54 protein-coding genes, 2 tRNA genes and 1 pseudogene (1 of these 57 cut by a window edge) are annotated in these 55,120 nt (G+C 65.6%); 25 read left to right on the forward strand and 32 right to left on the reverse strand.

The window, feature by feature from the left end; all coding sequences use genetic code 11:
• Positions 1–171 precede the first annotated feature (171 nt).
• Complete coding sequence (locus ACK8OU_RS14875; RefSeq protein WP_410304209.1) at positions 172–435, reverse strand: hypothetical protein; 264 nt, start codon at positions 433–435, stop codon at positions 172–174.
• Between the two features lie 126 nt (positions 436–561).
• Here ACK8OU_RS14875 and ACK8OU_RS14880 point away from each other — a divergent pair, with 126 nt between their 5' ends.
• Entirely contained in the window at positions 562–1,299 is a 738-nt protein-coding gene (locus ACK8OU_RS14880; protein WP_410304210.1) for a M48 family metallopeptidase, read from the forward strand.
• 191 nt (positions 1,300–1,490) lie between these two features.
• Positions 1,491–1,751 (forward strand): DUF6455 family protein, encoded by a 261-nt coding sequence (locus ACK8OU_RS14885; protein ID WP_410304211.1) that lies wholly within the window; start codon positions 1,491–1,493, stop codon positions 1,749–1,751.
• A 467-nt stretch (positions 1,752–2,218) separates the two neighbouring features.
• On the opposite strand, the pseudogene ACK8OU_RS14890 reads toward ACK8OU_RS14885, so the two are convergent.
• Positions 2,219–2,638 (reverse strand): annotated as a pseudogene (locus ACK8OU_RS14890) (transposase); the annotation flags it as partial.
• 299 nt (positions 2,639–2,937) lie between these two features.
• On the opposite strand from ACK8OU_RS14890, the gene ACK8OU_RS14895 reads away from it, so the two are divergent.
• Complete coding sequence (locus ACK8OU_RS14895; protein ID WP_410304212.1) at positions 2,938–3,162, forward strand: hypothetical protein; 225 nt, start codon at positions 2,938–2,940, stop codon at positions 3,160–3,162.
• A gap of 247 nt (positions 3,163–3,409) precedes the next feature.
• Here ACK8OU_RS14895 and ACK8OU_RS14900 read toward each other — a convergent pair whose 3' ends face one another.
• From ACK8OU_RS14900 to ACK8OU_RS14925, 6 genes are all read right to left on the reverse strand, one after another.
• Positions 3,410–3,916, reverse strand: coding sequence for a hypothetical protein (locus ACK8OU_RS14900; protein WP_410304213.1), 507 nt, complete (start codon positions 3,914–3,916; stop codon positions 3,410–3,412).
• 138 nt (positions 3,917–4,054) lie between these two features.
• Positions 4,055–4,129, reverse strand: a tRNA-Glu gene (locus ACK8OU_RS14905).
• Between the two features lie 168 nt (positions 4,130–4,297).
• The gene (gene recJ / locus ACK8OU_RS14910) at positions 4,298–6,043 is read right to left on the reverse strand and encodes a single-stranded-DNA-specific exonuclease RecJ (RefSeq protein WP_410304214.1); all 1,746 of its coding nucleotides are present in this window, start codon (positions 6,041–6,043) and stop codon (positions 4,298–4,300) included.
• A gap of 156 nt (positions 6,044–6,199) precedes the next feature.
• The gene (glpX, locus tag ACK8OU_RS14915) at positions 6,200–7,165 is read right to left on the reverse strand and encodes a class II fructose-bisphosphatase (RefSeq protein WP_410304215.1); all 966 of its coding nucleotides are present in this window, start codon (positions 7,163–7,165) and stop codon (positions 6,200–6,202) included.
• A gap of 188 nt (positions 7,166–7,353) precedes the next feature.
• Positions 7,354–8,652, reverse strand: a complete 1,299-nt coding sequence (locus ACK8OU_RS14920; protein ID WP_410304216.1) for a homoserine dehydrogenase — start codon at positions 8,650–8,652, stop codon at positions 7,354–7,356.
• Positions 8,653–8,733: 81 nt separating this feature from the next.
• Positions 8,734–8,991, reverse strand: a complete 258-nt coding sequence (locus tag ACK8OU_RS14925; RefSeq protein ID WP_410304217.1) for a hypothetical protein — start codon at positions 8,989–8,991, stop codon at positions 8,734–8,736.
• Between the two features lie 69 nt (positions 8,992–9,060).
• Here ACK8OU_RS14925 and ACK8OU_RS14930 point away from each other — a divergent pair, with 69 nt between their 5' ends.
• The gene (locus ACK8OU_RS14930) at positions 9,061–9,648 is read left to right on the forward strand and encodes a TetR family transcriptional regulator (RefSeq protein WP_410304218.1); all 588 of its coding nucleotides are present in this window, start codon (positions 9,061–9,063) and stop codon (positions 9,646–9,648) included.
• 22 nt (positions 9,649–9,670) lie between these two features.
• Here the strand turns inward: ACK8OU_RS14930 and ACK8OU_RS14935 are convergent, their stop codons facing one another.
• Genes ACK8OU_RS14935 through ACK8OU_RS14945 form a run of 3 tightly spaced genes read right to left on the reverse strand, consistent with a single transcriptional unit; the run spans position 9,671 to position 12,522 of the window.
• Positions 9,671–10,273, reverse strand: coding sequence for a TadE/TadG family type IV pilus assembly protein (locus ACK8OU_RS14935; RefSeq protein WP_410304219.1), 603 nt, complete (start codon positions 10,271–10,273; stop codon positions 9,671–9,673).
• Between the two features lie 7 nt (positions 10,274–10,280).
• Positions 10,281–10,832 carry a TadE/TadG family type IV pilus assembly protein gene (locus ACK8OU_RS14940; protein WP_410304220.1) on the reverse strand — a complete coding sequence of 184 codons (552 nt, stop codon included), beginning with the start codon at positions 10,830–10,832 and terminating at the stop codon, positions 10,281–10,283.
• Between the two features lie 4 nt (positions 10,833–10,836).
• A complete protein-coding gene (locus tag ACK8OU_RS14945; RefSeq protein WP_410304221.1) occupies positions 10,837–12,522 on the reverse strand; it encodes a pilus assembly protein TadG-related protein in 1,686 nt (561 codons plus the stop codon).
• A 411-nt stretch (positions 12,523–12,933) separates the two neighbouring features.
• On the opposite strand from ACK8OU_RS14945, the gene ACK8OU_RS14950 reads away from it, so the two are divergent.
• The 6 genes from ACK8OU_RS14950 (at position 12,934) to ribD (ending at position 20,793) form a co-directional block, all read left to right on the forward strand.
• Complete coding sequence (locus ACK8OU_RS14950; RefSeq protein WP_410304222.1) at positions 12,934–14,364, forward strand: Glu/Leu/Phe/Val family dehydrogenase; 1,431 nt, start codon at positions 12,934–12,936, stop codon at positions 14,362–14,364.
• Positions 14,365–14,509: 145 nt separating this feature from the next.
• The gene (dnaG, locus tag ACK8OU_RS14955) at positions 14,510–16,468 is read left to right on the forward strand and encodes a DNA primase (protein ID WP_410304223.1); all 1,959 of its coding nucleotides are present in this window, start codon (positions 14,510–14,512) and stop codon (positions 16,466–16,468) included.
• 137 nt (positions 16,469–16,605) lie between these two features.
• The gene (gene rpoD / locus ACK8OU_RS14960; protein ID WP_410304224.1) at positions 16,606–18,594 is read left to right on the forward strand and encodes an RNA polymerase sigma factor RpoD; all 1,989 of its coding nucleotides are present in this window, start codon (positions 16,606–16,608) and stop codon (positions 18,592–18,594) included.
• Between the two features lie 31 nt (positions 18,595–18,625).
• Positions 18,626–19,090, forward strand: coding sequence for a hypothetical protein (locus ACK8OU_RS14965; protein ID WP_410304226.1), 465 nt, complete (start codon positions 18,626–18,628; stop codon positions 19,088–19,090).
• Between the two features lie 147 nt (positions 19,091–19,237).
• Positions 19,238–19,705 (forward strand): transcriptional regulator NrdR, encoded by a 468-nt coding sequence (gene nrdR / locus ACK8OU_RS14970; RefSeq protein WP_250046024.1) that lies wholly within the window; start codon positions 19,238–19,240, stop codon positions 19,703–19,705.
• A complete protein-coding gene (ribD, locus tag ACK8OU_RS14975) occupies positions 19,702–20,793 on the forward strand; it encodes a bifunctional diaminohydroxyphosphoribosylaminopyrimidine deaminase/5-amino-6-(5-phosphoribosylamino)uracil reductase RibD (protein WP_410304227.1) in 1,092 nt (363 codons plus the stop codon). The genes nrdR and ribD overlap by 4 nt, the downstream gene beginning before the upstream one ends.
• On the opposite strand, the gene ACK8OU_RS14980 is transcribed toward ribD, so the two are convergent.
• From ACK8OU_RS14980 to ACK8OU_RS14990, 3 genes are all read right to left on the reverse strand, one after another.
• The gene (locus tag ACK8OU_RS14980; RefSeq protein ID WP_410304228.1) at positions 20,790–22,853 is read right to left on the reverse strand and encodes a capsular polysaccharide biosynthesis protein; all 2,064 of its coding nucleotides are present in this window, start codon (positions 22,851–22,853) and stop codon (positions 20,790–20,792) included. The two genes, ribD and ACK8OU_RS14980, sit on opposite strands and share 4 nt — an antisense overlap.
• Positions 22,853–23,944: a polysaccharide biosynthesis/export family protein gene (locus ACK8OU_RS14985; protein WP_410304229.1), complete on the reverse strand. Its 1,092-nt coding sequence runs from the start codon at positions 23,942–23,944 to the stop codon at positions 22,853–22,855. The genes ACK8OU_RS14980 and ACK8OU_RS14985 overlap by 1 nt, the downstream gene beginning before the upstream one ends.
• Positions 23,945–24,074: 130 nt before the next feature.
• A complete protein-coding gene (locus tag ACK8OU_RS14990) occupies positions 24,075–25,364 on the reverse strand; it encodes a capsule biosynthesis protein (RefSeq protein ID WP_410304230.1) in 1,290 nt (429 codons plus the stop codon).
• Between the two features lie 155 nt (positions 25,365–25,519).
• Between ACK8OU_RS14990 and ACK8OU_RS14995 the strand changes: the two genes are divergently transcribed.
• The 6 genes from ACK8OU_RS14995 to ACK8OU_RS15020 all read left to right on the forward strand — a co-directional run bounded on the left by ACK8OU_RS14995 (position 25,520) and on the right by ACK8OU_RS15020 (position 29,602).
• Entirely contained in the window at positions 25,520–26,155 is a 636-nt protein-coding gene (locus ACK8OU_RS14995; RefSeq protein ID WP_410304231.1) for a riboflavin synthase, read from the forward strand.
• 65 nt (positions 26,156–26,220) lie between these two features.
• On the forward strand, positions 26,221–27,327 hold the full coding sequence (gene ribB, locus ACK8OU_RS15000) for a 3,4-dihydroxy-2-butanone-4-phosphate synthase (RefSeq protein WP_410304233.1): 1,107 nt from the start codon (positions 26,221–26,223) through the stop codon (positions 27,325–27,327).
• A 2-nt stretch (positions 27,328–27,329) separates the two neighbouring features.
• A complete protein-coding gene (locus ACK8OU_RS15005; RefSeq protein ID WP_410304234.1) occupies positions 27,330–27,881 on the forward strand; it encodes a 6,7-dimethyl-8-ribityllumazine synthase in 552 nt (183 codons plus the stop codon).
• Positions 27,878–28,414, forward strand: coding sequence for a transcription antitermination factor NusB (gene nusB / locus ACK8OU_RS15010; protein WP_410304236.1), 537 nt, complete (start codon positions 27,878–27,880; stop codon positions 28,412–28,414). Before ACK8OU_RS15005 ends, nusB begins: the two co-directional genes overlap by 4 nt.
• A gap of 121 nt (positions 28,415–28,535) precedes the next feature.
• Complete coding sequence (locus ACK8OU_RS15015; protein WP_410304237.1) at positions 28,536–28,865, forward strand: hypothetical protein; 330 nt, start codon at positions 28,536–28,538, stop codon at positions 28,863–28,865.
• Positions 28,866–29,155: 290 nt separating this feature from the next.
• A complete protein-coding gene (locus ACK8OU_RS15020) occupies positions 29,156–29,602 on the forward strand; it encodes an MmcB family DNA repair protein (protein ID WP_410304238.1) in 447 nt (148 codons plus the stop codon).
• Here ACK8OU_RS15020 and ACK8OU_RS15025 read toward each other — a convergent pair whose 3' ends face one another.
• Positions 29,603–29,806, reverse strand: a complete 204-nt coding sequence (locus tag ACK8OU_RS15025; RefSeq protein WP_410304239.1) for a DUF6324 family protein — start codon at positions 29,804–29,806, stop codon at positions 29,603–29,605. It lies immediately after the preceding gene.
• Positions 29,807–29,951: 145 nt separating this feature from the next.
• Here ACK8OU_RS15025 and ACK8OU_RS15030 point away from each other — a divergent pair.
• A tRNA-His gene (locus tag ACK8OU_RS15030) sits at positions 29,952–30,028 on the forward strand.
• Between the two features lie 104 nt (positions 30,029–30,132).
• Here ACK8OU_RS15030 and ACK8OU_RS15035 read toward each other — a convergent pair.
• The 6 genes from ACK8OU_RS15035 to ACK8OU_RS15060 all read right to left on the reverse strand — a co-directional run bounded on the left by ACK8OU_RS15035 (position 30,133) and on the right by ACK8OU_RS15060 (position 35,657).
• Positions 30,133–31,026 carry a copper uptake system-associated protein gene (locus ACK8OU_RS15035; RefSeq protein WP_410304240.1) on the reverse strand — a complete coding sequence of 298 codons (894 nt, stop codon included), beginning with the start codon at positions 31,024–31,026 and terminating at the stop codon, positions 30,133–30,135.
• A gap of 41 nt (positions 31,027–31,067) precedes the next feature.
• Positions 31,068–32,186 (reverse strand): MbnH family di-heme enzyme, encoded by a 1,119-nt coding sequence (locus ACK8OU_RS15040; RefSeq protein WP_410304241.1) that lies wholly within the window; start codon positions 32,184–32,186, stop codon positions 31,068–31,070.
• Between the two features lie 4 nt (positions 32,187–32,190).
• Positions 32,191–33,030: an MbnP family copper-binding protein gene (locus ACK8OU_RS15045; protein ID WP_410304242.1), complete on the reverse strand. Its 840-nt coding sequence runs from the start codon at positions 33,028–33,030 to the stop codon at positions 32,191–32,193.
• A gap of 74 nt (positions 33,031–33,104) precedes the next feature.
• Positions 33,105–33,488: a hypothetical protein gene (locus ACK8OU_RS15050; protein WP_410304243.1), complete on the reverse strand. Its 384-nt coding sequence runs from the start codon at positions 33,486–33,488 to the stop codon at positions 33,105–33,107.
• 33 nt (positions 33,489–33,521) lie between these two features.
• On the reverse strand, positions 33,522–35,198 hold the full coding sequence (locus ACK8OU_RS15055) for a BCCT family transporter (protein ID WP_410304244.1): 1,677 nt from the start codon (positions 35,196–35,198) through the stop codon (positions 33,522–33,524).
• 45 nt (positions 35,199–35,243) lie between these two features.
• Positions 35,244–35,657, reverse strand: coding sequence for a universal stress protein (locus ACK8OU_RS15060; protein ID WP_410304245.1), 414 nt, complete (start codon positions 35,655–35,657; stop codon positions 35,244–35,246).
• 400 nt (positions 35,658–36,057) lie between these two features.
• Between ACK8OU_RS15060 and ACK8OU_RS15065 the strand changes: the two genes are divergently transcribed.
• Positions 36,058–36,489, forward strand: a complete 432-nt coding sequence (locus ACK8OU_RS15065) for a TadE/TadG family type IV pilus assembly protein (RefSeq protein WP_410304246.1) — start codon at positions 36,058–36,060, stop codon at positions 36,487–36,489.
• 9 nt (positions 36,490–36,498) lie between these two features.
• Entirely contained in the window at positions 36,499–37,806 is a 1,308-nt protein-coding gene (locus ACK8OU_RS15070) for a Tad domain-containing protein (RefSeq protein WP_410304247.1), read from the forward strand.
• An 85-nt stretch (positions 37,807–37,891) separates the two neighbouring features.
• Here the strand turns inward: ACK8OU_RS15070 and ACK8OU_RS15075 are convergent, their stop codons facing one another.
• The 3 genes from ACK8OU_RS15075 to ACK8OU_RS15085 form a co-directional block, all read right to left on the reverse strand.
• A complete protein-coding gene (locus ACK8OU_RS15075; RefSeq protein ID WP_410304271.1) occupies positions 37,892–39,796 on the reverse strand; it encodes a heavy metal translocating P-type ATPase in 1,905 nt (634 codons plus the stop codon).
• 228 nt (positions 39,797–40,024) lie between these two features.
• Complete coding sequence (locus tag ACK8OU_RS15080; protein ID WP_410304248.1) at positions 40,025–41,293, reverse strand: ferredoxin reductase family protein; 1,269 nt, start codon at positions 41,291–41,293, stop codon at positions 40,025–40,027.
• Positions 41,294–41,305: 12 nt separating this feature from the next.
• Positions 41,306–41,698, reverse strand: a complete 393-nt coding sequence (locus tag ACK8OU_RS15085; RefSeq protein WP_410304249.1) for a PepSY domain-containing protein — start codon at positions 41,696–41,698, stop codon at positions 41,306–41,308.
• 132 nt (positions 41,699–41,830) lie between these two features.
• Here ACK8OU_RS15085 and ACK8OU_RS15090 point away from each other — a divergent pair, with 132 nt between their 5' ends.
• Both ACK8OU_RS15090 and ACK8OU_RS15095 read left to right on the forward strand, forming a co-directional pair.
• The gene (locus ACK8OU_RS15090) at positions 41,831–42,490 is read left to right on the forward strand and encodes a response regulator transcription factor (protein WP_410304250.1); all 660 of its coding nucleotides are present in this window, start codon (positions 41,831–41,833) and stop codon (positions 42,488–42,490) included.
• The gene (locus tag ACK8OU_RS15095) at positions 42,487–43,818 is read left to right on the forward strand and encodes an ATP-binding protein (protein WP_410304251.1); all 1,332 of its coding nucleotides are present in this window, start codon (positions 42,487–42,489) and stop codon (positions 43,816–43,818) included. The genes ACK8OU_RS15090 and ACK8OU_RS15095 overlap by 4 nt, the downstream gene beginning before the upstream one ends.
• A 51-nt stretch (positions 43,819–43,869) precedes the next feature.
• On the opposite strand, the gene ACK8OU_RS15100 is transcribed toward ACK8OU_RS15095, so the two are convergent.
• Positions 43,870–44,262, reverse strand: a complete 393-nt coding sequence (locus tag ACK8OU_RS15100) for a diacylglycerol kinase (protein WP_410304252.1) — start codon at positions 44,260–44,262, stop codon at positions 43,870–43,872.
• The gene (locus tag ACK8OU_RS15105) at positions 44,262–45,902 is read right to left on the reverse strand and encodes a phosphoethanolamine transferase (protein WP_410304253.1); all 1,641 of its coding nucleotides are present in this window, start codon (positions 45,900–45,902) and stop codon (positions 44,262–44,264) included. Before ACK8OU_RS15105 ends, ACK8OU_RS15100 begins: the two co-directional genes overlap by 1 nt.
• 136 nt (positions 45,903–46,038) lie before the next feature.
• Between ACK8OU_RS15105 and ACK8OU_RS15110 the strand changes: the two genes are divergently transcribed.
• Together ACK8OU_RS15110 and ACK8OU_RS15115 are read left to right on the forward strand one after the other, a co-directional pair.
• Positions 46,039–46,692, forward strand: a complete 654-nt coding sequence (locus tag ACK8OU_RS15110) for a response regulator (protein ID WP_410304254.1) — start codon at positions 46,039–46,041, stop codon at positions 46,690–46,692.
• Positions 46,689–47,939 carry a sensor histidine kinase gene (locus ACK8OU_RS15115; protein WP_410304255.1) on the forward strand — a complete coding sequence of 417 codons (1,251 nt, stop codon included), beginning with the start codon at positions 46,689–46,691 and terminating at the stop codon, positions 47,937–47,939. Before ACK8OU_RS15110 ends, ACK8OU_RS15115 begins: the two co-directional genes overlap by 4 nt.
• On the opposite strand, the gene ACK8OU_RS15120 is transcribed toward ACK8OU_RS15115, so the two are convergent.
• The 5 genes from ACK8OU_RS15120 to ACK8OU_RS15140 form a co-directional block, all read right to left on the reverse strand.
• Positions 47,936–48,532 (reverse strand): acyl carrier protein, encoded by a 597-nt coding sequence (locus ACK8OU_RS15120; RefSeq protein WP_410304256.1) that lies wholly within the window; start codon positions 48,530–48,532, stop codon positions 47,936–47,938. The genes ACK8OU_RS15115 and ACK8OU_RS15120 overlap by 4 nt on opposite strands.
• 10 nt (positions 48,533–48,542) lie before the next feature.
• Positions 48,543–49,631 (reverse strand): molybdenum ABC transporter ATP-binding protein, encoded by a 1,089-nt coding sequence (modC, locus tag ACK8OU_RS15125; protein ID WP_410304272.1) that lies wholly within the window; start codon positions 49,629–49,631, stop codon positions 48,543–48,545.
• Positions 49,628–50,326, reverse strand: coding sequence for a molybdate ABC transporter permease subunit (modB, locus tag ACK8OU_RS15130; RefSeq protein ID WP_410304257.1), 699 nt, complete (start codon positions 50,324–50,326; stop codon positions 49,628–49,630). The genes modC and modB overlap by 4 nt, the downstream gene beginning before the upstream one ends.
• A gap of 11 nt (positions 50,327–50,337) precedes the next feature.
• Complete coding sequence (gene modA / locus ACK8OU_RS15135) at positions 50,338–51,096, reverse strand: molybdate ABC transporter substrate-binding protein (RefSeq protein WP_410304258.1); 759 nt, start codon at positions 51,094–51,096, stop codon at positions 50,338–50,340.
• Between the two features lie 63 nt (positions 51,097–51,159).
• Positions 51,160–51,525, reverse strand: a complete 366-nt coding sequence (locus ACK8OU_RS15140) for a winged helix-turn-helix domain-containing protein (protein ID WP_410304259.1) — start codon at positions 51,523–51,525, stop codon at positions 51,160–51,162.
• A 182-nt stretch (positions 51,526–51,707) separates the two neighbouring features.
• On the opposite strand from ACK8OU_RS15140, the gene ACK8OU_RS15145 reads away from it, so the two are divergent.
• Positions 51,708–52,649 carry a helix-turn-helix domain-containing protein gene (locus ACK8OU_RS15145; RefSeq protein WP_410304260.1) on the forward strand — a complete coding sequence of 314 codons (942 nt, stop codon included), beginning with the start codon at positions 51,708–51,710 and terminating at the stop codon, positions 52,647–52,649.
• Between the two features lie 139 nt (positions 52,650–52,788).
• Positions 52,789–54,309, forward strand: a complete 1,521-nt coding sequence (exaC, locus tag ACK8OU_RS15150; protein ID WP_410304261.1) for an acetaldehyde dehydrogenase ExaC — start codon at positions 52,789–52,791, stop codon at positions 54,307–54,309.
• Positions 54,310–54,393: 84 nt separating this feature from the next.
• Here the strand turns inward: exaC and ACK8OU_RS15155 are convergent, their stop codons facing one another.
• Positions 54,394–55,120: the final stretch of a tripartite tricarboxylate transporter permease gene (locus ACK8OU_RS15155; protein WP_410304262.1), read on the reverse strand. Its footprint extends 803 nt past the window's final position; only the last 727 of its 1,530 coding nucleotides appear in the window; the start codon falls outside the window, past its right edge; its stop codon occupies positions 54,394–54,396.

Raw genomic sequence — 55,120 nt, forward strand, 5'->3', positions numbered from 1 at the left:
CCCCCCCCCGACCCCCCCCCCCCCCCCCCCCCCCCCCCCCCCCCCCCCCCCCCCCCGGCGCCCCCCCCCCCCCCCCCCCCCCCCCCCCCCCCCCCCTGTCCGCTTGGGCAGGCGCCGGGGGCTCTGCCCCCGGACCCCCGCAGGATATTTTCGCAAAGCCGAAGGAGCGTGTCAGGTCTTGTCGTGTTTGTCTGTGGGGCGGTGCAGGCGGTAAACCCCTTCGGGCAGGTTCAGCGCCGCTGCGAGTTCGCGCAACTGTGCATGCGAAAAGGTGATGCGCTGCACGGTGTCGGTATGCTCGTCCAGTTGTTCAAGGGTCACGCATTCCTCAAAGTTGTGGATCGTGATGTCTTCCTGCAGGAAACCGCTCGAATCATCCCCCTCATCGACGAGGGTGATCACGGTGGCGTCGAATTCGTGCTCGATGGTGAACATATATCAAGGATAGCGCGCCAAGGGTTGCGCAAAAAGAGGAAACATTGGCGTGAGCGGGGCAGCGCACTCTTTTCCGGGGCAGGGCGGCCCGGTAATCTGCCGGACACGACCCGTCCGGAGGTATTCATGCGCCTTGCCATGCTGCGTCTTGCCCTTGCCCTGCCGCTTCTGGCCATCCTTGCCGCCTGTGCGGGGGGGCCGGGGCAGGTGGCACCGGTGCAGGCGGCCAGTGCGCACCTGCCGCAGCTTTTGCCGCCTGATCTGGCCGCGCAGAATTTCATTGCCGTCGCGCGCCGGATGGAGCCGTTGATCGAGGCCGGGTGCCGTGCGCGGGCAGCCGCTGCGCAAAACTGTGATTACCGTGTCGTGGTGGACGACCGGCCCGGCCAGGCGCCCAATGCGTTTCAGACCTTTGAATCCTCGGGGCGGCCGGTCATCGGGTTCAACCTTGCGCTGATTTCCGAAGCGCGCAACCAGGATGAGCTGGCCTTTGTCATGGCGCATGAGGCGGCCCATCACATTGCCGGGCACATTCCGCGCAAGCAGCAGGATGCGATGGCGGGGGCGCTGATCTTCGGTACGCTGGCGGCGGCGTCAGGCGCGGACCCCACCGCGATCCGTTCGGCGCAGGATTTCGGCGCCACGGTGGGAAGCCGGGCGAAATCGAAGGATTATGAACTGGAGGCTGACCGTCTGGGCACGGTCCTGACCTGGAATGCGGGTTACGACCCGCTGCTTGGCGCGGCATTCTTCACGCGGATCCCGGATCCGGGCCGGATGATCCTGGGCACCCACCCGGCCAACGCGCTGCGCATGGATGTCGTGCGTCAGACCGTGGCAGAGTTACGCGCCCGTGGGCGCTGATCCAGTGGCGGGGCGGCATTCGTCCGCTTGATCTGGATCATGGCTGTGGGGGTCAGGTTTTGTGATCCTGTTGCGATGATCGTGGATGTCGGACTGGCATCGCGACAGTCGGGCAACCGTGCCGGATTATGCGCAAAGGCGCGGCTGTCGGTGCGGCGGCCAGGCGAAACCTGTGGCGGAGGGCCAAGGCGATGGGAATTCAAGGAAACCCGGATATGCACTTCTGGATCACGCGCGGCATCGCGCGTCGGCTTGGGGTAAATCTTTCGGAAAACATGCAAGAGGGGGTGCTGACACGGGCAGATCTGGCAGGGATGGTCGATCGCTGCCGGCAATGCGACGGGGTGGCTGGCTGTCTGGTATATTTGTCGGAAAACCCCGACCGTGCGCCCGGGCCGCCCGACTGGTGCCGGAATGCCGCGCTGTTGGCCGAGCTGAGTGCGCTGAACTGACAAACTGCGGACGGTCGACGTGCGGGTTTTCATGCCGGGGCGCCCGATGCGGTTGTCGGATCGCGGGCTCTTCCCGCTGCGGCGGGGGCGGTTGTGCACGCGGGTGCAAGACATCGGGCTGTGCCGAGCTCTGTGCCTAAATTCATGAGTTTTAATGAAAACGTGATATCTCCGTGAGGGGCGGGTCATCCTGTCTCGACAAATTTCCCTGCAGGCAGAGAAAATACAGGAAGCTTCTTCTGTTTTCCGGCGGCAGACGCAGACGCAGACGCAGACGCTGGCGTTGGCGGAAATGCCCGCCCCTGTTCAACGCATCGTCTGCAATTTCCCTGGCGACCAGAACGCGGAGCATTTCGCGCTTGACTGCGCAATTTTTCAGCCGAGCGGGGAGCGATGATAAGCGCATAATTACCGCGGGTTTGAGCGCATGATCCTGTCCCGTGGTGTGGTGTATCTGGCGCTGATCGTCACCGTGATGCTCGGTGTGGGCCTGCTTGAACAGGATGCATGGCGGGCAAGCTGATGACGGCATCTTCGCCCATCACCGCGATGGTTTCCAGCGTCATGTAGCGGGCGCGTTGGACGGTCCAGTCGTCGTTCTGCTCAAGGGCGCGAACGCCATCGATCCGAGAGATCGCCCGAGGGCCGGCGACCTCTGCGCGGCGCTTGATTTCGCCGATGAGACGCTCGAGCGGGTTGCTCGAGTGGAGCTTCGCCCGATGCTCTTGGGGGAAGGACATGTAGGCCAGCACATCGTGTTCGGCCTCGTTCATGATGGTCGCCAACTTCGGCACCTTGGGCCGGATCTGATCGGCCACGGCACGCCACTGGGTGCTGGCGGCCTTGGCGGTGTCTTGCGCGGAGGTGGTGGCGATGAAGGCGGAGATGCGTATCTTCTGCGCTATTGGACGCGCGAGGATGGCGGGCATAAATGGGATGTAACCACCGCGCGGCTGTGTTTGGGATCGGCGGAGCCAGTCTATCGCCGTTTGGCCGATCGCGGGCGTGAGTTTGGCCACTGATTTGCGGTGTGGCGTAAATTATGGAATTTTACGTTGAAGCGTAATTCGTTTTGATTTGCCCTATGTCGTAAAAGGGTCCACACCATGGACCTCTCAGCCAGAACAGCCGAACAGATCGGCCAAGCGATCCGCCGTGCGCGCAAAGCCCGCGGCTGAAGACGATCGTGTCCGAAACCTACGAACGTGAAGTTCCCCGTATGGCCGAAGTTCATGCGCTGATCTGCGTTGCGAACATCATGCCTAGCGCGTTTCATCGCGGCTTCGACGGCATGTTGCAGCCCGACGAAACCGTTGAACAGCTGCTTCAGCGCAAACGGTCGCAAGTCTGGCGGAATGCGTTTGGCGGCATGACGATGGCCGACCTTCTGGCAGAGGCAGGGATGGCATAGGCGCAGGGCGGTAGGGACGGCGTTTTCCGCTATCCATACGGCCCGTAACCGGAAGCCGCCTATGACTCGGCGCAGTCGGACAAGGCACGGGAAACCTTCGTTGATGCCGAAGCGCCCGCCGAAGCGGCTGAATGAGGATCGGACAGGGGCTTAATTCCTTTCGACCTGTCCGCTAGCCGGACTAGACACCCGGCGACAGACCCCGGTTGCAGCGTATAGGGCCGCATTGCGCCGGGGTCTTTTTCGTTCAGAAGGTGCCGCGCCAGAAGTCTGATTTTGGCTTGGCTGCCGTCGAAGCGTTCACATATTCCGTAAGTTCATCCAGTTCGAATTGGGCTTCTTCGGCGGTGAACCGTCCGTCCCGCCATTCAGTCCAAAGCCGAACAAGCAAGCTGAGCATGATCGCAGGCGGATAGATCGAATCGTTGGCGAAAGTTCCCATGAGGGGTTCGCCCTGCCAAGTTGGATCGGAATTTTCATGCCAAATGACAGCACATTTCCTTGCCATGTGGCTTACGTCCATGCGGTCCATCGAAAGCACGAAAGTATATCTGTCGGTATGACCCCAACGGGGCGAGTAGAAATCGGCGTAAAGTTCAATCGGGTCCATCAACGGTACTTTCTTGGTGGCGCGCAGTTGCGATATGGGCAGGGCGGCGACGCAAAGCAAGTTCCGATGTGTTACCGGAGAACCTGCCCAAGTGTTCGCCGAAATCGGCGAAAACGTTGCCCTTGCCCGGACCTTGGAGTTCACGAATGCGTGATATTTCCCCGGCCTGCAACGCGTTGGCGGCGGTCGATTTCAACGGCGGGATGCTGTGGGTGAATTGTGGGTAGAGATTTGCCGTCTTGCCGATTTCCTAAAGGAATCAATCCATTAAGAAATGGTAAGTGGCAGCCCGTAGGGGAGTCGAACCCCTCTTTTCAGGTTGAAAACCTGACGTCCTAACCGATAGACGAACGGGCCACCGAGACCGCTTTTCGCAACTTTCGCATCGTTTCAGCGATCATCACCTGCGGTGTGGGGCGGTGTTTAGGCCAGCTGCACGCGACGCGCAAGGGTCTTTTTGCGATTTTTCCAAACTTTCTTCGCATTGGTGCGCAAGCCGGAAAGCGGCCTGAAAAGGGTGGGGTTTCAGGCTCTTGCGGCATCCTCAAGGCGCAGCTGTACCTTGCTGCGTCCGCCCCAGCTGTTGATCTCCAGCCGGCCAGCCAGATGGAACCGCGCGGCCCCTGGATCGGCCAGCATCGGACCCAGGGGCCCATCGAAGGCGCCGAAGGCGATTGCGTCGATCCGGGGGGCCATGCCGTCGCCAAAACTGAACCGCAGATGCGATTCGCCAATCCGCCGCGGGCCCAGGACTTGCATCGCGGCAAAGGCGAAACGCGGGGCGGGGGCCCCCTGCCCGAAGGGGCCTGCTTTTTCAATCTCTTCAATCAGGTGCGGCGTTGCGGCGGCGGGCATCAAAAGTCCATCCAGCCGCAGGTCGCGCGGTCCCTGTGCGCCCGCGCCCTGTTTGGCCAAAAGCGCCGCCAGCCGTTCCATCGCGGGTTCCAGCAGGTCGCGCGCAACCGTCAGACCGGCGGCCATCCGGTGTCCGCCCCCCTTGATCAGCAGCCCCTCGGCGGCAATGCGCTGCACGGCCGCGCCCAGATCGACGCCCGCGACCGACCGGGCCGATCCCTTGCCCTCGGCCCCGTCAAGGCCGATCACCACGGCGGGGCGGTTGGTGGCCTCTTTCAGCCGGGCCGCAACGATTCCCACGACGCCCGGATGCCAGCCTTCGCCTGCCGCCCAGACCAGTGGCGCCTCCAGCCCGCGTGCCTCGGCCTGGGCCAAGGCCTCTTCGCGGACACGATTCTCGATCTCACGGCGCTCGGTGTTCAGCGCATCCAGCCGCGCCGCCAGCGCCTGTGCTTCATGCGGATCGTCGGTGGCCAGAAGCCGCGCGCCCAGGTCGGCCGCGCCGATGCGGCCCCCGGCGTTCACCCGCGGCCCCAGCAGAAAGCCCAGATGGTAGGTGTTGGGCATCTGGTCCATCCGTGCCACATCGGCCAGCGCCACAAGACCCGGGCGCCCCCGCCGCGCCATCACCTTCAGCCCCTGACGCACCAGCGCCCGGTTGACGCCCACCAGCGGCGCCACATCCGCAACTGTTGCCAGCGCGACCAGATCCAGCATCGCCATCAGGTCGGGTCCCTGCGCCCCCTCTGCGCGCAGCTGGCGGTTCGCCTCGACCAGCATCAGGAAAACCACCGAAGCCGCGCACAGATGGCCCAGATCCCCCTCTTCATCCTGCCGGTTCGGGTTCACCACGGCAACGGCCGGGGGCAAGGTCTCGGCCCCCAGGTGATGGTCCAGCACAACCACATCCGCCCCCTTGGCCGCCGCGATCGGGTCGTGGCTCAGCGTGCCGCAGTCGACGCACAGGATCAGCCGGTGATCGCGGGCCAGTGCCGCCATGGCCGGGACATTCGGGCCATAGCCTTCATCGATACGGTCCGGGATATACAGGGTGGCCTGCCGCCCCATCGCCCGCAACCAGGTCAGCAGAAGCGCCGCCGAGGCGCCGCCATCCACGTCATAATCGGCAAAGACCGCGATCGGTTCGCGCCGCTTTACGGCCACCAGAAACCGGGCGGCGGCGGTCTCCATGTCCTTCAGGCGGCGCGGATCGGGCAACAGGTCGCGCAGGGTGGGTTCCAGGAAACCGCTGGCCTCGTCGGGTGCCACGCCGCGGGCGACCAGCACCCGGGCGAGCGGTAGCGGAAGGCGTGTGGCCTGTGCCATCGCCTCTGCCAGACGATCAGCTTCGGCCGAAGGGCCAATCCAGCGCCGGCCGGTGGCAGAACTGTCGACATTCAGAAAGGCTGTGTTCATGCGGCCCTTGGTGCCAAAAAACGAAGGCTTCCGCCAGTGGCAGGTCGCAAGGACCTGATCGGCGGCCTTCTTCTTGGCAAAATACTCTCGGGGGGGCCTTCACCACCCCGGCGGGGTGGTGAAGGCTGCGGGGGGCAGACAGCCCCCCGTGCGCGCTTACCGGATCGGGTTGCGATAGATCATGCGGCGCACCGAGCCGGTTTTCGACCGCATCAGGATGGTTTCGGTCTCGATGAAGTTCGGCTCGCGCTTCACGCCGCGCAGGATCGAGCCGTTGGTCACGCCGGTGGCGGCAAAGATCACATCGGCGGTCACCATCTCGTCGCGCGAATAGATGCGGTTCAGGTCGGTGATCCCGGCCTTGGCGGCGCGGCCGCGTTCGTCATCGTTGCGGAACAGAAGCCGGCCCCACATCTGCCCGCCCATGCATTTCAGCGCCGAGGCGGCCAGAACGCCCTCGGGCGCGCCGCCAGATCCCATGTACATGTCGATGCCGGTGATTTCCGCTTCGGCGCAATGGATCACGCCGGCCACGTCACCATCGGTGATCAGCCGGATCGCGGCGCCGGTTGAACGCACTTCGGCGATCATCGCCTCATGGCGGGGACGTTCCAGGATGCAGACGGTGATGTCCTCGGGCTTGACGCCGCCCGCTTTGGCCAGCGCGTGGACGCGTTCGGCCGGGCCCATGTCCAGGCTGACGACATCCTTGGGGTAGCCTGGGCCGATGGCCAGCTTCTCCATATAGACATCGGGGGCATGCAAAAGCGTACCGCGCGGCGCCATGGCGATGACGGTCAGCGCGTTGGGCATGTCCTTGGCGGTCAGGGTGGTGCCTTCCAGTGGATCAAGCGCGATATCGACCTTGGGGCCGTCGCCCGAGCCGACCTCTTCGCCGATGTAGAGCATCGGGGCTTCGTCGCGTTCTCCCTCGCCGATGACCACGACGCCCTTGATGTCGAGCTTGTTCAGCTGATCGCGCATCGCATTGACGGCGGCCTGATCGGCGGCCTTTTCGTCGCCCCGTCCGATCAGCCGGGCCGAGGCATGGGCGGCGGCTTCGGACACACGGGCAAGCCCCAGCGAAAGCATACGGTCGTTGAAATCGGTCGGAGAAGTCATGTCTGTTCCTGTCAGCAGGGGCGAGATGCCCGGTTCCGCGGGGGCCGGTGTCATCTAGCCGCGATGGGGGGGCGATCACAAGGGCGGTCGCGCTAACGGCGCCGGGCCGGGGGCGCTGCCCCCCGCGGCAGGGCGCCCGGGGGCGCCCTGCCTTCCCCCCGGGATATTTTGGCAAAGCCGAAGGGGGGTCAGACTTCCTCGATCCGGATCGCCACCGGTTCACCCAGGACGACGCCGGTCGAGCCCATCTGGCCGATGGCATGATCGATCGCGCCACGCGTGGTCTTGTGCGTGACGATCAGCACCGGGGCCGAGGCGCTTTCATGCCCATACTGGCGCATGCGCGAGATGGACACGCCCGCCTCGCCCAGCACGGTTGCGACCTTTGCCAGCGCGCCGGGTTTGTCCATCAATTCCGTCCGCAGATAGTAGGAGGCGGGCGAATTCGCCTTTGCCGCGATCGGGGCGGCCAGTGTATGCGCAGGCTGGCCGAATGTGGGCAGGCGCAGGCCGCGTGCGATATCAAGCACATCGCCCATCACCGCGCTGGCGGTGGGGCCTTCGCCCGCGCCGGGGCCGCGCAGGACGATCTGGCCCACGCTGTCGCCTTCCAGGACCACCATGTTCGTGCCGCCCTGCAATTGCCCCAGGGGTGAGGTGGCGGGCACAAGGCAGGGGGTCATGCGCTGTTCCAGCCCGCGGCCGGTCATCTGGGCGACGCCCAGCAGCTTGATCTTGTACCCCATGTCGCCCGCGCGGCGGATGTCGTCGATCGAGATCCGGCCGATCCCTTCAAGCTCGACATCGCCGAAGCTGACGCGGGTGCCAAACGCGATGGCGGCCAGCAGGCTGAGCTTGTGGCCCGCGTCGATGCCGCCGACATCCAGGTTGGGGTCGGCCTCAAGATAGCCAAGCTGGCGGGCTTCTTCGAAGACGGTGTCATAGGGCAGGCCGGCGGTTTCCATCCGGGTCAGGATGTAGTTGCAGGTGCCGTTCATCACGCCCATCACGCGGCGCATCGCATTGCCGGCCAGACCCTCGGTCAGGGCCTTGATTACGGGGATGCCACCGGCGACGGCGGCTTCAAAGCGGATCACGCGACCGGCGGCCTCGGCGGTTTCGGCCAGGGCCTGGCCGTGATGGGCCAGAAGCGCCTTGTTGGCCGTGACGACGTCCTTGCCTGCGGCAAGCGCGGACTCGGTCGCGGCCTTGGCGGGGCCGTCATGGCCACCCATCAGTTCGATGAACAGATCGACATCTTCGCGCCGGGCCAGCGCAACAGGGTCGGTTTCCCAGGCATAGGCAGACAGATCGGCATCGCGGACCTTCTGGCGATCGCGTGCGGAAACGGCGGTAATCACGATGGGACGGCCGCAGCGAGCCTGTAAAAGCCCGGCATGGCGCTGGACGATCTTGATCACGCCGATGCCCACGGTGCCAAGGCCCGCGATGCCAAGACGAAGGGCTGGGCCGGACGGGCTGGGCATGGGAAACTCCTGAAGATGAACAATTGCCCCGATCTGTTAGCGCGTCGGCGGGGCGCTTGCAACGCGGGACGGGGCCTGGTCTTAGGGAAGCGGTTGACGCAGGACCGCGGCGCGGGCGCGCAGCGCGTTGGCGCGGGTGGTCAGGTCCGCGGCGGGGTCGGGGTCGGGGTCGGGGGCGGGTGCCGCATCAACCAGGATCTGATCGATCGGCAAAAGCACCGGGTAGGGCGCCCGTGCGCCATGCCGCGTCCCGTCGCCGGCGCAGGACAAAAGCAGCATCGGGATCAGAAGGACGAGCAGGGGGCGCATCGCGGACTCGGGCTGGGACAGTCGTGCCACAATAGGCCGGGGGCGGGGCGGTGGCCATAGGGGTTTGATATTGAACATGTGTTCAGTTACGGTTCCGGTATGGCACGCAAGGCAGGATCGCATTCCGAAATCACTGGGCCGCGCATTCGCGCCGAGGCGCAGCGCCTGTTTGCGCGGCACGGTTTTGCGGCCGTGTCGATGCGCCAGATAGCGGCGGCGGTGGGGGTGCAGGCGGGGGCGCTGTATCTGTATACCCCCGACAAGGAGGCGCTGCTGTTCGACCTGCTTGAAACGCATATGAAGGACCTGCTGGCGGCCTGGGCGGCGGTGCCGCGCTGTGCCGATGCGCTGGTCGCGCTGGAACGGTTCGTGCGCTTTCACATCCGCTTCAACCTTGACCGGGCCGAGGCGGTCTTTTTGTCCTACATGGAACTGCGCAACCTTGGACCAGAGAATTTCACCCGGATCGAGGCATTGCGACGCAGCTATGAAAATGAGCTGGAGGCGATCCTGAAGGCGGGGCAGGCGGATGGCAGTCTGTCGGTGCCAGATACCAAGCTGGCGACGCTGGCAATCATCGCCATGCTGACGGGCGTGAACACCTGGTTCCGCGCCGGCGGTCGGCTAAGCCGTGAGCGGGTCGAAGAGATTTACTGGGGCATGGTGCGCAAGGCGGTCGGGGCCTGACCCGTGCGGGCGGGGACGGGGATCAGTTCGCGTCATCCCAGATGATGCGGGTGCCACGCGGGCGGGTGACCACGAAATTCGATATCGGGATGCTGGTGGGCAAGCCGATCTGCGAAAAGATAGATCCTGCCTTCGCAGTCTTGGACCCGATCATCGCCAGGGGCGCAAAGTTGAATCGGGTTTCGACTACCAGGGCGGAATCGCCAACGGGCATCCGGGGGATGCGATGCGCCGCCAGGTTGATCGTCTCGTGGGTCTGGACGGGCTGACCATCGGTGGCATGCGACCAGGTTACGCGGTATTCCTTGGCGTCCCTGTCCCAGTATATCGAGGAAACGCGGATCCAGGTATCGCCGCGCGGCACGGTCAGGAATTCAAAGACCTCTTCGAGACCCTCGATATAGGCGGGCCCGACGGGCATATCCTCGCGCGAGATGAGATCGGCGATCGTGTAGGCCGCCTTGGTGTTGATGCCCTTGATGCGAAAGGCATCGTAGAATTGAAACGACACGCCCAGCCAGCCCAGCAGAAGAGCCGCGCCCATCACCGCTTCGATCGGCATTGACCCGCCGGTTTCCCGGTCGATCCGGCAAAGGGGGCGAGCAAGGGTTTTCAGGATATTCATGGCACCCTCAGTTGCTGCCCAGGCGCGGTTCGTTCACGAAGGCGGTGGTTGTCACGATCGGAAACTGGCCGGAACTGTCGGTCAGCAGCGTTGCCCCGATGCCCATTCCGGGCAGCAGGGGGCGCGCCTTGATGCAGGCGCGCATCAGCATCAGCTGATTGCTTTGGCCGCGCTGGATCACGACCTCCAGGGGGTCGGCGTCGGTGCGGTCGGTGCAGGTCGGCGCCTTGTCGAAACCGGCTGAGGTCCAGGTGGTGCGGTCGACCTCGAACACCTCGACGGCAAGGTCGCGCATGCATTCGGAAAACAGGATGGTCTTGTCGCAGATCGACCGTTTCACGGCCTCATGATCAGGCATCGGCTTGATCCCCAGCCGCAGATCGCGCGAGGCCATGTCCACGCCGCGTTCGAACATGGTCTTGCGCAGGACAAGCATGCCGAATTCGACCCCGCTGAACATGATGATCAGGAAAATCGGCAGCATCAGCACCGCAGGTATCGTGGCGGCGCCCGTCTCTGAGCGGGCGCGGCGCAGGAACCTGGTCAAAGGCGTTGACATGGCGTCAGTTCGTCAGCCGCAGCGCGTTGATCGCCGAGGCGACCGAGGCGAAGGCGGTGGACAGATCGGCAGAGGTGACGGGGTAATAATAGGACTCATTTGTGGCGCAATCGGACAGCACCGCTTTACCCTCATCAGGCGCATCCACGGCGATGGTGAAGATCTTGATCTTGTGTGTCTCGTCGTTCGCCTCGGCGCATAGCGCGCGCAGATCGGTGTCCTTGTCGCCGAATTCCGACTGATGCGCCATCCGGTCGTACAAATCGCTGCGGTTGTTGTTCGGCACGCCAAGATAGGTCCAGACAACATGTTGCATGGTCATCGGCGCCTCGCCGATCTTGCGGCCAGAGCGGTCATAGATCGGATATTTCTTTGTCCAAAGCGTGTTGTAGGTGATCGGGTATTTCGTGCCGCTGACCTGAGAGTCATTTTTCCAGGATCCGTCGTGAAAGCTGTAATAGGGCCGGGAGCGCGACGGATCGTGGTAATAAAGGTAACGCTTGCTTTTGCCGGGGCCGATCTCTTGTGGGCCGACGGTCGAGATCAGGCCGGACGGACCGGACCGGAATTCCGGCCTGGTGGAATAGGATCGGGTGTTCTGGCCATCGGTCATCAGCACCAGCACCTTCATCACATCCACGTCTTCGGGCAGGGGGTTCGCTTTCTGATAATCGAAGGGGCGCCCGGACAGATCGGCGCTGGCCCAGCCCTTTTCGATCATCTTGTTCAGCGCCGGGCGGGCCGAGGGGTCCAGAAGCGCCAGCCCCCATTTTGCACCGAAATCGATGGCTGTATCGCCCCCGGCCACCAGCGCCTCGATCTTGTCCCGCAGGTCCTTCTGAACATTGCTGAAGGCACGGATCTCGGCGAAGCCGGCCTCCTGGCAATTGTGGATGTCAACAAGTTCGGGCAGGGTCCAGTCGTTGCCCTTGTAGTCGAAACTGTCGCCATGCATCGTTCGCTGCAATCCGGTCGCGGGGGCGATCGCAAGGTCATCGAAGCTGAGCGTCTGCAGATCGGCACAGGTGTTGCTGGTATGGTCGGTCTTAAGATTGTAAAGGCTGGCAAGGCGGCTGCCCAGCACGACCTGCTGATTGTAAGGTACCAGTGAAATCGAAAGCTTGCCCGGTGTCGCGCCCGGTGGCTGCACGCTGGTGAACATCGTCTCGACGAAGGTCTTTGCCGCTTCCTTCAGCAGCGCGATACGGGTCGTGGTGCTGCCATCTGCTTTCTTGACGGCATCATTCATCGAACCGGAGATATCGACCACAAGCGAGATTTCCACATTTCCGACGCTTTCGGTGGCGCGGCTTGCGGCGGGAACCGTCAGTTCGGTGATGCCCACAAGCGGCCCGAACAGGGTGGGCATGGTGTCGCTGACCTTCGCCTCGACCGAACGCCATTCCTTGTAGGCGCCCTCTTTCACGATCGGCTTGACCTTGATGTGGCCCAGCCCGCTTTTTGCGAAATAATCCTGCACGACCTCGGTTGGGTCCAGCGACTGGTTCAGATCGGCCGCGGCCAGGACGGCGCGGTCCAGCGTGGCCTGAATCGTGGCGCGGCGTTCTTCCTGGCGGACGAAATCGATCGCGACGCCGGTGGTGATCAGCATGATCAGAAAAATCTGCAGGCTGAAGATCAGGATCGCGCCGTCTTCGTCATCACGCAGTCGCGCCAGTCGTACGCGCAATGACCTTGCAAGGGATCGAGGGGCGATCGGGGCGAGCTTTGACATCTTGAAACCTTTTACTGGTCGCGGCGCAGCCAAGCCCGCCGCACCGCAGGTTTTGCCACAATTTTCCATAACATGCGGTGTGTCTGGCAAAAATGAGGCAGAGTTGCGAAGTTCGTGGAACTGTTTTCCAATCGGGACGCATCCGTGCCGTTTTGCCGCGATTGTTTCCAGGCCGGGGCAGCAGGATCACAGGAAGCTTGCCCCTGTAGCCCAGGGTCGCGGCAAACCGCTGGCCCGTCGCGGCGAATTGTGCGGCCGGGGCGCCGTGATTCGCCGTTTTGACGGTGGCCACAGGCTGCCTTGGGGCCTAGCCTTTTCCCGGGGCGGTAGGCGCTTGGGGCCGGAACCCGCCAAAGGGAGGCAAGAATGACACAACTTCGGGAACCGGGGTTTCGCGATTCGGTCGATATCATGTTCAACCGCGCCGTCGCGGTCATGGATCTGTCGCCGGGGCTGGTCGAGAAGATCCGGGTCTGCAATTCGACCTACACCGTGCGCTTCGGGGTGCGGCTGCGCGGGCAGATCCACACCTTCACCGGCTATCGATCGGTGCATTCGGAACATATGGAGCCGGTCAAGGGCGGCATCCGTTATGCCCCCGGTGTCAACCAGGATGAGGTCGAGGCGCTGGCCGCGCTGATGACCTATAAATGCGCGCTGGTGGAAACGCCTTTTGGCGGATCGAAGGGTGGCCTGTGCATCGATCCGCGCGACTGGGAACCGCATGAGCTGGAACAGATCACACGCCGCTTTGCCTATGAACTGATCAAGCGCGATCTGATCAACCCTGCGCAGAACGTGCCCGCCCCCGACATGGGCACGGGCGAGCGCGAAATGGCCTGGATCGTGGACCAATATGCCCGGATGAACACCACCGATATCAACGCCCGTGCCTGCGTGACCGGCAAGCCGCTGAATTCCGGCGGGATCCAGGGTCGGGTCGAGGCGACGGGGCGGGGCGTGCAATATGCCTTGCGCGAATTCTTTCGCCACCCCGAGGATGTGGCCTCGACCGGCTTGTCGGGCGATCTGGACGGCAAGCGCATCGTGGTGCAGGGCCTGGGCAATGTGGGCAGCCATGCCGCGCGGTTCCTGGCGCAGGAAGATGGTGCGCGCATCGTGGGGGTGATCGAGCGCGATGGCGGGCTGTGGGACGATGCGGGCCTGGATATCGAGGTGGTCCTTGCGCATCTGCGCGCCACCGGCGGTGTGCGCAACTGCCCCGCGGGCCGGTTCGAGCCCGTGGGTGCCGAACTGCTGGAGGCCGATTGCGACATCCTGATCCCGGCCGCGATGGAGGGGGTGATCAATCTGGACAATGCCGCGCGCATCCGCGCGCCGTTGATCATCGAGGCCGCGAACGGCCCGGTGACGGCGGGGGCGGATGACATCCTGCGCCGCAAGGGAATCGTGATCATCCCCGACCTTTACGCCAATGCGGGCGGGGTGACGGTATCCTATTTCGAATGGGTCAAGAACCTGTCGCACATCCGGTTTGGCCGGATGCAACGCCGCGCCGAAGAGGCGCGCAACCGCCTGCTGGTCGAGGAACTGGAACGGCTGAGCGCGGACAAGGGCCTGGGCTGGACCCTGTCGCCCGATTTCAAGCGCCGCTTCCTGACCGGCGCGGGGGAACTGGAACTGGTGCGATCGGGGCTCGATGATACGATGCGGATCGCCTATCAGTCGATGCGCGAGGTCTGGCACGCGCGTCCCGAGGTATCCGACCTGCGCATGGCGGCGTTTATCGTGGCGATCGACCGGGTGGCGAAAAGCTATCAGTCCAAGGGGTTGTAGGGATGGCGGGCAGGGGGGCCGTCTGCCCCCCTCGGCGCGTGCCGCGCCTCACCCCCCGAGGATATTTTGACAAAGCCGAAGGGGAATGCGGGTCCGGGGCTGCCGGGCTCTCGACTCTTGCGTGCGGCGGACCAATATAGGGGGCATGTCGCTGCCGCCCGGATTTCTTGACGAATTGCGCAATCGCGTCTCCATCTCGCAGGTGGTGGGGCGCAAGGTCGTGTGGGACATGCGCAAGTCCAATCAGGCCAAGGGCGACATGTGGGCGCCCTGTCCGTTCCACCATGAGAAATCGGCCTCATTCCATGTCGATGACCGCAAGGGCTATTATTACTGTTTCGGTTGCCATGCGAAGGGTGACGCGCTGAGCTTTGTACGCGAGACCGAGAATGTCGGCTTCATCGAGGCGGTCGAAATTCTGGCGCGCGAGGCAGGGATGCAGATGCCCGCGCGCGACCCGAAGGCGGCCGAAAAGGCCGACCGGCGCAGCGAACTGGCGCAGGTGATGGAAGAGGCGATGAAATACTATCGCCTGCAGCTGTCGACCGGCGCGGGGGCGGGCGCGCGCGATTATCTGGCGCGGCGCAGGCTGGGGGCCGGGGCGCTGGCGCGGTTCGAGATCGGATTTGCGCCCCCCGGCTGGCAGGGTCTGTGGGATCATCTGCGTGCCAAGGGGATTGCCGAGGACCTGATCCTGGGGGCGGGACTGGCCCGGCCCAGCAGCACGGGCAAGGCGCCCTATGACATTTTCCGCAACCGGATCATGTTTCCGATTCGCGATGCGCGCGGACGCTGCATTGCCTTTGGCGGGCGGGCGATGGACCCGAACGATCCGGCGAAATACCTGAATTCTCCGGAAACCGAACTGTTCGACAAGGGCCGCAGCCTGTACAATCACGGTCCCGCCCGCGAAGCCTGTGGCAAGGGGGCGCGGCTGATCGTGGCCGAGGGATATATGGATGTCATCGCGCTGGTCGAGGCGGGCTTTGGCGGTGCGGTGGCGCCACTGGGCACGGCGGTGACCGAGGATCAGTTGCGGCTGATGTGGCGGATGCATGATGAGCCGGTGGTGGCGCTGGATGGGGATGCGGCGGGGTTGCGCGCCGCGCTGCGGGTGATTGACCTGGCCTTGCCATTGCTGGAGGCGGGCAAGGGCCTGCGCTTTGCGGTTCTGCCGGGCGGCCAGGACCCGGACGACCTGATCCGGGCGCAGGGGCCCGAGGCGATGGCCCGGGTGATCGAGGGTGCGCGACCGATGGTCGATCTGCTGTGGCAGCGCGAGACGGAGGGCAGGAACTTTGACAGCCCCGAGCGCAAGGCCGCGTTGGACAAAAGCCTGCGCGCCGCGATCCGGCGCATTGCCGACCCCTCGATCCGGGCGCATTACGGCGAAGAGATCAAGCGTCTGCGCTGGGAATTGTTCGGTGCCGCGCGCCCCCGCAGCGCGCCTGGGGGCGGGGCGGGGGGGAAGCCTGGCCCCGGGGCGCCCTGGCGGCGTGGGGCGGTGCCGGCGCAGCCGCTTGCATCGACCCGCTCGACGTTGCTGGCGGCATCGCCGGATGAGGCGGTGGCCGATTATCTGCGCGCGGCGATGGTGCTGGCGATCTGTGTCGCGCAGCCCGGGCTGATCGCGCAGTTCGAAAGCCAGCTGGAAACGGTGCATCTGGCCGATCCGGGGCATGAACGGCTGCGCCATCTGTTGCTGATGCATGCCCATGAAGACCCGGCGACGATTCGTGAACGGATTCTTGCCGGCGCGGGCGCGGAACTTGAAAAGCTGATGAACCTGCCCCATGTGCGCATTGCCCCGCCGGTGCAGGCGGGTGCGGATGCGGATCTGGCGCGGATGTGCCTGGCCGAGGAACTGGCAAAGCTGGATGCCCACCGGGCCGTGCGGGCCGAGATTGAGGATGCGATGGAGGATCTGACCGGCCTGGCCGATGAGGGGGTGACCTGGCGGCTTAGCCAGGCGGCAACCGCGCGCCACCGGGCCGAACGGTCGCAGATGGATGAAAACAGTGACATGGGCGAGGACCGCGCCGCCCTGTCCGCCCAGCTTCAGGCGCTGATCGATGCCGAGGTCTGGCGCAAGAAGCGACACTGACAGCCGCCGGGACGAAGGGGGGGATTCGCCCCCTGTGATTCGGCCCTTTGATTCGATAAAACCGGGGAAACCGATTCGCCCCGTGCCCCGCCGCCGGCTGACCGCCAGCCCGCCCACCACCGACCCGAGGAGCGCCCATGGCCGCCAAAGACATCGACGACACCAAGCCCGAAGATCAGGATGCCGAGGATACCTCGTTCGACATGAGCCAGGCTGCCGTCAAGCGCATGATCGCCGAGGCGCGGGAGCGTGGATACATCACCTACGATCAGCTGAACGCCGTGATGCCGCCCGATCAGGTTTCGGGCGATCAGATCGAGGACGTGATGTCGATGCTGTCGGAAATGGGCATCAACGTCATCGAGGGCGAAGAGGGCGAGGAAGCCGAGGGCGGCGCGGTGGTGGAAACGTCCTCCTCGCGCGAGGTGGCGGTGGCCACGACGCAAAGCGAGACGCTGGACCGCACGGACGACCCGGTGCGCATGTATCTGCGCGAGATGGGTTCGGTCGAACTGCTTAGCCGCGAGGGCGAGATCGCCATCGCCAAGCGCATCGAGGCCGGGCGCAATACGATGATCGCGGGCCTTTGCGAAAGCCCGCTGACCTTCCAGGCGATCACCATCTGGCGCGACGAACTTCTTAATGAGGATATTCTGCTGCGCGACGTCATCGACCTGGAGGCGACCTTTGGCCGCTCGATGGATGATGAGGGCGACCTGGATGAGCCGGTGGTCGATGGCCTGTCGGTCGAGGCCGCGCCGCGCCGCGCCGGTGGCACTGATGAGCCCGAGCTGGATGCAGATGGCAACCCGATCGCCCGCGTCGATGACGACGAGGATGACGACGAAGGCTCAAACATGAGCCTGGCCGCGATGGAGGCCGCGCTCAAGCCGAAGGTGCTTGAAACGCTGGAGATCATCGCGCGCGATTATGCGCGTCTGGCCGAGATGCAGGACCTGCGGATGTCGGCCACGCTGAATGAGGACGGCACCTTTTCCGTCGCGGAAGAGGCGGCCTATCAGAAGCTGCGGTCCGAAATCGTGCTGCTGGTGAACGAACTGCACCTGCACAACAACCGGATCGAGGCGCTGATCGACCAGCTTTACGGGATCAACCGCAAGATCATGTCGATCGATTCGGGCATGGTGAAACTTGCCGATCAGGCCCGTATCAACCGGCGCGAATTCATCGACGAATACCGCGGTTATGAACTCGACCCGACCTGGCTGGACCGGATGGCGGAAAAATCGGGCCGGGGCTGGCAGACGCTTCTGGAAAAATCGCGCGACCGGCTGGAAGACCTGCGTTCGGAAATGGCGCAGGTCGGCCAATATGTCGGCGTCGATATCCAGGAATTCCGCCGTATCGTGAATCAGGTGCAGAAGGGCGAGAAAGAGGCACGCCAGGCCAAGAAGGAAATGGTCGAGGCGAACCTGCGTCTGGTGATTTCCATCGCCAAGAAATACACCAACCGCGGGCTGCAGTTCCTGGACCTGATCCAGGAAGGCAATATCGGGTTGATGAAGGCGGTGGACAAGTTCGAATATCGTCGCGGCTACAAGTTCAGCACCTATGCGACCTGGTGGATCCGCCAGGCGATCACCCGGTCCATCGCCGATCAGGCCCGCACCATCCGTATTCCGGTGCACATGATCGAGACGATCAACAAGCTGGTGCGCACCGGCCGCCAGATGCTGCACGAGATCGGCCGCGAGCCCACGCCCGAGGAACTGGCCGAAAAGCTGCAGATGCCGCTGGAAAAGGTTCGCAAGGTGATGAAGATCGCGAAGGAGCCGATCAGTCTTGAAACCCCGATCGGGGATGAGGAAGACAGTCAGCTGGGCGATTTCATCGAGGACAAGAACGCGATCCTGCCGCTGGATTCGGCCATTCAGGAAAACCTGAAGGAAACCACGACCCGCGTTCTGGCCAGCCTGACCCCCCGCGAAGAACGTGTGCTGCGGATGCGTTTTGGCATCGGCATGAACACCGACCACACGCTGGAAGAAGTGGGCCAGCAGTTCAGCGTCACCCGCGAGCGTATCCGCCAGATCGAGGCGAAGGCGCTGCGCAAGCTCAAACATCCCAGCCGGAGCCGCAAGCTGCGCAGCTTCCTCGATCAATAAGCGGCGGCTGTGGCAGGCAAAGGATCAGGTTATGAAGGTTTTTGCCCTTTCCCTTTCGGTGGTGCTGCTTGTCGCGGGCTGCGTGGCCGGGCCGCGCCCGCTGCCCGACGCGCTTCCCGATGCCTTCAGCAGCCTTGGCAACCCCGTGCTGGCCGATCCCGCGGTTCCCGGCCAGTTTGAGGTGGTGGGAATCCCCGGCCTTGATCCGATGCAATATTGGTGCGCAGCGGGGGAATATGCGGCGAACCGACTGGGCCAGTACAATGCGCGGCTGTATGTCGTTCGCCCCGAAGGACCCAGCGAAACGCGCCCGCGCGCGCGGTCTGTCGTGTTCACGTTGCGGCCCGATGTCCGGGTGCTGGCCGCGGCCAATGCGCCGCGCGACGGTAACCTGTCGCTGATGATCCGGGCGGTGGGTGACAATTATCTGGCCACAGCCGCGGAATCCACCTGTGAGCATGTGATCCCGCCCTTCCCGGACCTGAGCAATCTCTGAGTCCGCCGTGCCACACCCGTCCCCCCGTATCTGGTGGTCTGAAAAACCGTCTACCCAACGAATCGGCTTGCCCCTATAGTCTTGTGGCAAACGGGGGGGCACATCCCCGATGATGAGGCGGAAGTAACAGGAAAAGGGGAAGGGCCCATGCGCTGCCCGTTCTGCGGCAATATCGACACGCAAGTGAAAGACAGTCGCCCGGCCGAAGACCATGTGGCCATCCGGCGGCGGCGGTTCTGCCCGGCCTGTGGCGGCCGGTTCACCACCTATGAACGGGTGCAGCTGCGCGATCTGGTGGTGATCAAATCCTCGGGCAAGCGCGAGGATTTCGACCGCGACAAGCTGGAACGGTCCATCCGCATCTCGATGCAGAAGCGGCCGATTGAACCCGAACGGATCGATCAGATGATCTCGGGTATTGTGCGGCGACTGGAAAGCCTGGGCGAAACCGACATCCCGTCCAAGACGATTGGCGAGATCGTGATGGAAACCCTGGCCCGGATCGACACCGTGGCCTATGTGCGCTTTGCCAGCGTTTACAAAAACTTCCAGGCGGCGGATGATTTCGACAAGTTTGTCTCGGAACTGCGGCCGCACGCGGGCGATGCCGAGTGAGCGAGGCTGATCGCCGGTTCATGGCGCTGGCGTTGTCGCTGGCGGGGCGGGGGCTTGGCAATGTCTGGCCCAACCCGGCCGTGGGCTGTGTGATCGTTCGCCACGGGCGCATCCTGGGGCGGGGCTGGACCCAGCCGGGGGGGCGGCCCCATGCCGAACGCCGTGCACTGGATCAGGCGGGCCCTGCGGCGCGCGGGGCCACGGCCTATGTCACGCTGGAACCCTGTGCCCATCACGGCCAGACGCCGCCCTGTGCCGCGGCGCTGATTGCGGCGGGCGTGGCGCGCGTGGTCACCGCGCAGACCGACCCCGACCCGCGCGTTGCCGGGCGAGGCCACGCCATGCTGCGCGCGGCTGGCGTCGAGGTTACCGAAGGCGTGCTGGAACCTGAGGCCTGCGCCCTTCAGACCGGGTTTCTGATGCGCGTGACGCAGGGCCGTCCGATGCTTACACTGAAGCTCGCCAGCAGTTTTGATGGCCGCATTGCCACCGCCCGCGGGGAAAGCCAGTGGATCACGGGGCCTGAGGCGCGCGCCCGGGTCCATGCCCTGCGCGCCCGCCATGACGCGGTCATGGTTGGCGGCGGCACGGCGCGGTCCGATGACCCCTTGCTGACCGTGCGTGGTTTTACGCCGTTGCGTGCGCCGGTGCGGGTTGTGGCCAGCACGCGGCTGGATCTGCCGCGGGGCAGGCTGGCGGCCTCGGTGGCGCAGGCACCGTTGTGGCTGATGCATGGTTCTGACGCGCCGGCGGATGCGCGTGCCTTCTGGCAGGGTGCCGGGGCGTGTCTGCTGGAAGTGCCAAACGCCGGTGGTGGGCTGGACCCACAGGTCCTGATGCAACGGCTTGGCGCCGAAGGGCTGACGCGTGTGTTTTGCGAAGGCGGCGGTGTGTTCGCCGCAGCCTTGATGCGTGCGGGGCTGGTGGACGAACTGATCGGCTTCACCGCCGGGGTTACCTTGGGCGGTGATGCCCGCGCGGCGCTTGGGCCGATGCATCTGCACCATCTGGCCGATGCGCCACGTTTCGCGCTGACCGGAACCGAACCCATTGGCGGGGATGTGTTACACCGCTGGCGGCGGGCCTAGCGCCAAAGCCAGGCTTGGCCTGCAAAAAAACCCTGCAGCTTTGCGATTGTCCTGTTTGTGGCGGATCGGGCAGGCAATTCGCCTTTGAAAAGGCGATCAACCACCACTTCGGGCGGGCAGGCCTTGCGACTGATCGGGTCGATGTAGCGCGGGTAGGCGATCAGCGCCGCATGCACCAGCTGCAGCAGATCGGGCCGCGCCTGTCTGCGTGCGGGCACCTGCCCAAGATCGCGCGTCAGGCCCCAGCCCGCATAAAACGGCACCCCGGTGCAGGTTACCCGCTTGCTGCGCAAAAGTGCCTCAAAGCCCAGAAGCGAGGTCATGGTCCAGACTTCGTCACAGGCCTCGATCAGCGCGATGGGGTCTGCCCCCGTCACGATGCGGTCGGCAAAGCGAAGGGCGCAGCCTGTGGCGACAGCACCGCGGCGCAGGCCCGCCTCGACATCCGGGTGAGGTTTGAAAAGGACAATTGCATCCGGGTTTTCGGCGCGCACAGCCGTTAGCAATGCCAGATTTGTGCAAATCTTGCCTGCACCCAGCCGGACCGAGGCATCGTCTTCGACCTGCCCGGGCACAAGAATGCGATGCCCAGCCGGAAGATCCGGCAGCCCCCCCCCCAGATTGTATTTCGACAGGCCAGCGGTGCGGATGCGCGCCAGCAGCTTTTCTGCCCGCACCCGTCCGCCCGGCGGTGGCGCCTGGGCGATCAGCACCTCAAGATCCGAGGGGCGGTTTGGGTCATAATGCGGCCCCTGCCGATCCACGACCAGCGACAGGGGGGGCACCAGATCCGCGCCAAGCCCGCGAGAGCGCAGGAAACCATCCTCGACGCGCATAAGCGGCAGGTTCCGCGCGGCGGCAGCCTGTTCAACCCCGGGGGTGATCCGGCTTGCCCACCACAACAGCGGCTGCCCGTGTTTCTGCGCCCGCGGTACCGCAGCTGCATCATCGGCGAAGCTGACGGTCCCGTGCGCGCCAAAGAACCGCTGGATTGTGGGGCGTTTCCAACGGCGCATGCCGCCTGCGACATAGCCGGACCGATCGGTGCGCCAGGCCCGGACATCGGCTTCCAGCTGATCCACAGCGTCTTCAAAGCTGCAGATGCGGTTGCGGCAGGGGTCGAACCAGGTTGGTGCCAGGATATAGGCCGCCGCGAATAGCTGCGCCCGCGTCAGCCGGCGTTGCCGGCGTGCGACCGGGGTTTCGTCCTGTGTCAGGCCCCAGCCGGCATAGAAGGGTTGGCCAAAGACGCGCGGGCGGTGCCCGGCGAAGACCGCCTCCATACCCAGTTGCGAACTGACGGTATAGACCGCGATGGCCCCTTCCAGCAGCTTCCAGGGTGACACCGGCGCCGTCAGAAGCGTGGTCCGCGCATCGCAATCGGCGGCGTTGAAATGGCCCGCACGCAATCCGGCCCGGGTTTCCGGGTGGGTCGTGATCACGATCCGTGCGCCGGGATGATCGATCCGGGCATGGGCCAGCATTTCGCGGAAGGTGGCGGCACTGGCATTGCCATGGCGGATCGCGGCATCGCCGGCGGTCTGATCTATCACCAGCACATAACCCGGGGCGGGTGGGGACAGGGTTTCGTCGAAATTGTTGTATTTGGACAATTCCAATGCCTGCAGCCGCGCCATCCCATCACGGGCGCGTTGTAAAATGGCATTATCGTCCAGCCCATCCCGAGCCAGGATCCGTTCTGGCATCGACGGTTGCGCAGCGTCGAAATGTACGCCCACAGGGTCGATCAGCAAGCCAAGCGGGGCGCTGCCCAGCCGCCCGGGGTGGATGGATCGCAGAAAGGCATCTTCGACCCGGATCAGCGCGGCACCCTGACGCTGTGCGATCGCTTCCCCGCGCCAGGCGGTGGGGCTGCGGCCCCAGACGGCCACGGCATCCTCGGGGTGGGGCAGGCCAAGGCGCAGGCGGTACCCGGCGGCTTGCAGGATCGCGCGCAGCCGCGCCTGACGCAGAAACCCGGCATTATAGACGAACAGACGACGGGAACTGGCCCCGGCCTTCGGATCGTGCGGCCCCGCAGCGCCCGAATGCCGGGGCATCAGTTGCTGGTAAGGTTGTCGACGGTGTTGGCGGTCGCAAGCGGCCCGGTCAGCGCGGACAGGGTCTTTTGCCACTGAACATAGGGGGCCTCGGTGACGTAAAGGGTGTCGCCGTCGCGGATCATGAAATCGCGCGCAACAAAGACGCCATCGGGTTCGGTCAGATCCATCACATAAATCATCCGTTGTTCCCCCGCCAGATCGGCGCGGCCCAGCACGGCATTGGCCACATTGGCGCTTTCCTTGCGGAAAATGAACACGCCCTTGGGGTCGGCAAGGCCCGAATTCAGGCCCCCCACAATGGCCAGTGCTTCCAGTGCGGACAGATTCTCGGTGTCAAACGGCACGCGCGCCTGCCGCCCGGCCGCGCCCAGCGTGACAAAGGCGCGGGTATCCTCTTCGACCAGAATCACGTCGCCGGGTCGCAGCGCGATATCCATCCGGGGATTTTCATACAGATCCTTCAGCCAGATCTTGCCGGAATAGCCGTTGCGCTTGACGGTGATCTGCGCCACCTCGGGCTTGATCGCGACGCCGCCTGCCTTGGCCACCATGGCCGACAAGGTCCGCGTGGGCCGTTCGATCGGATAGACGCCCTGGCCCGAAATCGCGCCCATGATGGAAACGGTTGCGCCATCGCCGGCCAGCCGTACGACACTGACCTGCGGGTCGGGGGTCTGGGCATCCAGCTTTTCGGTGATGATCCGGCGCAATTCCTCGGGGCTGTTGCCCGCGGCCTTGATCCGTCCGGCATAGGGCACGAAGATGAAGCCTGACCCATCCACCTGCAGTTCCGTCAATTGCGTGGCGTTTGCGCCCTGGGCGACCAGAAGCCCGTCATCGACGTTTTCCCAGATCGTCAGGCCCAGCACATCGCCGGGACTGATCGTGTCCGATCCGATGATGCCTGCGTTCAGGAAAGCCTGGGAAAACGCCAGTGGCGGTTCGACGGCGGTGACCTCGGCGACGTGATCGGTGACATCCACGATGAAGGAATTGCCCTTGCGGTCCTTGGCGCCTGCGATGATCTCGCCGCGGGTGGGGCCGGATCGGGGCAGGCCACAGCTTGCCACTGCGGCAACCACACTCATCAACACCGCAACGCGCGCCTTGCGGGAAAGGTCCGATATCACTGCTCGCGCTCCTCTTGACGGGAAACGGCCAAAACCTGCCCATAACCATACGGATTGGGCCCAAAAATGCGAGTCTGTTCATCGCATGTCATGTCACGGCCTGCAACTGTTGCCGCGGGGACGCGCTGGCCTGCGCCAACGCGGCATAGGGATCGGCCTCGGCCAGTATCCTGTCAACCACCTGGCGCAGCAGGGTTCGCCGTCCGCGGGCGGAATAGAATCCGCCGGGGATCTGGCTGGTTTCCAGCAGATAGTGGCGATAGGCGCGATAGGCACGGCTGTCGGGGCGGTCGGGTGCGGCAAAGAAGGCCGCAAGCGGCTGGGATGACACGAATTCGGGCTTGTCGAACACCGCCCGTCCAAGCGCCTTGACCGCAATTCCGTGCCACAGCGCCTGTTGCGCGGCGGTGGAATTCACCGTCACCGCCGAGCGCGCCTGTGCCAGAAGCCCCGCCAGTTTGCCGCCGCGCACGAAATGCACCCGATCGCGCACACCATGGCGCCGGGCGGCCTGGGCGATGGCGCGGCGGATCGGGGCGCGACCGTCCTCCAGCGGGTGGGCCTTGAAGACCAGATGGTGATGCGGCGGTGCACCTTCGGCAAAGCCCGCCATCACCAGATCGACGAATTCGGTCTGCGAAGCGAATTGGGAATGGGCGCGGAAGCTGGCATCATGTTCCAGCTGCAGCAGCACCAGATGATACGGAAAGCCGCCACGGCGGATGCGGGTTGTCGCGACATGGCGTTCGATCATGTGCATCGGGATCAACAGCAGACGGCGCAGATACAGGCGGAATTCCTGCACCACGCTGACCCCGCGGTGCGGGCGGAAATTCGGGTAACCGCGGTTCCGGGCCATCACCAGAAAGTGGTAGAGCGCGCCATAGAACACATGCTGGCGCAGGTCGCCCCAACGCGGCGGCGCATCGGGGAATTCGATCTGCGATTGCGCCAGTGCGGTGCGCATTTCGGCCACGCTCATCCGCATCAGGCGGGAATGCCCGTTCGATCCGTCGCGTTCATAGGTCACCCAATAGGGACGAAGATAGCCTTCCTCAAAGACATGCACGGTTATCCCCGCGGCACGCGCGGCCGCCACCGCCTCGGCGTGGATTGGCCGGGTGTCGCCATACAGCACGATATCGGTGATGGCCTTTTGCGCCAGAAGCGCGCGGATGCGGGCAGGCCAGGTCTCGGGCGGTTCGGTCACGGCGATGTAATGCGCCCGGTCGCGCCAGAAGGCCCGATCGCCCCGGTTGAACCCCGCGCGCCAGACCGTGCATCCTGCCGCGCGCAGCATCCGGCCCAGCTGATCGAAGAACGGCCCGTGCGGACCCTGTAGCAACAGAAACCGTCGCCCTGAAAACCGCTTACCCATGCACCCATCCCGCGCCAGATTGCGCATCCGGTCTGCATAAGGAAAAATCCGGCCCTGTCACGCGGATTCTGGCAGCGTACGGGTCTGCCCTGTCCGCGGCCCTTGCGTGGTGGGGCATCGCGGGCTAGGCAAAGGCAACACAAAAGGGGAGTGTCATGTTCACCGGCATCATCACCGATCTGGGCGAGGTCCTGGAACTGGAACAGGCGGGCGATCTGCGCGCGCGCATCGGTACGGGTTATGACGTGGCGGGCATCGACATCGGCGCGTCCATCGCCTGCGATGGCGTGTGCCTGACGGTGATCGCCAAGGGCGCCGGTCCGCGCAACTGGTTCGAGGTGCAGATTTCGGCCGAGTCGGTTGCGAAAACGACCATTGGCGGCTGGGCCGTGGGGCGGCGCCTGAACCTGGAACGCGCGCTCAAGGTTGGGGATGAACTGGGCGGACATATCGTGTCGGGCCATGTCGATGGCGTGGCTGAAATCGTGGCGATGCACGCCGAAGGTGACAGCACGCGGTTCACCTTCCGCGCGCCCGAACAGCTGGCCGGTTACATCGCGCCCAAGGGATCGGTCGCGCTGAACGGCACCTCGCTGACGGTAAATGAGGTGTCGGGCCGTGACTTTGGCGTGAACATCATCCCGCATACCAAGGCGGTGACCACCTGGGGCACGGCGCAGGTGGGCGATCGGGTGAACCTGGAAATCGACACGCTGGCGCGCTATGTCGCACGGCTGCAGGACTGGGCCCTGCGCCAGGCGCCGGACACAAGCACACAAGCTGTGCCTTGACTTGACCGCGCCCCGGCGCGAAACGCAAGGCCAACCCGGCCGCAAGGCCGCAAAGGAGACGTGATATGGCCGAGGCCCCCCGGACCGATTATTCCGAGGCGATCTCTTCGATCGAAGAAATCATCGAGGATGCGCGTAACGGCAAGATGTTCATCCTTGTCGATCACGAAGACCGCGAGAATGAAGGCGATCTGGTGATCCCGGCGCAGATGTGCACGCCCAATGCGATCAACTTCATGGCCAAGCACGGGCGCGGCCTGATCTGTCTGACGCTGACGGGCGCGCGGCTGGATGCGCTGGGCCTGCCGCTGATGGCGACCTCGAATTCCTCGCGCCATGAAACGGCCTTTACCGTGTCGATCGAGGCGCGCGAAGGCGTGTCCACCGGCATTTCGGCTCATGACCGGGCGCTGACCGTGGCTGTTGCGATCGACCCGTCCAAGGGTGCGGCCGATATTGCGACGCCCGGTCATATCTTCCCGCTGCGCGCGCGCGAAGGCGGGGTTCTGGTGCGCGCCGGCCATACCGAGGCTGCGGTGGATGTCGCGCGCCTGGCCGGGCTGAATCCCTCGGGCGTGATCTGTGAGATCATGAACGAGGATGGCACCATGGCGCGGTTGCCCGATCTGGTGGTCTTTGCGCAGAAACACGGGCTGAAGATCGGCACGATTTCCGACCTGATCGCCTATCGCCGTCGCCACGACAACCTGATCCGCGAAACCCTGCGCAAGACGGTGACCTCGGCGCATGGCGGCGATTGGGTCATGCGCGTCTTCAACGACCAGACCGAAGGGGTCGAGCATGTGGTCCTGACCAAGGGCGACATCACCACGCCCGAGCCGGTGCTGGTGCGCACCCATTCGCTGAACGTGATCGAGGATGTGCTGGCGCTTGGCCCTTCGCCCGAGGGCGAATTCGCCCGCGCGATGCGGATCGTGGCCAAGGAAGGGCGCGGCGCGGTCTGCCTGTTCCGCGATCCGCGCGCCAAGCTGGTCACCGAGGAAGAGGCCGGCCCCCGCACCGTCAAGCAGATCGGGCTGGGCGCGCAGATCCTGTCGACGCTGGGGCTCAAGAAGCTGATCCTGCTGACGAATTCGCCGCGCACGCGCTATGTCGGGCTTGAGGCCTTCGATCTGGAAATCGTGGGCACGCGCCCCATCGTCGAGGAATGATCATGGCCGGACATGAACAGCACTACACGCTTGATCTGCCCGCGTTCGACAAGCCGGTGCGCCTGCTGATCGTGGTGGCGCCCTATTACAAGGACATCGCCGACAATCTGGTGGCGGGCGCGCGCGGGGTTGCCGAACAGGCGGGCGCCGTGGCCGATCTGGTCGAGGTGCCCGGCGCGCTTGAGGTGCCGACCGCTATCGCCATGGCCGCGCGCATGGCCGATTACGACGGCTTTGTCGCCCTTGGCTGCGTGATCCGGGGCGAGACCACGCATTACGATACCGTCTGCAACGACAGCTCGCGCGCGATCGCGTTGATGGGGCTGGAGGGCGTTTGCATCGGCAACGGCATCCTGACCGTGGAAAACCGCCCCCAGGCCGAGGTCCGCGCCGACCCTGCCGGTCAGAACAAGGGCGGCGGCGCCGCCGCGGCGGCCTTGCATCTTGTCGCGTTGTCGCGCAAATGGGCGGGCCGGACGAAAGGTATCGGATTCCGCCCCGCGGCTGAGTCGATGCGCATCGCCGGTGACGCAGAAGGACCGACCCGCGCATGACCGACACCGCCCCCGAAAATTCTGGCCCCGAAAATTCTGGCCCCGAAACCCCGGTGGAAAAGCCGCGCAAGCTGACGCTTGAGGAAAAGCGCCAGCGCAAATCCGCAGCGCGGCTTTACGCCGTGCAGGCGCTATTCCAGATGGAAGCCTCTGGGCAGGGGGTTGACCGGGTCCGGCGGGAGTTCGAAGCCCATCGCTTCGGCGCGGTCTATGACGAAGATGAACTGGCCGAGGGCGACCCCGGCCTGTTCCGCCGCCTGCTGGATGACGCGGTGATGTGGCAGGGCAGGATCGACCAGGCGACCGACCGCGCGCTGGTGGCGAAATGGCCGATCGACCGGATCGACCCGGTTCTGCGTGCGCTGTTCCGTGCCGCGGGGGCCGAACTGCAGAACCCCGCGACCCCGCCCAAGGTGGTGATCACCGAATTCGTCGATGTGGCGCGGGCCTTTTTCCCGGACGGGAAAGAGCCGAAATTCGTCAATGCCGTGCTGGACCACATGGCCCGCGAATTCCGCCCCGAGGCATTCTGATCGCGAAACCCTGCCGCCATGGATGCGCCAGTTTTTGCCGCCCGGCCCCGGGCTGCGACAGCTTGGTGGTTTGAAACCCCGGCAGATGCGCTACATTGGGTTCATCCAAGGGAGAGTCGTCATGCCTGAACTGGTGCGCCTTTACATCCGCAACGTCTTTGCCGGTTTTGCCCTGTCGGTGGTCTTTGTCGGGCTTTTGTTGTGGTTCAATGTCGCGAACCTGTGGCATCTGATCTCGGCCTCGGATGTGGGGTACATCGCGCTGGCGCTGCTGGTGGTGTTCAACACGGTGGTGTTTTCCGGCGTGCAGTTCGGCATCGCCGTCATGCGTCTGGCGGAACCCGAGGATGGGGGCCGGGGCGGCCGCCGCGATGCGATCGCCGTGCTGGAACCCGCACGGGTGCCGGTGGCCGCAAAGGCGGTCCGCAGGCGCCAGGCCGACAGGTCGTGAACAATCCTTAAAATTCAAAAGCCGCAGGCGAACCTGCGGCTTTTTGCGGTGGCGGGAACCGCAGCAGCCGTGAAGGCGTGAATTTCCCGAGAGCCTGACTTGATCAGGTGGGAACCAGATACCAGGACCACGGTCCTGGCAGAGCCAGCCCCCTCGGAAATGCTTATCGGCCACTGGAAAAGGGCCTTGCACGCGCCGAGCAGAAACCCGCCACCGCATGACATAGGCGCGCGCGGCGTGCTCGGCAAGGGGATCTGGACATATGTTCCCGCTTCGTTCATAGGATCGCCATGACCCAGGATCTTATGCCCGGACAATGGCTTGCACGCGGTGTCTGCAGGCATCTGCGGACACTTGGTTTTGTGACGGTTGAGGAACTTGTTCCCCACCCCGGTCTGCGCGTCGATGTGCTGGGGCTGGGGCCGAAAGGGGAAATCTGGATCGTCGAATGTAAATCCAGCCGCGTCGATTTTACCTCTGATCGCAAATGGCAGGGCTATCTGGAATGGGCGGATCGGTTTTTCTGGGCGGTGGATGTTGATTTTCCCGTCGATCTGCTGCCCGAGGATACCGGCCTGATCCTGGCCGATGGCTACGGGGCTGAACTGGTGCGCATGGCGCCCGCCGTACCGCTGGCAGGTGCCCGGCGCAAGGTGATCACGCAGAAATTCGCCCGCCATGCCGCGATCCGCCTGCAGGCGCTGCGCGATCCCGGTGTGCCGTTTCTGCCCGAGTGATCACTTGCCTTTCCTGGGCTTGCCCATTTCACGCGCGGCCTCGGCCGCGGCCAGCAGTTCCTCGGCGATTTCCTCGGCCTCTTCCGGGTCGAAGTCCAGCGGCAGATCCACGCCGTCGCCTTCAACATAGATTCGCACCATCCCCAGCGAGGTCGGGCCGATCTGAAGATTCGCCGCGATTTCGCTTTCCTTGTTGATGCCCATGATGATGCCTCCGCTTGGCGGACGAAATCCCCCGCGCTTTCGGGTTACCCGCTTGGCGCCCGGCGGGCAAGGGCGTCGGTGATACCCGATCATGGCAAAAGTGCTCTTGCAATCGCGGGCGACAGGGGCTAAATCCGCGCGCAGTGCCGCCTTAGCTCAGTTGGTTAGAGCACCAGATTGTGGATCTGGGGGTCCCCCGTTCGAGCCGGGGAGGCGGTACCACCTTCCCCTTCAAATCATTGAAGACCCGCGCGACGAAGGCCCTTTTCCGTCGCGCAGTCCGAAATTTGTTTCGCACGTTTCGTGCCGTGCCAATCCCTGGCAGGTCAGTTGCCGCCACCTGCCGCGCGGCAATCCGCCGCCGTGCCCTGCCGGCCGATGAACACCGTGCCCGGGAAAGCGTCGAGCGTGTCGGTCAGCCCGGTACCGGCACGGGCCTCGGCGTCGCTGATGGCCGCGGCAAGGCGTTCGGCCTCGGCCCGGCCAAGGCCCATCGACTGCAAGCTTGCTGGCAGGATCAGGCTTTGGCCCGAACACAGTTCGACGAACCATCCTTGGGCGTCGCGCCGCAGGAAGGCCCGTCCGCCGCTGTCACCCGCGCGCCATCCCGCCACGGCAATGTCGCCCTGAACGGTGATGGGCGCCACGGTCAGCGGGGCATCGGGCCGGTCAAGCTGCGCCAGCAAAAGCGCGCGGATCGGCGTATCATCGGCGCCGGGTGCGGGCGCCGTGGCCGCGACGTGCCCCATCGTTGCGTGGTTCATCCTGGAATGGTCCACGCCATCGGTCGGATCGACCATGAATTCGATCCCGACCCGACCCGCCTTTTCGAACACCAGCGTCGCGGGCAGCATCTGTCCCTCGGTCACCCCTGCGGTCAGGCCCATGAACATCACATGCAGGCCGCCGGGTTCCAGAACGATCGTATCCCGCGCCGGGATTTCGATCGCGGGCAGGTGGATCATGCGGGCGATGCCCTCGGGGCTGAATTGCGTGGTGTGCAGCGTGGCTTGCGCGCTGATCGGGCTTTCAATGGCGATCAGGCGGTCTGCCTCGGGGGCATCATTGGCGATGGCCATGTAGCCGGCGGCGGATCTTGCGCCTTTCGGTGGCTGGGGAATGTTCGGGTGGATGATCTCGATCGCGCCGGCGGTGACGCCATGGGCCTGGGCGGCGGGGCCAAGGCAAAGCGCCAAAAGGGTTGCCAGGATGTGTCGCATGGGCGTTTCCTTTCCTTATGCAATGGCGGTGATGGACGGTCTTAACCGTCCGGGGGCATCATCCGCGCCGCGCGTGCCGGATGGTCCGCGGGCCAGGGATCGGCCAGGCGGGGATCGGTCAGAAATCCATCGTCGGTCAGGCTTTGAAGAAAGGCGATCAGGTCGCCTATCTCATCCTCGGTCGCGGAAAAGCCCGCGATCATGCCGTCTTTCATCGGATGTCCGGGCGCGCGGCCGGCATTGGCGTAATGCGCGATCACGCCCTTCAGGTCGGGGATCGACCCGTCGTGCATGTAGGGCGCAGTTACCGCGACGTTGCGCAGGCCGGGGGTGCGGAAGCGGCCCGCGTCCTCGGCCCGGCCGGTGATCTCGATCAGGCCGGGCACGGCGGCGGGATAGGGGTCATGAAGCCCGGTGTTGTGAAAGCCGACCTCGGGCTGGCCGGATCGGGCGGTGACGAAGGTGTCGGTGAACATCACGCCCTGGTGGCAGTGATAGCATTCGAAGCGGTGGTCGAAGAACAAGGCCTCGCCGCGCCTGGCCGCCGCGGAAATGGCGTCATCCTGACCCCAGTACTTGTAGCGGTCATAGGGGCTGTCGACCGAGATCAGGCTGCGCTGAAAGGCGCCAAGCGCGCGGGTGATCGTGAAAAGGCCGGGGGCAGGGCGGTCGGGAAATACCTCGGCGAAGGCACGGGCATAGTAGGGATCGGCGGCAAGCCTTGCGAACAGCGCGGCTTCTTGCCCGGCATTGCCCATTTCGTCGGGGCTTTCCCCGAAGATCGGGATCAGCGCCTGGAATTCCAGCCCGGTCATGTGCGGATTGGCCCAGGTCAGCACCGGCAGATAGCCCACATTGGCCAGTCCCGGCGCATTCTTGACGCCGATTTCGCCGCCGATGCCGACCGGCACCGCGCGCCCATCGGTGAAGGCGCGCGCCTGCACATGGCAGGACGCGCAGGCGATGGTGCCATCAGCCGACAGGCGGGCATCGTAGAACAGGTGCCGGCCCAGTTCGACCTTGGCCGCCGACATCGGATTGTCGGCGGGCACGGGAGGCGGCGGCAGATAGGCGGGCAACGGCCAGGCATAGGGATCGGCCGGGGCTGCACCCGCCCCGGCCAGGATCATGGCCGCTGTCTGAAGGATCAGGCGGCGCATGCCGTCACCGCATCGAGACAAGCGATTGCGGCCCCGCGGGTACGTCCATGTAGGGCAGGCCCAGCCGGGCCATTACCGTCATGCAGTCGGCATCCTTCAGGAACGACATGCACCCCGGCGAGGTTTCGGGCGCATTCACCCGCAGGTCCGCCCCGGCCACCACGGGGGCGGGGTCGATCACCACCACGTTTCGGGCGGGGTCAAAGCCCTCAAGGCGGATTTCAAGCCGGTTGGGGTTCTGGCACCCGGTCGGCGCCGAGGTCTTCGAGGCCGCATCGCACATGGTCGATCCCAGGTGCAGGAACCAGCCCTTCGGCCCGTCGGCCTTGCGGTCGGTCGGAACCATGTCGATCCGCACGAACTTGTAGCCGCCCTGCCAGTTCCAGAACATCGCGGTGGTGTTCAGCGGTGCCGGGGCCAGGGTCGGGTCCTGGTGGTTTTGCTCGAAGGGCAGGCCCACGGTGAAGGCCAGCCCGGTATAGTCGCCCTCGGCCACCGTGCCGGTCAGCGCGGTATGGGTGCCCGGCGTGCCATTGCCGCAGGCGCCGGTGGCATCCTCGAAATCAAGAAGTGCCAGGCTCTTCAGTTGCCACTGGCTGTCCTGGTCCAGCGTGACAGGTTCCAGGCTGCCGTTGGTGCGGATCATCGCCACGTTCGAGACGAACAGGCGGAAATCGGGCGCGGTAACCGTGGTCGCGGCCGCCCCCATGCCGGCATAGGTCGCCGCGCAGGAAAACGGCTGGCCCCCGATTTCGGCGGCGAAGGGGATGGTCACGGTCATGTCGGCGGCAAGCGCGGGCATGGCGAAGGTTGCGGCAAAAGCCGCGGAAAGGATGCGATTCATGGTTTTGTCCTGTCGATGGGGCGCACCAACGGGTGCCGCCCGGGATCACATGGGTCTGGGGTGAACGGACGTGATCAGGCGGCAGGCGGGGCACGCAGCCCCAGGGCGGGATCGCGTACCATGCGCGCCGCGCGATTCGCGCGCGGGGCGACGACGGTTGCGATCACGATCAGGTCGGCATCGCGCAACGACAGATCGGCCACGGGCAGGTTTGTCACGCCGACGATGCGGCAGGCGGAACATGCGCTGCGATCGGCAACGCCGTCGCCATCGATGTCACCGCACAGCGTCTCAACCGATCCGTAGGACAGGGCATAGGCTTCCAGCAGGGCGTCATCCACCGTCGGCGCGCGATGCGCGAAACCCGTCGCCAGCAGGGCGAAGGCCACGGCCACCACAACGGCAAGCCCAGACAAGGATGAACGCGCAGCCTTCAGCATACCCGACAGATGCCGCATCCCCGCTGTTTTGGCAAGCGTTCCGTCCGGGCCTTATCGTGGTTCGTTCATCAGCCCGCGGATGATCGCATAGCAGGCCGCCAGCAGCACCAGCGTGAAGGGCAGGCCAGTCGAAACCGCCATCGCCTGCAACCCGGCAAGGCCACCGCCCAGCAGCAGGGCGATCGCCACCGCGCCTTCGAAGCTGGCCCAGAAGATGCGCTGGATCACGGGCGCATTGGTCTTGCCGCCCGCCGCGATCGTGTCGATCACCAGCGATCCGGAATCTGATGAGGTGACGAAGAACACCACCACCAGGACGATGCCGATGAAGGATGTGATCGCCGTCAGCGGCAGTTGCGTCAGCATCTGGAACAGCTTCAGTTCCAGCGCCGCATCCTGCACGGCGGTGTAGCCGTCGTTGACCACCTGCCCGATGGCCGTACCCCCCAGCGCCGTCATCCACAGCACCGACAACAGTGACGGCACGATCAGCACCGCGATCAGGAATTCGCGCACGGTCCGGCCGCGGCTGACGCGGGCGATGAACATGCCCACGAAGGGCGACCAGCTGATCCACCAGGCCCAGTAGAAGGCCGTCCAGCCCGAGACGAAATTCGTATCTTCCCGCCCGAAGGGCATCGACAGTTCCGGCAGATAGCGCCCATAGGCCAGCAGGTTGTCGAAAAAGCCGGTCAGGATGGTCAGCGTCGGGCCCACCAGGATCACGAACAGCAAAAGCAATGCCGCAAGGCCCATGTTGATCTCGGACAGGATCTTTACCCCGCCATCCAGGCCCCGCACGATCGATACGATGGCGATCAGCGTGATCACGATGATCAGCAGGATCAGGACCGAATTGCCGGTGGGCAGGCCGAACAGGAAATCCAGCCCTGCCGCCGCCTGCTGCGCGCCGATGCCCAGCGAGGTCGCAAGCCCGAAGACCGTGGCGAAGACCGCCAGAATATCGATGACATGCCCCGGCCATCCCCAGACCTTCTCACCGAAGATCGGATAGAAGGCCGATCGCAGGGTCAGTGGCAGGCCCTTGTTATAGCTGAACAGCGCCAGCGCCAGCGCGACCACCGCATAGATCGCCCAGGGATGCAGGCCCCAGTGGAAGATCGTGGCGGCCATGCCCAGTCGGCGGGATGCCTCGATATCGCCCTCGGCCCCGCCCAGGGGCGCCCAGTCGGTGCGCGCGCCATCGTCGCCCAGTGTGATCCCGCCGAACGCGGTCGAATAATGCGACATCGGTTCTGACACGCCGAAGAACATAAGCCCGATGCCCATGCCGGCGGCAAACAGCATCGAGAACCAGCCGACATGGCCGAAATCGGGCGTAGCCTCGGGTCCGCCCAGCCGGATCCTGCCCAGCGGCGACACGATCAGCCCCAGACAGACCAGAACGAAGATGTTGCCAGAGAGCAGGAAGAACCAGTCGAGATTGCCGGTCAGCCAGTCGCGCAGGCCGGTGAACAGCGGTTCGACGTCATTCTGAAAGGCCAGCGTCAGAAAGGTGAACAGCATGATGCCGATGGCGGACACCGTGAACACCACCTTGTGGATATCCAGTTCCAGCGCCACGCTGCCACTGAAATTATCCTGGCCGATGTCGTATTCGGTCTCGATGATTTCGGTTTCGCCTTCCGGCTCGGGGATGGCCTCTGCCCCTTCGGAGGGGGAGGCCTCTGGTGCCTCCGGCTGAAGCTCTTTCGGGTCTTCACGCATCCGGCATCCCTTTCTGCTTTTGTTCATTACCTCGTCAACGCTGCCTCAGCGCACGACGAAAACCGACACTTCGGCATGTTCCGCGACATGGCCGCCATGCGACGGCAGGATCCAGTCCAGCATTCTGGGCGGATGACTTGCCATCACCACCAGATCGGCGCCGGTTTCCCGCACTGCCTTCAGGATCAGCCTGTTGATCTCGGTCGCGGGATCGACGCTGACAACCGTCAGCGCCTCGGTGGCGGCGGCGTGGATCTGCGCCTGTTCGGCGGCGAAGGCATCAAGCCTGGCGGCAAAGCCCTTGGGGGTGCGTGCAACCGGGCCGGGCGTTTCCTCGGTGATGCCCAGATAGACCAGGCGCGCGCCATGCTGGCGGGCCGCGGCCCCGGCAACCGCCAGCGCCTTTTGCAGCCGGTCCAGATGGGCCAGATCGACCGGCACCAGTATTTTGCTGAACATGGTCATCCCTCACATTGGTTATTTCGCTGCGGGTGCGGAACCTTGGTGCGGGTGCGGAACCCATGGCAGGGTTGCATGTCAAAACGGAAACTTCAAAGAAAAGACGTGAATGGCCTGTTCCTGCGATGGTCGATGCGATGAAGCCGGTCATGCCACCGCCCTGATTCTCCTGCGTTCAAAGGCCCCGGCAGTATCCTGCATCGACAAGCGGGCTTTGCGCGGGGCGGCCCCGCCCAATTTCCGCCAGGGCTCGGGCATTTCCCGCAAGTTTACCATCTTGAGGCCGTAATCCCGCCCGATTTATGGCTTTGGATGGCGGCGTAAGAAGTATCAGTTCAGCTCGTTTTGAAAGGTTCCTGTCGTTTAACACCAGTTCCAGACTGCCGTCAGAGAGGGAAACATGCCATTGGACCCGGTCGAAAAGGTCAGACAGCCGTCGATCCTGCATGTGTTGCGACGGTTTTCGCGCGCCGACGGCGGCGCGGTATCCGTCGAGGCGGTGCTGTGGGTTCCGTTCCTGCTGTTTCTTTTTGCCGCGATCGCGGACATTTCCTTCATCTTCTTCAACCAGAGCCGGGTGCTGCGCGTCGTGCAGGATGCGAATCGCAACGTTTCGGTCGGTCGGTTGACCGACCAGCTTGAGGTGAACGAATTCATTCAGCGCGCCCTGGGCAACCTTGGCAGATCCGCGACGATCAACACCAGCGTCGAGGCCGGCTACATCACATCCGAGGTGACGATCCCCGCGCGCGATCTTGACGGGCTGGGCGTCGTCGGCGCCTTCCGGTCCCTGAATGTCACGGTGCGCGCAAGCCACCTGCAAGAGATCTGAGGGGCGATGATGATGCGCAACCTTTGCAACCGATTTGCCCGGGAAGATGGCGTTGTCACCGCGCTCGGCCTGTTTCTGCTGCTGGCCATCCTGATGGTCGGTGGCCTTGCGATCGATTTCTCGAATGCGGTGGCCGCGCGCACGCGCCTGCAGATCACGGCGGATTCCGCGGCCCATGCCGCGCTCTACAAACGCGAGCTTTTGACCGAGGATGAGGCAAAGGCCGCCGCGATCGAGCTTGTGACGCGCAATATGCCGCCCGAGGCCTTTGGCGAGGCGCTTTTGCCCGAAGACATCGTCTTTGGCCGCTGGGATCGCGATGCCGATCTGTTCGAACCCGTGCCCGGGTCGCGTCAGGCCGTTCTGGTGCGCACCGCACAACTGGAAGAGCGGCAGAATTCCGTTGCCGTCTTTCTGTTGCGTCTGGTCGGGATGAACAGTTGGGATGTTCTGGCCCCGTCGGTGTTCGAAACCTACTATCCGACCTGCCTGAGAGAGGGGATGGTCGGGGATGTTCTGGTCGATGTGCAAAGCAACAACCTTTACGAATCCGGTTTCTGCCTGCATTCGAACGGCCACGTTTCTGTGAACAGCAACAATGTGTTCGAACAGGGGACCGTCGTGTCCATGCCCGACATTCGGGACATCGAATTGCCCAAGTCCGGTTTCGAAAAGAACGAAGGCCTGCAATATGCGCTGCGCGACGGGGTCTATCCCCTGAAGATCCTTGATCGCATCAATGCCATCTACAACGGCGTCCAGAGCATGGGTTCGGATTACATGCCGGCTTACATCACCTCGGACATCGTCATCGAGGTATCGTCCAACAACGGCAACTTTGACCAGACCATGTTCCAGAACGGCCGCGTTCACCGCGTGGTGTGCAAGAATTCCGGCGCGAATATCGTGGCCGGCACCCTGCTTTCGGAACTTGTGATCGTGACCGATTGTGACCTGAAATTCGGCGCCGGTGCACGGCTTGAGGATGTGGTGATCGTTACGCGGAACACAGGTGACAAGTCGGTCTATGCGGCTGCGGGCCTGCAGGTGGGGCGCAATGACAATTGCGCGCCCGGCGGCGGGGCGCAGATCGTCACTTATGGCGGCATCGGCATCCCATCTGATCTGCAGATGTATGGCGGGCAGATGATCGCCGCAAAGAACATCGCCTTCACCGCCAATGCCGACGGCATCCAGGGTGCGGCCTTTGTTGCCGGCGGCACGGTTTCGGGAACATCAAACGGTTCGATGGCCTTCTGCGGTGGCGCGGGCATGGAAAACAATTTCGAGGCCGCCTATTTCCGGCTGGCACGCTAGACCATTGAATGGCGCCCCCGCCCCCGCCGTGGCCGTGGCCGTGGCCGTGCCGCCCTGGCGCGTCATGCGATGCGCAGGATGACGGTCAAATGACCGCGGGACTGTGCGGGGGGGGCGCGTGCTGCGTGACCTGCCTGTCGGGGATACCCTGCGGCGTGATGCGCAGCGCGCGCAGGGCGTTCAGGATCACGGCCACGTCGATCACTTCCTGAATCAGGGCGCCCTGCACCGGGGTCAGGTGGCCGAAGGCCGCGGCGGTCATTCCCAGAACCGACAATCCGATGCCCACGACCACGCTTTGCAGCGCGATGGCCCTTGCGCTGCGCGCGATCTCGACCCCCGGGGCGATGCGGTCGACCCGGTCCACCAGCAGCACCACATCGGCGGCCTCGGCCGACGCTGCGGCACCGCGCGCGCCCATCGCCACGCCCACATCGGCCGCCGCCAGCGCGGGCGCGTCGTTCACCCCGTCGCCCACCATCATGACGGGGCCATTCTTGTGCTCGGTCAGGACCAGCAGCACCTTTTCATCGGGTGTCAGGCCCGCGCGGATGCCGTCAAGGCCCAGCCCTTCGGTCACGCGTTCGGCCACCTCGACGCGGTCGCCGGTGGCCAGCAGGATGCGCGCAATGCCCTGCCCGCGCAGCGCGGCAAGCATGCCGCCGGCGCCTTCGCGCAAGGGGTCTGACATCACCAGATGCCCGGCCAGGCGGCCATCGACCGCGACCGCGACCAGAACCGATCCTGCCGCCAGGTCGGGGTGCCCGCCCGACACCCGCCCCACGCGGCGCGCCACAAAGCCGTCACCGCCCACGATGACCTGGCGACCATCGATGAAGCCGATGACCCCCTCGCCGGGGATTTCGGCGACATCTTCGGGCAGCGGCAGCACCAGCCCCCGCGCCTTGGCCGCGGCGACAATGGCCTGCGCCACCGGATGCCTGGACGCCTGATCCAGGGCCGCGGCAAAGCGCAGGATATCCGCGGGACCCATGCCATCGTGACTGTCGATCGACACGATCTGCGGGCGGCCGTCGGTCAGCGTTCCGGTCTTGTCCAGGATCAGCGTGCGGATACGCGCCATCGCCTCCAGCGGCTTGGCGCCCTTGACCAGAACCCCGTAATGCGCCGCCCGCGACAGCCCCGCGACCAGCGCCACCGGCACCGCCAGGATCAGCGGGCAGGGTGTGGCCACGACCAGCACCGCCACGGCGCGGATCGGATCGCCCGTGGCCCACCAGGCCGCAAGCGCGATGGCCAGGGTGATGGCCAGAAAGCCCAGCGACCAGCGGTCGGCCAGCCGCGACATCGGTGCCTTGGACCGTTGCGCCACCTCGACCAGCCGGACGATCCCGGCATAGGTGCTGGCCTTCGCCGCGCGCGTCGCCTCCAGGTCGAAGGCCTCGCCTGCGTTGGTTGCCCCGCTCATCGCGTCGGCGCCGCGGTCCAGGCGCACGGGCAGCGATTCGCCCGTCAGCGCGGATGTGTCCAGAAAGGCCGTGGCCGATCCGATGCGTCCGTCCACCGGCACCACATCGCCCTGCCGGATCAGCAGCCGGTCGCCGGGGGCGATGTCGTCCAGGGCCACATCCTCCAGCCCGCCATTGCGGTAGCGCGTGGCGCTGCGGGGCACGCGCGACAGCAGGTCGCGCATCTCGCGCCGGGCGCGGCCTTCGGCGAACCCTTCCAGAAAGGTGCCGCCCGAATACATCACCGCGACCACCGCCGCGGCCAGCGTTTCGCCAAAGATCAGGGCTGCTGTCATCGACAGCGCGGCCACGATGTCCAGCCCGACCTCGCCGCGCGCAAGGCTGCGCAGGATTTCCATGACAAGGGCGGCAAGCACGGGCACGACCCCCGCCAGCCAGATGGCCTGCGCCAGATCCGCCCGGCCGCCGACATGAAGCGCAAGCCCCAGCGACAGACCCGCCAGCGCGACAAGCAGCAGAAGTGTTTTAAGCCGGTCCGTCTGCATCTGTTCCACGGTCATCCCCTGATTGCCGGCGCCGTCGTCGCGGTCGTGCCGGACAACCGGCACCCGATCGCACACCGCCCTCATCATCGCGCAGAAGACACAGCGCGTCGAGCCCGCCCCGCCAGCGCCGCCCATGGTGCCGTTGACATGTACCGGATCGCCGCAATGCCGGGTCAGCGCCGTGGTCGGCATTTCCGGGCGCACCACGGGCGCACCACGGGCGCACCACGGGCACGGCACAGGTCAGCGCAATTCGAAGGCTTCGGCATGAACGCGCCGCGGGCTTTGGCCCATCGCCTTCAGCCCGGCCAGGATCGTATCGCGCAGCCCGGCGGGACCGCAGTAGAACAGATCGGCCCCGGGCAGGGCAAAGGGCACCAGGCGGGCCAGGCGTTCCGCATTCAGCCGCTCCCCCTCGGCGCTGGCGACGACATGCACGCTCAGCCCCGGATGGCGCGCGGCGATGGCGGCCAGGCGCGCGGCGGCAAAGGCCTCGGCCCGGGTCGTCACCGCCCAGACCAGCGCGATCTGCTGCCGGTCCGCGGGGGTCAGCGCCTCGGCCCAGGCAAGAAAGGGGGTGATGCCGATCCCGCCCGCCAGCCAGACCTGTTGGCGCACCCGTTTGCGAAACAGGAACCGGCCATAGGGCCCGTCAATCCGCACCCGCTGTCCCGGGGTCAGGCGGTCGGGCAACCGCCGGGTCCAGTCGCCAAGCGCCTTGACCCCCAGGCGCAGGCGGCCCTCTGCGTCCGGGGCGGACGCGATGGTGAAGGGATGCGCCTCGGCCAGCCTTGCATCGGGGGCGGCGACAAAGGCGAACTGCCCCGGCCGCCAGCGCATTGCACGGCCCTCGGGGCGCAGCGTGATTTCGGCCACCGGGCCGTGGCGGTCGATCCGGTCCACGATATAGGGGCGCGGGCGCAGGAACGGGGCCAGGAATTGCGTGAAGACCCAAGCCCCCAGCCCGGCCAGGCTGAGCGTGTTCAGATACAGATCCAGCGTGCCGTCCAGCCCCGCCGGTTTGTCGACGGCCAGCTGATGAAACGCCGTCACGGCGAACAGCAGCCCCGTGAAGCGATGGGTGAACCGCCAGATCGGCCAGGGCAATTCCAGCCGCGTGAAGGGTAACCGCCTGATCCAGCTGATCAGGATCAGCCCGATGAATCCGTTCAGCGCGACATCCCCCAGATCGGCGGCAAATTCGCCCGGACCGGTTTCACGCACGAAATTCCTGAGCTCGGGTTCCACCGTGTTGTGCGCGACCATCAGCGCCAGCGCGGCGATGCCCAGCCATTTGTGGATCCCATACATGCGATCCTGCCCGCCAAAGAACGGCTCGGCCAATCGCGGGCGGGCGGCCAGCATCAGCGCAAGGCTCATGGCGGTGATGCTGGCCGCGCCCAAGGCGATGCCAAGCGCGATCTCTGCGCCATAGGGCGCGTAGGTCTGTGCGCCCAGGACCGCACCGGCCAGCACGGCCAGCGCGGCAAGGGCCGGGCCTGTCAGGGTCATGATGACGCCGCCTCAGTTTCCGCCGACCTGCGGCACCGTTCCGGGCGTGATCAGCGGGTTGCCCACGGGGGCCTGCGGGGCCATGACGGCCTGCCCGCGCGCGCCCGGCAGATACAGGGACGGATCGGCGCCGGGGCGGAAACGGACCTCAAGGTCCAGCAGCGCCAGTGAGGCGGGATCAAGCGTCAGATAGACCAGATTGCCCGCGCCGTCACGACCGCGGATTTCATAGCAACCATCGTCGATCTCCATCCGATCAGCCGTGATGCCCATCCGGGCGACCTGGGTGGTGACGGCCTCGCGCGATTGCCATTCGGCCATCGGGCGGTAACAGTCATCATCGGCAAGCGCCGCGCCGGCGCTGGTCAGCGCGATCGCCACGGCAAGGGGAAATGCATGTTTCATCTCGGGGCTCCTTTTCGTTCTGTCCTATCATGCACCGGCCAAGCTGACGGCAGGCTGAAGCGGCATCGGATATGACGTCAGTTTCCTGTCAGCTTCGTTCGCGATATGACATCTGCGACAGGGAAGGTTCACATGCGTATCCTGCTGATCGAAGATGATGCGGTGCTGGGCGCCGCGGTGCGCGACCAGATCGCGGGCGATGGGCATTCGGTGGACTGGGTGGTCCGCCTGGACGCGGCGGAGGATGCGATCAATGGCGCGGCCTATGATCTGATCCTGCTGGATCTGATGCTGCCCGATGGCCGCGGCATCCCGTTTCTGCGTCGGCTGCGGGTGCGCGGCGATGTCACCCCGGTCATCATCCTGACCGCGCTTGATCAGGTGTCCGACCGGATCGAGGGGTTGAATGCCGGGGCCGATGACTATCTGGTCAAACCTTTCGACCTGGCCGAACTGTCGGCGCGGATCGGGTCGGTGGCGCGCCGCTATGCCGGCAACCCCAACCCGATCATCACCCACGGAACATTGGACATTGACCTTGCCGCCCGCAGCATCCGCCGCGATGGGGCGCCTGTGGCGCTGACTGCGCGTGAATGGGCCCTGTTCGAGGCGTTTCTGTCCCGGCCTGGCCAGTTGCTGTCAAAGGCACAGCTGGAAGACAAGCTGTATGCCTTCGATGCCGATATCGACAGCAACACGATCGAAGTTCACGTCAGCCGCTTGCGCAAGAAACTGGGTGCGGGGATCATCGAGACCGAACGTGGCCTTGGCTATCGCCTGGGGCGGGCATGAGGGCGCCGCGCAGCCTGCAGGGACGGCTTGGGGTGTGGCTGGGCGCCGCGCTGATCCTGGTGTGGATCGCCGGGGCTTCGGTCACCGCCCTGCGCCTGCGCCATGAAATGGAGGCGGTCTTCGATTCCGCCTTGCAGGAAACGGCGCAACGCATCCTGCCGCTGGCCGTTGTCGACATCGTCGGACGCGAGGAACAGGGCGTGACCCAGCGGCTTGCCACGATCCGCGCACATGGCGAGTTCTTCACCTATATCGTGCGGGATGCGCAGGGGCAGGTGCTGCTGCAATCCCATTCCGCCGATCCGGCGGTCTTTCCGGGCTGGGCGGGCACCGGCTTTGCGCAGTCGGCCACGCACCGGTTCTATAATGAGGCTGCGCTGCAGGGCTCGATCCGGATCACCGTGGCCGAGCCGCTGGACCGCCGTGCCACGGTGGCGCGCCAGATCCAGATGGGTCTGGGCCTGCCGCTGCTGATCGTCGTGCCGCTGTCGCTTGCGGCCATCGTGCTGGCCCTGCGGGCCAGCCTGGCGCCGCTGTGGCGGTTTCGTGATGCGCTGGGCGCGCGGGGGGCGGGCGATCTGTCGCCGGTGGCCGCCGATGACCTTCCCGATGAGCTTGCCCCGCTGGCGGCGGCGCTGAATGACCTGCTGGAACGGCTGGGCGGGGCCTTTGCGGCAGAACGCAGCTTTGCCGCCAATGCCGCCCATGAACTGCGCACGCCATTGGCCGGGGCCATCGCGCAGGCGCAGCGACTGCAAGCGGAAACCCGCGATCCGGCGGCAAAATCGCGCGCCGCCGATATCGAGCTGACGCTGAAGCGGCTGACACGGTTGTCCGAACGCCTGATGCAACTGGCCCGCGCCGAAGGGGGGCGGCTGCGGCTGGACCGCGTGGCCGACATGGTGCCGGTTTTGCGCATCGTGATCGACGACATGACACGCGGGGAAGCGGCGGGCCGGTTGCGCCTGTCTCTGCCCGACGGGCCCGTGCTGTCGGATCTTGATCCCGATGTCTTCAGTATCCTGGCGCGCAACCTGATGGAAAACGCGCTGCGCCACGGCGCGCCGGGGGGTGGGGTCGCGGTGGGGCTGTCGCCGCAGGGGGTGCTGTCGGTCGAGAACGCCGGCCCGGTTGTCCCGCCCGACGTGCTGCAGGGCCTGAGCGAGCGGTTTTCCCGCGCAGGCCCGGGCGCGGGCAGCGGCCTGGGGCTGGCCATCGTGGCGGCCATTGCGGATCGGACCGGGTCGGCGCTGCAGGTTGCCTCGCCGCGTCCGGGCCGAAGCGATGGATTTTCGGTTCTCTTCCAGCTGCCCGGAACAGATGCCTGACGCCCGCCGCCCCCGCGCGGTGGCCCCGGTGGCGCCGGGGCTGCGGACGGTTCAGATCCATCCGGTCAGCACCAGCCCGACAAAGCCTGCCGCGACCAGCAGCATCAGCCCGACCGCGACCGAGCCCAGATCCTTGGCGTCCTTGGCCATCTGCGACCAGTCTGGCGATATGCGGTCGGTCAGCACCTCGATCGCGGTGTTCAGCGCCTCGACCGCCAGGATCAGCGCCAGCAGCGCCGCCGCCACCAGCCAATGGCACAGTTCTGCGCCGCGCCACAGGAAACCCAGCGCGACCAGCCCCGCCCCCGCCAGTTCCAGCCGTGCGGCCGTTTCCGCCCAAAGCCGGCGCAGCCCGGCCAGCGAATAGCCGGCCGCATCGACCACATGCCAAAGACCGGATCGGGGCGGAATGACCTGGCGGGTGGTTTTCGCATCGTTTTGCATCAGCCCGTCCCCCGGTTGCGGCAGCCATGGGTAAGGTCCAGCGCCGTGTCGCGCGTCTCGGTCGTTATGTCCAGCAGCCCAAGGATGCTGTGAAACAGCGTGTCGTGGCTTGTCGGGCGCTGCGCCGCGTCACGCAGGCAGCCCTCATCCAGCGCCATGGTCTGGCGGAACCCGTCGCCCAGCCACATGACCATGGGCACCTTGGTCTGCGTCCCGGGCGCCATGAACAGCGGCGCCGCGTGCAGGTAAAGCCCGTTTTCCCCCAGCGATTCCCCGTGATCCGACAGGTAGACCATCGCGCCATGGGCCGTGTCGCTGGCCGCCAGCAGGTCGATCGCGCGCGCCAGGACATGATCGGTTTCCAGTACCGCGTTGTCATAGGCATTCACGATCTCTGCAACCGTGCAATCGGCGAATTCGGCGGTGCGGCAATCGGGTGTGAAGTTGGCCCGCGCGGGCGGATAGCGCAGGAAATAGGCCGGGCCGTGGTTGCCGATCATGTGCAGCACCAGAACCGTATCGGTCGTGATCCCCGCCAGGGTCCGTTCGATCAGCGGCAGGAACACCTCATCGGTGCATTCGACGGCACAGGCGGCGGGGTCCAGCATCGCATCGACCCGGTCCCAGCCGGTGCGGGTGGCGATCCGCTGATCGCCGGTGTTATTGTCGACCCAGCGCACCGCGAAACCCGCGCGCGCCAGCACATCCAGCAGGTTTTCCTGCGCCAGGAATTTGTCGCGCGAATAGTCTGCCTGCGGCAGCGCCGAGAACATGCAGGGAAGCGACACCGCCGTCGATGTGCCGCAGGCCGTCACATCGGGGAAGTTGATCACATCGCGCCGGGCCAGTTCCGGTGTCGTTTCGCGGCCATAGCCGTTCAGGCCAAAGTTCTGCGCCCGCAGCGTTTCGCCCACGAACAGAACCAGCAGCACGGGCTTGTCCGCCCCGGCCAGCCGCGCGCCGGGCCGTGCATCGGTGGCAATCGGGTGCAGCACGCCCGCCTCGGCCGCGAATTGCTGCTTGCCATAGCGCGCCAGCGCGCCGATCGTTGCCCCCGGCTGATAGGCGGCCATCAGGTCCTTGCGTTCGCGCAACACCGCCGAAAAGGTCTTGAAATCCGCGAACAGCCCCCCCGCCAGCACCGCAAAGGCAAGGCCGATGCCCAGCGGCCAGCGCCACAGGTGGTTCCAGCGCGCCACACGCATGACACGCGGCCAGAACACCAGCGCCGCCGGTACGACCCCGGTCAGGCCAATGCTGAACGCTGCTGCGGGGGTAATCAGGTGGCGCGATTCGGTGAAGGTGGTTTCAAGGACGTTGCGCACCATCTCGCGGTCGATCAGCACGCCAAAGCTGCGTTCGTAGTGATTTGCGCCCGCCGCCATCAGGATCAGCGCCGCCGCGACCGGCTTTTGCAGCCTGCCGGGGCCGAAGAATTCCAGCGTCAGCAGGGTCAGGGCAAGGATGGCCAGCGCGAACAGCGCCATTCGCATGGGGCTGTCCCCGAAAATCTCTGCCATGCGCCGCCAGAACCCCGCATTCAGCGCGGTCAGAAGATAGCCGGTCACGGCAAGGTTCAGGCCCAGATGTGTGATCCTTGGGCGGGGAAATCCGGTTGCTGGGGCAAGTCTGTCTGTCATGGGTCCTTGCGCGGCCATTGCGCCGCCTGCCTTGGGTGCGTTTGTCGCCCTGTGCCCGCTGAACCTTGCGCCAGGCTTACAGCGGCGGGGCGCAATCCCCCTCGCACAGGGCGGCGTGCCGGGGTAGACAGGGGGCATGCGCCTGCTTCTGGTCGAAGACACGCCCGAGCTTGCCCAGTCGGTCCTGCGGTTTCTGCGCGCCGAAGGGCATGCGGTGGATCATGCCGCCGATGCCGCCACCGCCGCCGAGGCGATGGCGCTGGCCGATTACGCCTGCGTGATCCTGGATCTGGGCCTGCCCGACGGATCGGGGCTGGATCTGCTCAAGGCCCGGCGCCGGGCGGGCGACCGGACGCCGGTGCTGATCGCCACCGCGCGTGATCAGATCAGCGACCGGATCGCGGGGCTGGATGCGGGGGCCGATGACTATGTGGTCAAGCCCTTCGATCTGCACGAACTGGCCGCGCGTATCCGCGCCCATGCCCGCCGCGCGCAGGGCATGCCGCAAGCCCGCGTGCAGGTGGCGGGCCTGGAGGTGGATCGCGCCGCCGCGCGGCTGTGGCGCGACGGGGCCGAGGTGCGGCTGACCGCGCGGGAATGGGCGCTGTTCGATGCCCTTCTGGGCGCGCGGGGGCGCGTCCTGCCCAAGACCGCCCTGGAAGAGGCGCTTTACGCCTTTGACGACGCGATCGAGGGCAACGCGGTTGAGGTTTATGTTTCGCGCCTGCGCCAGAAGCTGGGGACGGCTGTGATCGAGACGCGCCGCGGCCTGGGCTATGTTTTGCCATGACCGGCCCGGCCCGGCCATGGTCGTTGCGCCGCCGCCTGACCGGGCGGGTTCTGGGGCTGGTCCTGGGCGGCTGGATGGCGACGATCGCGGTTTCCGCTGTCGTGCTGGACCACGAGATGAACGAGATGTTCGACGAAGAATTGCAGGCCCTGGTCGAAACCACGATCCTGTACCTTGACACGGCACAGGGCGCGGGCATCCCGCGCACGCTGGGGGTGCAGACCAACGATGGCGAACGGGTGCTGCGTATCCTGACCCCCGCGGCGATGGTCGCGCCGGGGCCCTGGCGGGATCTTTCATCGGACGGGTTTCACGACGCACCGGGTTGGCGCGTGCTGCGCCGCACGGCGGAAGGCGTGGTGATCGAGGCCGCCCATTCCACCGGCTGGCGCCGGGAAGAGATGATCGAGGCCGCGACGGCCTTTCTGGCCCTTGCCGTGCCGCTTGTGGCGCTGCTGCTTTGGGGCTTGCGCGGGATTGTCGCGCAGGCGACGGCGCCCGTCGCCGCGCTTGCGGGCGCCGTCACCGGGCGGCGGCCGGATGATCTGTCACCCCTGGGCGCGGCTGGCCTGCCCGGCGAATTGCACCCGCTGGCCACGTCGTTCGACGGGTTTATGGCGCGGATCGACGCCATGCGCGCGGCCGAGCGTGACTTTGTCGCCAATGCCTCGCATGAATTGCGCACACCGCTTGCGGCGCTGCGCGCGCGGCTTGAACTGTCGGCCGATCCGGATGCGCAGGCGGCGGTGGCGACGGTGGATGCGCTGACGCGGCGGGTGGAACGGTTGTTGCAACTGGCCCGGATCGAGGCCGGTGTGGGCCTGGGCAGCGGGCCATCGGATCTGGTCCGCATCCTGCGCCTGCTGATCGATGATGCGCGCCCGCGCGCCCGGCACCCGATCCGCTTTGACGATGGCGATCTTGACCGGCTGGACGTTGCCGCAGATGCCGATGCCCTTGCGATCCTGCTGCGCAACCTGCTTGAGAATGCGCTGGACCACGGCACGGGCGAGGTGCGTCTGCGCCTGACCCCCGACGGTCGGCTGAGCATCGAGAACCCGGCCCTTGACCCCGCCCTGCCGGCAGACCGCTTCGGTCGTGGTGACCGATCCGCGGGGCATGGCCTTGGCCTGTCGATCACCGAGGCGCTGGCGCAGGCCATGGGCGTGCCGCTGGTGCGCAGCGCGGGCAAGGGCATCGTCCGGTTTGAACTGCGCTTCCCCGTGGATCGTCGCGATGGCGGCTAGGGGCAGGCCTGGCCCAACATCGCGGACAGACAGGCGACGGCCTTGGCGGGGGTGGCAAGGCTGGGATAGTCGGTTTCGGGGATCGGCAGGCCAAAGCGTTTGTGCAGGGCGCTGACAAGGTTCAGGAAATCCATCGAGTCCAGCCCCAGATCCACCTGCAGATGATCGTCATCGCCGATCATGGCGGGGTCAAGGTCGGGGGCCACGCCGGTCAGGTCGGCCAGAAAGGCGCTGCGGTCCGGCTGGTCCAGATAGCCGCGCATCATCGAGGGCCAGCCGGGCCGCAGCGCCAGTTCGCCGATCTGGCCCGGGGGCTGTTCTGTCACGACCTCGCCCTCATGCGCGACAATGCTTGCCGTGATCCCCGGCAGTGGCTTGCCCATCGTGCCGGGCCTGATGTCCATGTCGGGGGTGTTGGCGATCATGATGCCGCCGGTTTCGGCCTGCCACCAGTTGTCGTGAAACGGCAGGCCGAACACCTGCTGGCCCCAGGTGCGGCCCCGACAGGCGCCGAACCTGAACCGGACATGGCCAGGATGCCGGAACAGGCTTTCACTGCGGTACGCGGTGGCGCCGGGGTGAAGGGCAGGCACCGGGCGCGCGTCACATCGCGCTGCCGACGTTTTCCTGGGCTACAGACACCGTCTTGAGCACGGCAAAGACCGCATGCCCCGGTGCCAGATCCAGCGCCAGAACCGATCGCCGGGTTACTCGCGCCAAAAGCACCTCATCGCCCACCCGCAGCCGGACCAGCGCGCCGGGGCCGTCGCCCGGCGCGATCCCCTCGACCGTGGCCGACAGGATGTTCAGCGCCGAGATGTCGCGGGGCCTGCGTGTCGCCAGCATCACGTCATGGGCCAGGATGCGCAGCCGCAGCCGCGCCCCCGCCGCAGCCTTCACCTGTGGCAGCCAAAGCGGTCCGCCCCCGGTTTCGAACCGGCTGAGCCCGTCATCTTCCTGCGCCACCAGACGTGCCGAGATCATGGCACCGGCTTCGCGTGGACCCATGGCGGGGGCTGCGGCAGGGTCGGCCAGCACCGCGGCGGCGGGACCGGTGACGACGACACGGCCCCCTTCCAGCAGAACGACGGTGGTGGCCAGGCGCGCGACCTCGGCCAGCGAATGGCTGACGTAAAGAATGGGCAGGCGCCATTCATCGCGCAGGCGTTCAAGATAGGGCAGGATTTCTGCCTTGCGGGCCTCATCCAGGGCGGCCAGCGGTTCATCCATCAGCAAAACGCGCGGATTGGACAAGATCGCGCGCCCGATCGCCACCCGCTGCTTTTCCCCCCCCGAAAGCGCACCGGGACGGCGGGCCAGAAGCGGTCCGATGCCCAGCATGTCCACAACCCGGTCCAGTCCGGGCCCCGGTCCCCGGGGGGCAAACCAGCGGCCATACAGCAGGTTTTGCCGCACGCTCAGATGCGGAAACAGCCGCCCATCCTGAAACACATAGCCCATCCGGCGGCGATGGGGGGGCAGCATGACGCCCGCCGTCGTGTCCAGAAGCACCCTGCCGTCCAGCGCGATGCGCCCCCGATCGGGGCGCGACAGCCCCGCCACGGCATTGATGACGGTCGATTTCCCCGACCCCGAATGCCCGAACAGCACCGTCACCCCGGGCGGCGCGTCAAAGGCGACCCGCAGGGCAAAGCCGGGCAGGCGGTGGTGCAGGTCGACCGACAGCGTCATTGGCCCGATATCCTGCGCGCTACCGCCCGGCTGACCCATTCCGACAGCAAAAGCGCGGTCATGGCCACGGCGATGGCCACCAATACCAGCCGGAAGGCCTGGGTCTCGCCCCCCGGCACCTGCAGGAAGCCGTAGATCGCCGATGGCAGTGTCTGGGTCTGGCCGGGGATGTTCGACACAAAGGTGATGGTCGCGCCGAATTCGCCCATCGCCTTGGCAAAGGCCAGGATCGCGCCCGCCACGATACCGGGCAGGATCAGCGGCAGCGTGACCGTGGCAAAGGCCCACAACCGCGACGCGCCAAGGGTGCTGGCGGCATCTTCCAGCCTTGGGTCCACCGCCTCGATCGCCAGCCGGATCGCGCGCACCATCAGCGGAAAGGCCATTACCCCCGCCGCCAGCGCCGCGCCGGTCCAGCGAAAGGCAAAGACGATGCCGAACCATTCGTCAAGATACTGCCCGACATAGCCCTTGCGCCCGAAGGTGATCAGCAACAGATACCCCGTCACCACCGGCGGCAGGATCAGCGGCAGGTGAATCAGCCCGTTCAGCACCTGCTTGCCCCAGAACTGCCACCGCGCCAGCGCATAGGCGGCCAGAACCCCCAGCGGCAGGCTGACCAGCGTCGCCCAGAGCGAGACGCGCAGCGACAGCGCCAGTGCGCGCCATTCCTCGGGTGTCAGCAGATCGGTCATCCGGCCACGGGTCAGTTCAGGATGGCAAAGCCCTGTGCCGCGAATGTCGCATCGCCCAGGTCGGACATCAAGGCCTCGAAGAACGCCCGGTCCGCGGCGTCCGCGGCATTGGTCAGCAGTGCGCCGGGGTAGGTGATCGGCGGGTGGCTGTCGGCGGGGAAGGTGGCCACAATGGTCACATTGCCGGAAGCCGCCGCATCGGTCGCATAGACGATGCCATAGGGTGCCTCGCCGGTCGCGACCAGCGCCAGGGCCGCGCGCACGTTGTCGGCCTGCGCGACCGATGGCGCAACGGCATCCCACAGGCCCAGATGCGTCAGCGCGGCCTTGCCATATTGCCCCGCGGGCACGGAATCGACCATCGCCATGGCCAGCTTGCCTTCGTTCAGCAGGCCAGGAAGGTCAAACCCCGGACCGATGGCGACCGGCGCCGCATCCTGGCCATGGGCGACCAGCACCAGCGTATTGCCGAACAGATCCCGGCGCGTGCCCGCGGCGATCAGCCCGGCTTTTTCGACCTCATCCATCCAGTTCGCGGCCGCCGAGACAAAGATATCCGCGGGCGCGCCCTGGATGACCTGCTTGGCCAGCTGGCCTGACCCGGCATAGCTGATCGTCACCTGATGGCCGGTGCTGGCCTGAAACCCGGCCGCGACGCTATCCAGCGCGGTTTTCATCGAGGCAGCGGCAAAAACCACCACCTCTTCGGCAAGGGCGGGGGGCGCAAGCGTTACGGCCAGAACGCAGGCAAGGGCAAGGCGGTGGGTCATGGAATGCTCCAGTCGATATTTCCTGACGGATATATCAATCACACTGGCGTCGGCTGGCAAGCGTTATTTTCCGCAAAACCGTTCGCTTGCGGCCTTGGGTCGCAGCATCCGTTCCAGCGCGGCCAGCGGTTCCCCTGCCGCCGCCTCTGACCGGGCAACGACCTCTCGATACAATTTCAGCACCTCGGCGCCGGCCTCGGTCAGCCCGGCCCCGCCGCCGCCCTTCCCGCCGCGCGCGCTGGTCACGAGGGGGGCCTCAAAGGCCGCATTCATCGTCTCGACCAGCATCCAGGCGCGCTTGTAGCTCATCCCCATCTGGCGCCCGGCTGCGGCGATAGAGCCGGTTTCGCGGATACGTTCCAGCAGGTCGGCCTTGCCCGGCCCGATTATCACCCCATCGAACAGGATGCGCAGCTTCAAGGTCGTCATGGCGATGGCTCCTTTTTCCTTGCGGCGATGTTTCCTGAAGACCCTACCGCCTTCAAGTGCCTTGCCGTGCCAAAGTGTCTTTGTCCGCAGCCCGATTCGCGATAGGCTGCGCCCCGTGCTTTCTGCGCAGGATCGGCGGCCAGCCCCGCTGCGCCGAAGGACAGGGGGCCGGGGGGAACGGAATGCAGCCATCGCCCAGTCAGCATGTGACGCGCATCGAGGCCGCGATCCGGTCGGGTCAGGCGGCCCGGTCGACGGTGGCGGCATCCTGGGCGCGTTCGGCCACGCTCTACCGGCTTGATCCGGCGGCGCGGACGGTCGAAAACCGCCTGACCGCCGCGGAACTTGCCCAGGCGCGGGAACGGCTGGGGGTTCTGTTGCCCGCGGCGGCGCCGCATCTGGACCGATTGTTCCAGACGGTCGGGGGCCTTGGGGCCTGTATCGTGCTGGCCGATGCCGCGGGGATCGCGCTGGACCGGCGCGGCAATGCCGGCGACGACGCCGATTTTGAGGCGGCGGGCCTGTGGACCGGGACCGCCTGGTCCGAGGCGCAGGCCGGCACCAATGGCATCGGCACCTGCCTGGTCGAGGCCCGCCCCGTCACCATTCACCGCGACCAGCATTTCCTGGCCCGCAACATCGGGCTCAGCTGTTCTTCGGCGCCGGTCTTCGGCCCGGATGGCGATCTGCTGGCGGTGATCGACGTGTCCACCGCGCGCCCCGACCTGCCCGCGGCTGTCAGCGGCCTGATCGGGTCGACGGTGACCGAAGCCGCGCGGCGGGTTGAGGCCGATCTGTTCAGCCAGGCCTTTCCCCGCGCGCGGCTGGTCCTTGTGCCGGGGACCGACCGGGGCATCGGCGCCATGCTGGCGGTGGATGCGAATGATCTGGTGGTCGGGGCCACCCGTGCGGCGCGGCTGCATCTGAACCTGTCGGGCGATCTGCATGCCGCACCGCGCCCGCTTGGGGATGTGCTGGGCGAAGGCGCCACTGACGGGTTCGAAGATGCCGAACGTGCGGTGCTGGCGCGTGCCTTGGCGCGCACGGGCGGGAACATCTCGGCCGCGGCGCGCGCGCTGGGGCTAAGCCGGGCGACGCTGCACCGCAAGCTGGACCGGCGCTGATTTGCCCGCCCGACCTGTCGCAGGGTTGCGACAGGTGCGCGCGCAAATCCCCTCTGGCCGGGATGACGCAAGCCGCAAATCGGCGGATCGTTCCGGCAAGGCCGCGAGGAGGCGGCCCGAGTTCCGGAGGAGGAAACCCATGAATGAGATGACCCAGAAGGCGGGCCTGACCGGCGCGCCGTTCAAGAGCCGTTATGACAATTTCATCGGTGGCAAGTTCGTGGCGCCTGTCAATGGCCGCTACATGGACAACGTGACCCCGATCACCGGCCAGAAGGTCTGTGAGGTGGCGCGGTCGGACGCGGCCGATATCGACCTGGCGCTGGATGCCGCCCATGCCGCAAAGGACGCCTGGGGCAGGACCAGCGCCGCGCATCGGTCCAACATCCTGCTGAAGATCGCCGATGTGATGGAGGCCAACCTTGAAACGCTGGCCATGGCCGAGACCTGGGACAACGGCAAGCCGATCCGGGAAACGGTGAATGCCGACATCCCCCTGTCAATCGACCATTTCCGCTATTTCGCCGGTGTCCTGCGCAGCCAGGAAGGCACGATGAGCGAGATCGACCATGACACCGTTGCCTATCACTTCCACGAACCTTTGGGCGTCGTCGGGCAGATCATCCCGTGGAACTTTTCCATCCTGATGGCGGCGTGGAAACTGGCGCCGGCGCTGGCGGCGGGCAACTGCATCGTGATGAAACCGGCGGAACAGACCCCCGCCGCGATCCTGGTTCTGGCCGAACTGATCGCCGGCCTGTTGCCGCCGGGTGTTCTGAACATCGTCAACGGTCTGGGCGCCGAGGCGGGCAACGCGCTGGCGCGGTCCAACCGGATCGCCAAGATCGCCTTCACCGGATCGACCGCCACGGGCCGCAAGATCATGGAGGCGGCGACCGTCAACCTGATCCCGGTCACGCTGGAACTGGGGGGCAAGTCGCCCAATATCTTCTTTTCCGATGTGATGGCGCAGGATGACGCCTTCCTGGACAAGGCGGTCGAGGGGTTCGTTCTGTTCGCCTTCAACCAGGGCGAGGTCTGCACCTGCCCGTCCCGCGCGCTGATCCAGGAAGATATCTATGACGAGTTCATCGCCCGCTGCATCGCGCGGGTGAAGGCGATCAGGCAGGGCGACCCGCGCGACCCCGCCACGATGGTCGGCGCGCAGGCCAGCAAGCAGCAGCACGACAAGATCATGTCCTACTTCACCATTGGCCGCGAAGAGGGCGCCGAGGTGCTGGTGGGCGGCGATGCGGCGCGCTTCAACGGCGATCTGGCGCATGGCTATTACATCCAGCCCACGATCCTGAAGGGCCACAACAAGATGCGGGTCTTCCAGGAGGAAATCTTTGGCCCCGTCGTCAGCGTGACCACCTTCAAGGACGAGGCCGAGGCGCTGGCGATCGCCAATGACACGATGTACGGCCTTGGCGCCGGCGTCTGGACCCGCGACGGCACCCGCGCCTATCGCTTTGGCCGCGAGATTCAGGCGGGCCGGGTCTGGGTCAACAACTACCACGCCTATCCGGCGCATGCGGCGTTCGGTGGCTACAAGCAATCGGGCATCGGGCGCGAAACGCACAAGATGATGCTGGACCACTATCAGCAGACCAAGAACATGCTGGTCAGCTACAACCCGAACAAGCTTGGGTTCTTCTGAAAGGCGTTTCGGGGGCGGGCGCGCCGCCCCCGTTCATCACAGCACCGTGGCCCCGATACCGTGGCCCCGATGCGGTCTGGCGGATCACGCGGCCCCGTCGCCGGGGGACGCGGGTGTCCGGCCCGCACGCGCCGCGCGCCTGCGCATCGCGCCCATGACGGACAGCGCGATCAGCGCCGCGGTGGCAATCACGAAGCCCGCCGCGATCGGGCGTTCCAGAAACACCATCGGGTCGCCGCGTGAAATCAGCATGGCCCGGCGCAGGTTCGTCTCGATCAGCGGGCCCAGAACGAAGCCCAGCAACAGCAGGGCCGGGCTGAACGCGGCCAGCGCCAGCAGGTATCCAAGCCCGCCGATCACCGCCACCGCGATCAGATCGAAGCTTGACCCGCGCACCGAATAGACCCCAAGGCAGACAAAGACGATGATCGCCGGATACAGCCAGCGGAACGGGATGCGCAGCATCGACACCCAGATCCCGATCAGCGGCAGGTTCAGGATCAGCAGGAACAGGTTGCCGATCCCGAAGCTGACCACCAGGCCCCAGAACATCTCGGGCCGCGCCTCAAGCATCATCGGTCCCGGCTGGATGCCGTGGATCACCAGCGCCCCCAGCATCAGCGCCATGATCGGATCGCCCGGAATGCCCAGCGTCAGCGTCGGCACGAAGGCGGTGATCGCGGCGGCATTATTGGCCGATTCCGGCCCCGCAATGCCCTGAATCGCGCCATTTCCGAACTGTTCGGGCCGCCGCGACACCCGGCGTTCCAGCGCATAGCTCAGGAAGGACGAGATCGTCGATCCGGTGCCG

It is taken from the genome of Pontitalea aquivivens (assembly GCF_046507575.1).
Taxonomy (GTDB): domain Bacteria; phylum Pseudomonadota; class Alphaproteobacteria; order Rhodobacterales; family Rhodobacteraceae; genus Pontitalea; species Pontitalea aquivivens.

Excerpts from the sequence above, each read along its gene's own strand:
- ACK8OU_RS14875 (WP_410304209.1), bottom strand. The coding sequence starts at position 435 with ATGTTCACCATCGAGCACGAATTCGACGCCACCGTGATCACCCTCGTC.
- ACK8OU_RS14880 (WP_410304210.1), top strand. The coding sequence starts at position 562 with ATGCGCCTTGCCATGCTGCGTCTTGCCCTTGCCCTGCCGCTTCTGGCC.
- ACK8OU_RS14885 (WP_410304211.1), top strand. The coding sequence starts at position 1,491 with ATGGGAATTCAAGGAAACCCGGATATGCACTTCTGGATCACGCGCGGC.
- recJ (WP_410304214.1), bottom strand. The coding sequence starts at position 6,043 with ATGAACACAGCCTTTCTGAATGTCGACAGTTCTGCCACCGGCCGGCGC.
- glpX (WP_410304215.1), bottom strand. The coding sequence starts at position 7,165 with ATGACTTCTCCGACCGATTTCAACGACCGTATGCTTTCGCTGGGGCTT.
- ACK8OU_RS14920 (WP_410304216.1), bottom strand. The coding sequence starts at position 8,652 with ATGCCCAGCCCGTCCGGCCCAGCCCTTCGTCTTGGCATCGCGGGCCTT.
- ACK8OU_RS14930 (WP_410304218.1), top strand. The coding sequence starts at position 9,061 with ATGGCACGCAAGGCAGGATCGCATTCCGAAATCACTGGGCCGCGCATT.
- ACK8OU_RS14935 (WP_410304219.1), bottom strand. The coding sequence starts at position 10,273 with ATGAATATCCTGAAAACCCTTGCTCGCCCCCTTTGCCGGATCGACCGG.
- ACK8OU_RS14940 (WP_410304220.1), bottom strand. The coding sequence starts at position 10,832 with ATGTCAACGCCTTTGACCAGGTTCCTGCGCCGCGCCCGCTCAGAGACG.
- ACK8OU_RS14950 (WP_410304222.1), top strand. The coding sequence starts at position 12,934 with ATGACACAACTTCGGGAACCGGGGTTTCGCGATTCGGTCGATATCATG.
- dnaG (WP_410304223.1), top strand. The coding sequence starts at position 14,510 with ATGTCGCTGCCGCCCGGATTTCTTGACGAATTGCGCAATCGCGTCTCC.
- rpoD (WP_410304224.1), top strand. The coding sequence starts at position 16,606 with ATGGCCGCCAAAGACATCGACGACACCAAGCCCGAAGATCAGGATGCC.
- ACK8OU_RS14965 (WP_410304226.1), top strand. The coding sequence starts at position 18,626 with ATGAAGGTTTTTGCCCTTTCCCTTTCGGTGGTGCTGCTTGTCGCGGGC.
- nrdR (WP_250046024.1), top strand. The coding sequence starts at position 19,238 with ATGCGCTGCCCGTTCTGCGGCAATATCGACACGCAAGTGAAAGACAGT.
- ACK8OU_RS14980 (WP_410304228.1), bottom strand. The coding sequence starts at position 22,853 with ATGCCCCGGCATTCGGGCGCTGCGGGGCCGCACGATCCGAAGGCCGGG.
- ACK8OU_RS14985 (WP_410304229.1), bottom strand. The coding sequence starts at position 23,944 with ATGAGTGTGGTTGCCGCAGTGGCAAGCTGTGGCCTGCCCCGATCCGGC.
- ACK8OU_RS14990 (WP_410304230.1), bottom strand. The coding sequence starts at position 25,364 with ATGGGTAAGCGGTTTTCAGGGCGACGGTTTCTGTTGCTACAGGGTCCG.
- ACK8OU_RS14995 (WP_410304231.1), top strand. The coding sequence starts at position 25,520 with ATGTTCACCGGCATCATCACCGATCTGGGCGAGGTCCTGGAACTGGAA.
- ribB (WP_410304233.1), top strand. The coding sequence starts at position 26,221 with ATGGCCGAGGCCCCCCGGACCGATTATTCCGAGGCGATCTCTTCGATC.
- ACK8OU_RS15005 (WP_410304234.1), top strand. The coding sequence starts at position 27,330 with ATGGCCGGACATGAACAGCACTACACGCTTGATCTGCCCGCGTTCGAC.
- nusB (WP_410304236.1), top strand. The coding sequence starts at position 27,878 with ATGACCGACACCGCCCCCGAAAATTCTGGCCCCGAAAATTCTGGCCCC.
- ACK8OU_RS15015 (WP_410304237.1), top strand. The coding sequence starts at position 28,536 with ATGCCTGAACTGGTGCGCCTTTACATCCGCAACGTCTTTGCCGGTTTT.
- ACK8OU_RS15020 (WP_410304238.1), top strand. The coding sequence starts at position 29,156 with ATGACCCAGGATCTTATGCCCGGACAATGGCTTGCACGCGGTGTCTGC.
- ACK8OU_RS15025 (WP_410304239.1), bottom strand. The coding sequence starts at position 29,806 with ATGGGCATCAACAAGGAAAGCGAAATCGCGGCGAATCTTCAGATCGGC.
- ACK8OU_RS15035 (WP_410304240.1), bottom strand. The coding sequence starts at position 31,026 with ATGCGACACATCCTGGCAACCCTTTTGGCGCTTTGCCTTGGCCCCGCC.
- ACK8OU_RS15040 (WP_410304241.1), bottom strand. The coding sequence starts at position 32,186 with ATGCGCCGCCTGATCCTTCAGACAGCGGCCATGATCCTGGCCGGGGCG.
- ACK8OU_RS15045 (WP_410304242.1), bottom strand. The coding sequence starts at position 33,030 with ATGAATCGCATCCTTTCCGCGGCTTTTGCCGCAACCTTCGCCATGCCC.
- ACK8OU_RS15050 (WP_410304243.1), bottom strand. The coding sequence starts at position 33,488 with ATGCGGCATCTGTCGGGTATGCTGAAGGCTGCGCGTTCATCCTTGTCT.
- ACK8OU_RS15055 (WP_410304244.1), bottom strand. The coding sequence starts at position 35,198 with ATGCGTGAAGACCCGAAAGAGCTTCAGCCGGAGGCACCAGAGGCCTCC.
- ACK8OU_RS15060 (WP_410304245.1), bottom strand. The coding sequence starts at position 35,657 with ATGTTCAGCAAAATACTGGTGCCGGTCGATCTGGCCCATCTGGACCGG.
- ACK8OU_RS15065 (WP_410304246.1), top strand. The coding sequence starts at position 36,058 with ATGCCATTGGACCCGGTCGAAAAGGTCAGACAGCCGTCGATCCTGCAT.
- ACK8OU_RS15070 (WP_410304247.1), top strand. The coding sequence starts at position 36,499 with ATGATGCGCAACCTTTGCAACCGATTTGCCCGGGAAGATGGCGTTGTC.
- ACK8OU_RS15075 (WP_410304271.1), bottom strand. The coding sequence starts at position 39,796 with ATGACCGTGGAACAGATGCAGACGGACCGGCTTAAAACACTTCTGCTG.
- ACK8OU_RS15080 (WP_410304248.1), bottom strand. The coding sequence starts at position 41,293 with ATGACCCTGACAGGCCCGGCCCTTGCCGCGCTGGCCGTGCTGGCCGGT.
- ACK8OU_RS15085 (WP_410304249.1), bottom strand. The coding sequence starts at position 41,698 with ATGAAACATGCATTTCCCCTTGCCGTGGCGATCGCGCTGACCAGCGCC.
- ACK8OU_RS15090 (WP_410304250.1), top strand. The coding sequence starts at position 41,831 with ATGCGTATCCTGCTGATCGAAGATGATGCGGTGCTGGGCGCCGCGGTG.
- ACK8OU_RS15095 (WP_410304251.1), top strand. The coding sequence starts at position 42,487 with ATGAGGGCGCCGCGCAGCCTGCAGGGACGGCTTGGGGTGTGGCTGGGC.
- ACK8OU_RS15100 (WP_410304252.1), bottom strand. The coding sequence starts at position 44,262 with ATGCAAAACGATGCGAAAACCACCCGCCAGGTCATTCCGCCCCGATCC.
- ACK8OU_RS15105 (WP_410304253.1), bottom strand. The coding sequence starts at position 45,902 with ATGACAGACAGACTTGCCCCAGCAACCGGATTTCCCCGCCCAAGGATC.
- ACK8OU_RS15110 (WP_410304254.1), top strand. The coding sequence starts at position 46,039 with ATGCGCCTGCTTCTGGTCGAAGACACGCCCGAGCTTGCCCAGTCGGTC.
- ACK8OU_RS15115 (WP_410304255.1), top strand. The coding sequence starts at position 46,689 with ATGACCGGCCCGGCCCGGCCATGGTCGTTGCGCCGCCGCCTGACCGGG.
- modC (WP_410304272.1), bottom strand. The coding sequence starts at position 49,631 with ATGACGCTGTCGGTCGACCTGCACCACCGCCTGCCCGGCTTTGCCCTG.
- modB (WP_410304257.1), bottom strand. The coding sequence starts at position 50,326 with ATGACCGATCTGCTGACACCCGAGGAATGGCGCGCACTGGCGCTGTCG.
- modA (WP_410304258.1), bottom strand. The coding sequence starts at position 51,096 with ATGACCCACCGCCTTGCCCTTGCCTGCGTTCTGGCCGTAACGCTTGCG.
- ACK8OU_RS15140 (WP_410304259.1), bottom strand. The coding sequence starts at position 51,525 with ATGACGACCTTGAAGCTGCGCATCCTGTTCGATGGGGTGATAATCGGG.
- ACK8OU_RS15145 (WP_410304260.1), top strand. The coding sequence starts at position 51,708 with ATGCAGCCATCGCCCAGTCAGCATGTGACGCGCATCGAGGCCGCGATC.
- exaC (WP_410304261.1), top strand. The coding sequence starts at position 52,789 with ATGAATGAGATGACCCAGAAGGCGGGCCTGACCGGCGCGCCGTTCAAG.